This is a genomic window from Paraburkholderia lebeckiae (genome assembly GCF_050436325.1).
Classification (GTDB): domain Bacteria; phylum Pseudomonadota; class Gammaproteobacteria; order Burkholderiales; family Burkholderiaceae; genus Paraburkholderia; species Paraburkholderia tuberum.
Genome location: NZ_JBNDLZ010000002.1, coordinates 2,957,753 through 3,010,627, shown reverse-complemented (window position 1 = coordinate 3,010,627; position 52,875 = coordinate 2,957,753). Strand labels below are relative to the sequence as shown.

Annotated in this window: 67 protein-coding genes and 8 pseudogenes (1 of these 75 running past the window's edge); 28 read left to right on the top strand and 47 right to left on the bottom strand. The window is 62.1% G+C overall.

Going from position 1 to position 52,875, the window contains the following annotated elements; genetic code table 11:
* Positions 1 to 30 precede the first annotated feature (30 nt).
* Positions 31 to 375, bottom strand: coding sequence for an IS66 family insertion sequence element accessory protein TnpB (gene tnpB, locus OKW44_RS17185; protein WP_026225368.1), 345 nt, complete (start codon positions 373 to 375; stop codon positions 31 to 33).
* On the bottom strand, positions 372 to 764 hold the full coding sequence (tnpA, locus tag OKW44_RS17180) for an IS66-like element accessory protein TnpA (protein WP_280783331.1): 393 nt from the start codon (positions 762 to 764) through the stop codon (positions 372 to 374). Before tnpA ends, tnpB begins: the two co-directional genes overlap by 4 nt.
* 4 nt (positions 765 to 768) lie before the next feature.
* Between tnpA and OKW44_RS17175 the strand changes: the two genes are divergently transcribed.
* Positions 769 to 1,020: a hypothetical protein gene (locus OKW44_RS17175; RefSeq protein WP_204357165.1), complete on the top strand. Its 252-nt coding sequence runs from the start codon at positions 769 to 771 to the stop codon at positions 1,018 to 1,020.
* 343 nt (positions 1,021 to 1,363) lie between these two features.
* Here the strand turns inward: OKW44_RS17175 and OKW44_RS17170 are convergent, their stop codons facing one another.
* The 12 genes from OKW44_RS17170 to nifH form a co-directional block, all read right to left on the bottom strand.
* A complete protein-coding gene (locus OKW44_RS17170; protein ID WP_018423153.1) occupies positions 1,364 to 1,924 on the bottom strand; it encodes a nitrogen fixation protein NifQ in 561 nt (186 codons plus the stop codon).
* An 11-nt stretch (positions 1,925 to 1,935) separates the two neighbouring features.
* A complete protein-coding gene (gene fdxB / locus OKW44_RS17165; protein ID WP_018423154.1) occupies positions 1,936 to 2,247 on the bottom strand; it encodes a ferredoxin III, nif-specific in 312 nt (103 codons plus the stop codon).
* 25 nt (positions 2,248 to 2,272) lie between these two features.
* Complete coding sequence (locus OKW44_RS17160; RefSeq protein ID WP_018423155.1) at positions 2,273 to 2,473, bottom strand: CCE_0567 family metalloprotein; 201 nt, start codon at positions 2,471 to 2,473, stop codon at positions 2,273 to 2,275.
* A 24-nt stretch (positions 2,474 to 2,497) separates the two neighbouring features.
* Complete coding sequence (locus OKW44_RS17155) at positions 2,498 to 2,983, bottom strand: NifX-associated nitrogen fixation protein (protein WP_018423156.1); 486 nt, start codon at positions 2,981 to 2,983, stop codon at positions 2,498 to 2,500.
* Positions 2,976 to 3,389, bottom strand: a complete 414-nt coding sequence (nifX, locus tag OKW44_RS17150) for a nitrogen fixation protein NifX (protein ID WP_018423157.1) — start codon at positions 3,387 to 3,389, stop codon at positions 2,976 to 2,978. The genes OKW44_RS17155 and nifX overlap by 8 nt, the downstream gene beginning before the upstream one ends.
* Before the next feature lie 22 nt (positions 3,390 to 3,411).
* On the bottom strand, positions 3,412 to 4,803 hold the full coding sequence (gene nifN, locus OKW44_RS17145; protein ID WP_018423158.1) for a nitrogenase iron-molybdenum cofactor biosynthesis protein NifN: 1,392 nt from the start codon (positions 4,801 to 4,803) through the stop codon (positions 3,412 to 3,414).
* A 49-nt stretch (positions 4,804 to 4,852) separates the two neighbouring features.
* Positions 4,853 to 6,310 carry a nitrogenase iron-molybdenum cofactor biosynthesis protein NifE gene (nifE, locus tag OKW44_RS17140; RefSeq protein WP_018423159.1) on the bottom strand — a complete coding sequence of 486 codons (1,458 nt, stop codon included), beginning with the start codon at positions 6,308 to 6,310 and terminating at the stop codon, positions 4,853 to 4,855.
* 500 nt (positions 6,311 to 6,810) lie between these two features.
* Complete coding sequence (locus tag OKW44_RS17135; protein WP_018423161.1) at positions 6,811 to 6,972, bottom strand: hypothetical protein; 162 nt, start codon at positions 6,970 to 6,972, stop codon at positions 6,811 to 6,813.
* 318 nt (positions 6,973 to 7,290) lie between these two features.
* Positions 7,291 to 8,709 (bottom strand): AAA family ATPase, encoded by a 1,419-nt coding sequence (locus OKW44_RS17130; protein ID WP_018423162.1) that lies wholly within the window; start codon positions 8,707 to 8,709, stop codon positions 7,291 to 7,293.
* Between the two features lie 481 nt (positions 8,710 to 9,190).
* Positions 9,191 to 10,750: a nitrogenase molybdenum-iron protein subunit beta gene (gene nifK / locus OKW44_RS17125; protein WP_018423165.1), complete on the bottom strand. Its 1,560-nt coding sequence runs from the start codon at positions 10,748 to 10,750 to the stop codon at positions 9,191 to 9,193.
* Positions 10,751 to 10,824: 74 nt separating this feature from the next.
* Entirely contained in the window at positions 10,825 to 12,288 is a 1,464-nt protein-coding gene (gene nifD, locus OKW44_RS17120; protein WP_018423166.1) for a nitrogenase molybdenum-iron protein alpha chain, read from the bottom strand.
* 103 nt (positions 12,289 to 12,391) lie between these two features.
* Entirely contained in the window at positions 12,392 to 13,273 is an 882-nt protein-coding gene (gene nifH, locus OKW44_RS17115) for a nitrogenase iron protein (RefSeq protein ID WP_018423167.1), read from the bottom strand.
* A 379-nt stretch (positions 13,274 to 13,652) separates the two neighbouring features.
* On the opposite strand from nifH, the gene OKW44_RS17110 reads away from it, so the two are divergent.
* The 3 genes from OKW44_RS17110 (at position 13,653) to OKW44_RS17100 (ending at position 15,306) form a co-directional block, all read left to right on the top strand.
* A complete protein-coding gene (locus tag OKW44_RS17110; protein WP_026226291.1) occupies positions 13,653 to 14,072 on the top strand; it encodes a group II truncated hemoglobin in 420 nt (139 codons plus the stop codon).
* Positions 14,073 to 14,108: 36 nt separating this feature from the next.
* The gene (locus tag OKW44_RS17105; RefSeq protein ID WP_018423170.1) at positions 14,109 to 14,717 is read left to right on the top strand and encodes a hypothetical protein; all 609 of its coding nucleotides are present in this window, start codon (positions 14,109 to 14,111) and stop codon (positions 14,715 to 14,717) included.
* Between the two features lie 76 nt (positions 14,718 to 14,793).
* Positions 14,794 to 15,306 (top strand): ankyrin repeat domain-containing protein, encoded by a 513-nt coding sequence (locus tag OKW44_RS17100; RefSeq protein ID WP_085952374.1) that lies wholly within the window; start codon positions 14,794 to 14,796, stop codon positions 15,304 to 15,306.
* Between the two features lie 9 nt (positions 15,307 to 15,315).
* On the opposite strand, the gene OKW44_RS17095 is transcribed toward OKW44_RS17100, so the two are convergent.
* From OKW44_RS17095 to OKW44_RS17065, 7 genes and pseudogenes are all read right to left on the bottom strand, one after another.
* Entirely contained in the window at positions 15,316 to 16,398 is a 1,083-nt protein-coding gene (locus tag OKW44_RS17095) for a fatty acid desaturase (RefSeq protein WP_084754304.1), read from the bottom strand.
* A gap of 105 nt (positions 16,399 to 16,503) precedes the next feature.
* The gene (cyoD, locus tag OKW44_RS17090; protein ID WP_018423173.1) at positions 16,504 to 16,836 is read right to left on the bottom strand and encodes a cytochrome o ubiquinol oxidase subunit IV; all 333 of its coding nucleotides are present in this window, start codon (positions 16,834 to 16,836) and stop codon (positions 16,504 to 16,506) included.
* On the bottom strand, positions 16,837 to 17,445 hold the full coding sequence (gene cyoC, locus OKW44_RS17085; protein WP_026226292.1) for a cytochrome o ubiquinol oxidase subunit III: 609 nt from the start codon (positions 17,443 to 17,445) through the stop codon (positions 16,837 to 16,839). It abuts the gene before it with no gap.
* 3 nt (positions 17,446 to 17,448) lie between these two features.
* Complete coding sequence (gene cyoB, locus OKW44_RS17080) at positions 17,449 to 19,455, bottom strand: cytochrome o ubiquinol oxidase subunit I (protein ID WP_018423175.1); 2,007 nt, start codon at positions 19,453 to 19,455, stop codon at positions 17,449 to 17,451.
* Between the two features lie 3 nt (positions 19,456 to 19,458).
* A complete protein-coding gene (cyoA, locus tag OKW44_RS17075; RefSeq protein ID WP_035471676.1) occupies positions 19,459 to 20,355 on the bottom strand; it encodes a ubiquinol oxidase subunit II in 897 nt (298 codons plus the stop codon).
* 476 nt (positions 20,356 to 20,831) lie between these two features.
* On the bottom strand, positions 20,832 to 22,235 hold the full coding sequence (hemN, locus tag OKW44_RS17070) for an oxygen-independent coproporphyrinogen III oxidase (RefSeq protein WP_035471979.1): 1,404 nt from the start codon (positions 22,233 to 22,235) through the stop codon (positions 20,832 to 20,834).
* Between the two features lie 956 nt (positions 22,236 to 23,191).
* Positions 23,192 to 24,204, bottom strand: a pseudogene (locus tag OKW44_RS17065) (IS110 family RNA-guided transposase).
* 209 nt (positions 24,205 to 24,413) lie between these two features.
* Here OKW44_RS17065 and OKW44_RS17060 point away from each other — a divergent pair.
* The 4 genes from OKW44_RS17060 to OKW44_RS17045 all read left to right on the top strand — a co-directional run bounded on the left by OKW44_RS17060 (position 24,414) and on the right by OKW44_RS17045 (position 26,516).
* On the top strand, positions 24,414 to 25,088 hold the full coding sequence (locus OKW44_RS17060) for an OmpW/AlkL family protein (RefSeq protein WP_018423179.1): 675 nt from the start codon (positions 24,414 to 24,416) through the stop codon (positions 25,086 to 25,088).
* Positions 25,089 to 25,379: 291 nt separating this feature from the next.
* Positions 25,380 to 25,688 carry a thioredoxin domain-containing protein gene (locus OKW44_RS17055; protein WP_018423181.1) on the top strand — a complete coding sequence of 103 codons (309 nt, stop codon included), beginning with the start codon at positions 25,380 to 25,382 and terminating at the stop codon, positions 25,686 to 25,688.
* An 18-nt stretch (positions 25,689 to 25,706) separates the two neighbouring features.
* A complete protein-coding gene (locus tag OKW44_RS17050; RefSeq protein WP_018423182.1) occupies positions 25,707 to 25,943 on the top strand; it encodes an FmdB family zinc ribbon protein in 237 nt (78 codons plus the stop codon).
* A 30-nt stretch (positions 25,944 to 25,973) separates the two neighbouring features.
* Entirely contained in the window at positions 25,974 to 26,516 is a 543-nt protein-coding gene (locus OKW44_RS17045; protein WP_429410696.1) for an OsmC family protein, read from the top strand.
* On the opposite strand, the gene OKW44_RS17040 is transcribed toward OKW44_RS17045, so the two are convergent.
* The 21 genes and pseudogenes from OKW44_RS17040 to OKW44_RS16940 all read right to left on the bottom strand — a co-directional run bounded on the left by OKW44_RS17040 (position 26,513) and on the right by OKW44_RS16940 (position 37,028).
* On the bottom strand, positions 26,513 to 26,974 hold the full coding sequence (locus tag OKW44_RS17040) for an NAD(P)-binding protein (protein WP_113061978.1): 462 nt from the start codon (positions 26,972 to 26,974) through the stop codon (positions 26,513 to 26,515). The genes OKW44_RS17045 and OKW44_RS17040 overlap by 4 nt on opposite strands.
* A 16-nt stretch (positions 26,975 to 26,990) precedes the next feature.
* A pseudogene (locus tag OKW44_RS17035) lies at positions 26,991 to 27,278 on the bottom strand (2Fe-2S iron-sulfur cluster-binding protein); the annotation flags it as partial.
* 55 nt (positions 27,279 to 27,333) lie between these two features.
* Entirely contained in the window at positions 27,334 to 28,176 is an 843-nt protein-coding gene (locus tag OKW44_RS17030; RefSeq protein WP_018423186.1) for an SIR2 family NAD-dependent protein deacylase, read from the bottom strand.
* A 10-nt stretch (positions 28,177 to 28,186) separates the two neighbouring features.
* Complete coding sequence (locus OKW44_RS17025) at positions 28,187 to 29,350, bottom strand: DegT/DnrJ/EryC1/StrS family aminotransferase (RefSeq protein WP_018423187.1); 1,164 nt, start codon at positions 29,348 to 29,350, stop codon at positions 28,187 to 28,189.
* Positions 29,337 to 29,615, bottom strand: a complete 279-nt coding sequence (locus tag OKW44_RS17020; protein ID WP_018423188.1) for a hypothetical protein — start codon at positions 29,613 to 29,615, stop codon at positions 29,337 to 29,339. Before OKW44_RS17020 ends, OKW44_RS17025 begins: the two co-directional genes overlap by 14 nt.
* 1 nt (position 29,616) lies before the next feature.
* On the bottom strand, positions 29,617 to 29,835 hold the full coding sequence (nifT, locus tag OKW44_RS17015; RefSeq protein WP_007177241.1) for a putative nitrogen fixation protein NifT: 219 nt from the start codon (positions 29,833 to 29,835) through the stop codon (positions 29,617 to 29,619).
* Between the two features lie 30 nt (positions 29,836 to 29,865).
* Positions 29,866 to 29,997: a hypothetical protein gene (locus OKW44_RS17010; protein ID WP_018423189.1), complete on the bottom strand. Its 132-nt coding sequence runs from the start codon at positions 29,995 to 29,997 to the stop codon at positions 29,866 to 29,868.
* A 9-nt stretch (positions 29,998 to 30,006) separates the two neighbouring features.
* Positions 30,007 to 30,258 (bottom strand): aminotransferase class V-fold PLP-dependent enzyme, encoded by a 252-nt coding sequence (locus tag OKW44_RS17005; RefSeq protein ID WP_018423190.1) that lies wholly within the window; start codon positions 30,256 to 30,258, stop codon positions 30,007 to 30,009.
* A 77-nt stretch (positions 30,259 to 30,335) separates the two neighbouring features.
* Entirely contained in the window at positions 30,336 to 30,707 is a 372-nt protein-coding gene (locus OKW44_RS17000) for a DUF3024 domain-containing protein (protein WP_018423191.1), read from the bottom strand.
* Positions 30,704 to 30,979, bottom strand: coding sequence for a nitrogen fixation protein NifZ (locus OKW44_RS16995; protein WP_018423192.1), 276 nt, complete (start codon positions 30,977 to 30,979; stop codon positions 30,704 to 30,706). Before OKW44_RS16995 ends, OKW44_RS17000 begins: the two co-directional genes overlap by 4 nt.
* Entirely contained in the window at positions 30,976 to 31,356 is a 381-nt protein-coding gene (locus OKW44_RS16990; protein ID WP_018423193.1) for a nitrogen fixation protein NifZ, read from the bottom strand. The genes OKW44_RS16995 and OKW44_RS16990 overlap by 4 nt, the downstream gene beginning before the upstream one ends.
* Positions 31,349 to 32,185, bottom strand: a complete 837-nt coding sequence (locus OKW44_RS16985) for a 4Fe4S-binding leucine-rich repeat protein (protein ID WP_018423194.1) — start codon at positions 32,183 to 32,185, stop codon at positions 31,349 to 31,351. Before OKW44_RS16985 ends, OKW44_RS16990 begins: the two co-directional genes overlap by 8 nt.
* Entirely contained in the window at positions 32,182 to 32,763 is a 582-nt protein-coding gene (locus tag OKW44_RS16980) for a hypothetical protein (protein ID WP_018423195.1), read from the bottom strand. Before OKW44_RS16980 ends, OKW44_RS16985 begins: the two co-directional genes overlap by 4 nt.
* A 15-nt stretch (positions 32,764 to 32,778) precedes the next feature.
* Complete coding sequence (locus OKW44_RS16975) at positions 32,779 to 33,183, bottom strand: HesB/IscA family protein (RefSeq protein ID WP_018423196.1); 405 nt, start codon at positions 33,181 to 33,183, stop codon at positions 32,779 to 32,781.
* Positions 33,184 to 33,233: 50 nt separating this feature from the next.
* Positions 33,234 to 33,428, bottom strand: coding sequence for a 4Fe-4S binding protein (locus tag OKW44_RS16970; protein WP_026226294.1), 195 nt, complete (start codon positions 33,426 to 33,428; stop codon positions 33,234 to 33,236).
* A 40-nt stretch (positions 33,429 to 33,468) separates the two neighbouring features.
* Positions 33,469 to 35,064: a nitrogenase cofactor biosynthesis protein NifB gene (gene nifB, locus OKW44_RS16965; protein ID WP_018423198.1), complete on the bottom strand. Its 1,596-nt coding sequence runs from the start codon at positions 35,062 to 35,064 to the stop codon at positions 33,469 to 33,471.
* A 386-nt stretch (positions 35,065 to 35,450) separates the two neighbouring features.
* On the bottom strand, positions 35,451 to 35,942 hold the full coding sequence (locus OKW44_RS16960; protein ID WP_018423199.1) for an AAA-type ATPase lid domain-containing protein: 492 nt from the start codon (positions 35,940 to 35,942) through the stop codon (positions 35,451 to 35,453).
* Positions 35,943 to 36,022: 80 nt separating this feature from the next.
* Positions 36,023 to 36,247, bottom strand: a pseudogene (locus OKW44_RS16955) (sigma 54-interacting transcriptional regulator); the annotation flags it as partial.
* Positions 36,247 to 36,507, bottom strand: coding sequence for a sigma 54-interacting transcriptional regulator (locus OKW44_RS16950; protein ID WP_275426096.1), 261 nt, complete (start codon positions 36,505 to 36,507; stop codon positions 36,247 to 36,249). The pseudogene OKW44_RS16955 and the gene OKW44_RS16950, both read right to left, overlap by 1 nt.
* Positions 36,477 to 36,665, bottom strand: coding sequence for a hypothetical protein (locus tag OKW44_RS16945; protein ID WP_239499212.1), 189 nt, complete (start codon positions 36,663 to 36,665; stop codon positions 36,477 to 36,479). The genes OKW44_RS16950 and OKW44_RS16945 overlap by 31 nt, the downstream gene beginning before the upstream one ends.
* A gap of 174 nt (positions 36,666 to 36,839) precedes the next feature.
* The gene (locus OKW44_RS16940) at positions 36,840 to 37,028 is read right to left on the bottom strand and encodes a hypothetical protein (RefSeq protein WP_018423203.1); all 189 of its coding nucleotides are present in this window, start codon (positions 37,026 to 37,028) and stop codon (positions 36,840 to 36,842) included.
* Here OKW44_RS16940 and OKW44_RS16935 point away from each other — a divergent pair.
* From OKW44_RS16935 to OKW44_RS16860, 16 genes and pseudogenes are all read left to right on the top strand, one after another.
* Entirely contained in the window at positions 37,018 to 37,257 is a 240-nt protein-coding gene (locus tag OKW44_RS16935; RefSeq protein ID WP_162634066.1) for a hypothetical protein, read from the top strand. The genes OKW44_RS16940 and OKW44_RS16935 overlap by 11 nt on opposite strands.
* Positions 37,258 to 37,337: 80 nt before the next feature.
* Positions 37,338 to 38,122, top strand: a pseudogene (locus tag OKW44_RS16930) (aminotransferase class V-fold PLP-dependent enzyme); the annotation flags it as partial.
* Positions 38,114 to 38,248: pseudogene (locus tag OKW44_RS16925) on the top strand (iron-sulfur cluster assembly scaffold protein); the annotation flags it as partial. The pseudogenes OKW44_RS16930 and OKW44_RS16925, both read left to right, overlap by 9 nt.
* A 66-nt stretch (positions 38,249 to 38,314) precedes the next feature.
* A complete protein-coding gene (gene erpA / locus OKW44_RS16920) occupies positions 38,315 to 38,689 on the top strand; it encodes an iron-sulfur cluster insertion protein ErpA (RefSeq protein ID WP_018423204.1) in 375 nt (124 codons plus the stop codon).
* Positions 38,690 to 38,712: 23 nt separating this feature from the next.
* Positions 38,713 to 38,865, top strand: a pseudogene (locus tag OKW44_RS16915) (2Fe-2S iron-sulfur cluster-binding family protein); the annotation flags it as partial.
* A 398-nt stretch (positions 38,866 to 39,263) separates the two neighbouring features.
* A complete protein-coding gene (nifV, locus tag OKW44_RS16910; RefSeq protein WP_018423206.1) occupies positions 39,264 to 40,400 on the top strand; it encodes a homocitrate synthase in 1,137 nt (378 codons plus the stop codon).
* Positions 40,397 to 40,549 (top strand): hypothetical protein, encoded by a 153-nt coding sequence (locus OKW44_RS16905; RefSeq protein WP_018423207.1) that lies wholly within the window; start codon positions 40,397 to 40,399, stop codon positions 40,547 to 40,549. The genes nifV and OKW44_RS16905 overlap by 4 nt, the downstream gene beginning before the upstream one ends.
* 5 nt (positions 40,550 to 40,554) lie before the next feature.
* Positions 40,555 to 40,893 carry a nitrogenase stabilizing/protective protein NifW gene (gene nifW, locus OKW44_RS16900; RefSeq protein WP_018423208.1) on the top strand — a complete coding sequence of 113 codons (339 nt, stop codon included), beginning with the start codon at positions 40,555 to 40,557 and terminating at the stop codon, positions 40,891 to 40,893.
* A 34-nt stretch (positions 40,894 to 40,927) separates the two neighbouring features.
* Entirely contained in the window at positions 40,928 to 41,776 is an 849-nt protein-coding gene (locus OKW44_RS16895) for an electron transfer flavoprotein subunit beta/FixA family protein (protein WP_026226295.1), read from the top strand.
* On the top strand, positions 41,773 to 42,882 hold the full coding sequence (locus OKW44_RS16890; protein ID WP_018423210.1) for an electron transfer flavoprotein subunit alpha/FixB family protein: 1,110 nt from the start codon (positions 41,773 to 41,775) through the stop codon (positions 42,880 to 42,882). Before OKW44_RS16895 ends, OKW44_RS16890 begins: the two co-directional genes overlap by 4 nt.
* Positions 42,883 to 42,893: 11 nt before the next feature.
* Positions 42,894 to 44,204: an FAD-dependent oxidoreductase gene (locus tag OKW44_RS16885; RefSeq protein WP_018423211.1), complete on the top strand. Its 1,311-nt coding sequence runs from the start codon at positions 42,894 to 42,896 to the stop codon at positions 44,202 to 44,204.
* Positions 44,201 to 44,500, top strand: a complete 300-nt coding sequence (locus OKW44_RS16880; protein ID WP_018423212.1) for a ferredoxin family protein — start codon at positions 44,201 to 44,203, stop codon at positions 44,498 to 44,500. Before OKW44_RS16885 ends, OKW44_RS16880 begins: the two co-directional genes overlap by 4 nt.
* An 11-nt stretch (positions 44,501 to 44,511) precedes the next feature.
* Positions 44,512 to 44,646, top strand: a complete 135-nt coding sequence (locus tag OKW44_RS16875) for a hypothetical protein (protein WP_275426097.1) — start codon at positions 44,512 to 44,514, stop codon at positions 44,644 to 44,646.
* A 63-nt stretch (positions 44,647 to 44,709) separates the two neighbouring features.
* Positions 44,710 to 44,838: a hypothetical protein gene (locus OKW44_RS16870; protein ID WP_018423214.1), complete on the top strand. Its 129-nt coding sequence runs from the start codon at positions 44,710 to 44,712 to the stop codon at positions 44,836 to 44,838.
* Positions 44,839 to 44,895: 57 nt separating this feature from the next.
* A complete protein-coding gene (locus OKW44_RS16865) occupies positions 44,896 to 45,315 on the top strand; it encodes a hypothetical protein (protein WP_239499213.1) in 420 nt (139 codons plus the stop codon).
* Positions 45,316 to 45,326: 11 nt separating this feature from the next.
* Positions 45,327 to 45,556: pseudogene (locus tag OKW44_RS16860) on the top strand (helix-turn-helix domain-containing protein); the annotation flags it as partial.
* A gap of 444 nt (positions 45,557 to 46,000) precedes the next feature.
* Here OKW44_RS16860 and nifA read toward each other — a convergent pair.
* Positions 46,001 to 47,878, bottom strand: a complete 1,878-nt coding sequence (nifA, locus tag OKW44_RS16855) for a nif-specific transcriptional activator NifA (RefSeq protein ID WP_204357166.1) — start codon at positions 47,876 to 47,878, stop codon at positions 46,001 to 46,003.
* 163 nt (positions 47,879 to 48,041) lie between these two features.
* Between nifA and OKW44_RS16850 the strand changes: the two genes are divergently transcribed.
* Positions 48,042 to 48,395, top strand: coding sequence for a reverse transcriptase domain-containing protein (locus tag OKW44_RS16850; protein ID WP_018423219.1), 354 nt, complete (start codon positions 48,042 to 48,044; stop codon positions 48,393 to 48,395).
* The gene (locus OKW44_RS16845) at positions 48,337 to 48,585 is read left to right on the top strand and encodes a group II intron maturase-specific domain-containing protein (RefSeq protein WP_084754308.1); all 249 of its coding nucleotides are present in this window, start codon (positions 48,337 to 48,339) and stop codon (positions 48,583 to 48,585) included. Before OKW44_RS16850 ends, OKW44_RS16845 begins: the two co-directional genes overlap by 59 nt.
* A 29-nt stretch (positions 48,586 to 48,614) precedes the next feature.
* On the opposite strand, the gene OKW44_RS16840 is transcribed toward OKW44_RS16845, so the two are convergent.
* The 4 genes and pseudogenes from OKW44_RS16840 to OKW44_RS16825 form a co-directional block, all read right to left on the bottom strand.
* A complete protein-coding gene (locus OKW44_RS16840; protein ID WP_162634068.1) occupies positions 48,615 to 48,998 on the bottom strand; it encodes a CBS domain-containing protein in 384 nt (127 codons plus the stop codon).
* Positions 48,999 to 49,294: 296 nt separating this feature from the next.
* Positions 49,295 to 50,002 (bottom strand): helix-turn-helix domain-containing protein, encoded by a 708-nt coding sequence (locus tag OKW44_RS16835; protein WP_018423221.1) that lies wholly within the window; start codon positions 50,000 to 50,002, stop codon positions 49,295 to 49,297.
* A gap of 253 nt (positions 50,003 to 50,255) precedes the next feature.
* A pseudogene (locus OKW44_RS16830) lies at positions 50,256 to 50,396 on the bottom strand (ATP-binding protein); the annotation flags it as partial.
* 353 nt (positions 50,397 to 50,749) lie between these two features.
* Positions 50,750 to 51,469, bottom strand: coding sequence for an IS6 family transposase (locus OKW44_RS16825; protein WP_018423223.1), 720 nt, complete (start codon positions 51,467 to 51,469; stop codon positions 50,750 to 50,752).
* 585 nt (positions 51,470 to 52,054) lie between these two features.
* Here OKW44_RS16825 and OKW44_RS16820 point away from each other — a divergent pair.
* Together OKW44_RS16820 and OKW44_RS16815 are read left to right on the top strand one after the other, a co-directional pair.
* On the top strand, positions 52,055 to 52,516 hold the full coding sequence (locus OKW44_RS16820) for a helix-turn-helix domain-containing protein (protein ID WP_026226297.1): 462 nt from the start codon (positions 52,055 to 52,057) through the stop codon (positions 52,514 to 52,516).
* 96 nt (positions 52,517 to 52,612) lie between these two features.
* Positions 52,613 to 52,875, top strand: partial view of a transposase gene (locus OKW44_RS16815; RefSeq protein WP_018423225.1) — the 5' portion only. The gene runs 52 nt beyond the window's last position; 263 of the gene's 315 nt are visible here — the first part of the coding sequence; the start codon lies at positions 52,613 to 52,615; the stop codon falls past the right edge of the window.

The following is a 52,875-nucleotide window of genomic DNA, read 5'->3' as shown; positions in this document are numbered from 1 at the left end:
GTGGCGCAGTTTACGAGCCTTCCTCGCGGTTTACAACATCGACAGCGCAGCCGTACGACGCGGCTGCCGCCAATCGATGCCTTCGAGCAACATCGACAGTTGCGCCGCCGTCAGATGGACCTTGCCGCCATCGGCGTGTGGCCAGACGAAGCGACCACGCTCAAGCCGCTTCGCAAGAAGCCAGAGCCCGTCTTCGGTCGCCCACATGACCTTCACGAGATCGCCGCGCCGGCCCCGGAAGATGAACACGTTGCCACCCAGCGGATTGTCCTCGAGCGCCGTCTGCACCTTTGCCGCCAGCCCCTGGAACCCGCAGCGCATGTCGGTGACGCCTGCCACCAGCCAGACGCGTGTACCCGTGGGTAGAGAGATCACGATCGCACGCTCCCCAGGACGACGCGTAGCGTGTCGGCGTCGACAACGCCGTTGACCTTGACTACCACGTCACCGAACCGGATCTCGATCGTCCCGGCTCGTGCAGTCCGGTTGCAGACGTCCCTTGCATCTGGGGGCATCGCCACGCGCTGCGGCGGCGTCTCATGAACCACCGCCACTGGAATCAGGCACGTCGTTTCCGCCTGCAATTGCTCGCGATAGCGACGCCGCCAGGTAAACAGCATGTTTGCATTGATGCCATTGTCCCGCGCCAGCTTCGCGACCGACGCACCAGGCTCACATGCCGCGGCCGCAAGCCGGCGTCGAAACTCGCGATCATAATTCGGGCGTCCCTTGCGGCTACCCGGCCTGGCTTCCGACTCTGTCACAGTGATGTCCATCAAATCGAAAATGATGGGCACCACTTTGATGTCGGTTCTCGCCGCCGTCTACGACGGTCGTCGTGAGGTGCTTACCGCCGTAATACAGCAGCCCGCCGCAGGACTCGACCACGAAGTCGGCCACCCGCGACGCGACACAATCGAAGCGGTGACCGACGCGTGCAAACAGCAGCATAAGTCTGAGCCGCTGCAAGTGGCACAGCGCCAGATCGCGCAACCCCGCATCGTCACAGAACGCGAGTAGCCGGTGCGGCGGTTGCGGCAGCGCGGGCACGCAGGCGGGCGGCAATGCCCGGGCGCGCGGCCCTTGCTGCTGCGACTCCGCAACGGGCCATTGCAGCGTCAGGTAGCAGGCCCGGGTGCAGGGTGTATAGCGAGGGCGGAGCCCCAGAGACGCAGCAGGTTGGAACGCATCCATAGGTGTGTAAGGTTTGTGGTGCGATTTCTCGGTTTGGATGCCTGAATAGATAACGATGAGCATGCTTGAGCAAGTCCCGCGCCTTCTCACTGTGGATCTATCGAACAAGCCTGGCAAAGCGGACCGGCGACGCACCTGCTCAACGGGGGCGCGGGCCGGGCATTTTTGCCTACTCCGCTCCAAAGCAAAGCGCGTGGTCCGAACAAACGCCACAACTCGGCGCCTTGCAGAAGAACAGGCCGTCGCGCTCGCAAAGTTGCTTGTAGAAGAACTTCTTCCACTTCATGTCATGCGTATTCTTCGCGGCCAGCCGCGGAAACCAGTGGCTGATCAATGCGGACAACTCGCGCCGCGACGGCAGAAGCAGGTCTTGCCAAAGATGGTTTTGCCCGAGGCTCGCGCAGGCCAATGCATGGGCCACGCAGTTCGCCTCGTCTGCCGGGCCGGCGCGCGGATCGGCATGGTGATTGAGCAACGCCACCAGGTCTTCCAGTTCGTCGTCACGCGGCATCGTGGCGGGCGACAAGACGCACGTAAGACCGAGCGCCGGCCCGGCACCTGGGAACCAGCGCGCGAGCATTCGGCGCGTCTGGTCGGCGTCCAGTCCGGGCATCGGCAGCACATCGACGCCGTGGTGCTCGAACCCGCTCGACAGCACGCCGGCCAGTGCCAGCACGGTGGGACCGCCCGCTTCCACCGCGCACGCCATCAGGGTTGCATAGGCGTTCATCGCGGCATCGCTCAGAGAACGGCCGCCGCGTGCGTGTAGCACTTTTTCGGGCAGATCTTCGCGCACGCGGTGCAGCCGACGCACAGTTCCCGATGCACGATAGTCATCACCTTCTTCTCGTACTCGTCGTCTTTGTCTTCGTCGTCGCCGTCCAGTGCGATGTGCGCGCCGTCCTCGTTAAGCCCGACGAGTTGCAGCACGCCACGCGGACAGACACGGAAACAGCGTCCGCAACCAATGCATTTTTCTTCGTCGAGCCTGTTGACGAAGGTCGGCGTCCAGGTGGCGCCGCTCGGCAGCGTAACGCTGAAGGTATCGCTCATGATGTGGCTCCCTGGCTTCGCTGGTTCAGGCAGCTGCCTCAGCGGCAGCCTTGCGGGCTGCCATCAGCGCGGCGTGGGCGTCATGGCAGCGCTGGGCGACAGCGAGAATGTTCTCCCAGTTGGTCGGGAGTTCCTCTGAGAGGTCGTGCAGGTCCAACTTCGCCTGGGTCGCTTGCGCGTTGAGTTTCTTCAGGTGCGCCTTGAGTTCATCGGCATCGGTGCTCATCGTCTCGGTCCCCTCACGATTCCTTCAGGCTCCGTACTGTGCGACGGCGGGGTACGTCCGGATCACCTCGACCGCTTCGTCGAGAAGCTTTGCGCCCGCCTCGGCGAGCTTCTCCAGCGAAGCGAAGCCGAACCGGTGTACGTCGCGCAACTGCTTGTTGACGACAACGAGCCGCCCCGCGAGCAACACCATGCGCCCGAAGCCCTCGTGGCTCATCTTCATCATCGGCGAAACCATTTGGCCGGTCTCACGCTCGATCGCCACCGCAATCGCGCTATAGAAAAGCTCGAGCCGCCACAGCGTTTCGGGGTCGGGGTCGCCCATGATCGGAATCGCGCGGCGTTCCTCCGGCGTGTGGATGTACGGCTTGAGCAGTTGCAGGTCGGTCTTTCCGTCCCACACGCCGTGGGTGTCCTGCGCGCGCAACTGCCTGACGAGCTGCTGCACAAACGGTGCGACCAGCAGCATTTCATCGCTGGCCTTGGACGAAATTGCGGATGATTCAGCCATGGGATACCTCATCGTCTTCAAAGTCGTATACACGTTCGCCACCCTTCGCCAGCGCCTTGCGCAGCCACGGCGGCGGCGTGCCCTTCAGCACCTGTTGCAACTTGCCGAGAGTCTCCTCGATGGACTCGGGCCGCGGCACCTTGATCGGGTGAATCTTCAGCGCAACCACTCGCGCCGCGGCCGAGCCGCCGATTGCGGCGACGTACAGGATCGCGCAATCCTTGACGGCTTCGAGCTTGGGCACGAGCTTGTCCTCGTCGCCGTCCTCTTCGAGCTTGCCACCAAAGTCGAACGCCTCGACGAACTGGTAGCCGTCCGGTGTGACGTTGTAGGTGACGATGCTCCTCGCCCAGCCAAAATGCGCATCGACGAACTGCCTGTCCTGGGTGGCGAACGCGATCTTCATGCTGTGTGCTCCTTTAGGTGGGTCAAGCACCGGCCGCGAAGACAGGAATGTTCGCTTCCCGCGCCGGATCGCGCGCGGCCAGATCGATAGCGGCCTGCGGCAGCGGCCAGTCGCCCGGATCGTGATGCGGAATCTGTTCGATCATCAGGTTGGCGATCTCAAAGATCAGGTTCATCGTGCCGCGGTAGCCGACGTAGCGTCGATGTGCGTTTCCAACCCGGTCGAAGACCGGAAAACCGATCCGGAAGAGCGGCTTTTGCAGGTGCTCGGCCATCTGCCTGCCGTGCGAATGGGTGATCAGCAGGTCGCAGTCCGCCGCGGCGCGCTCCATGTCTTCGAGATCGCCGATCACGACCTGATCAGCGGGCAGCAACGCGTGCGCGGGCGATCGCGTCGTGCTGATGCAGCAGCGCAACTGCGCGCCCATCTCGTGCAGCATGCTGCCGACCGCGAACAGCAGATCGGGCTCTGCGCCGATCGCGACCTTGATGCCTCCAGTGTAGAAATGGCCGTCTAGCATCGCATCGAGCAATTGGCTGCGCTGACGCCGGTATTTCGCGGGAACAGGTCGTCCGGAGCGCTGCGCGAGCAATTGCAGCAGACGATCGTTGGGTTCCAGTCCGGTGAGCCGCCCGAACACTTCGAACGGTGTGCCGGCGATAGCATGCAATGCCTCCGCGCCGTCGCGCGTCTGCTCGCCCACGCCGATCGTGAATGCCGATGCACCCGCGGCCCGGATCTCCGCGAGCGTGGTACCGCCCAGTGTGGTGCCGCGCCAGTCCGGCGCGATATGGCCGTCGAGCGAGCCGGAAATGTCGGGCAGCACAATGACATCGAAGCCGAACGCTTCGATGATCTCGCGCAGTTCGTCGATGTCGCCAGGCGACAGATGGCTACCGGGCAGCAGCGTCACCTGATTGGCCACCGTTGGCAACGCCTTGACCAGCGCGTTGACGATGCCGGTAATCGCATGCCGGTAGCCGTCTTCGAATGCGCCGACATAGTCGGGGGTCGACACATAGACGATCTCAGTGTCGTTGAGTTCGGGCTTGCGCTTGCGCACGGTGACGAGACAGCCGGCCACGTCGTCGCCCTCGGTCTCGGTGAGACCTGTTGAACAGATCGCGATGACCTTCGGCGCAGCGCGCTTGCGGATGTTGAGCAGCGCGGCCTCGATGTTCTCGTAGCCGCCGAGCACCGCGGTGACTTCGTCCATGGCTGTCGTCTGCAGCGGGATCGCCTCCCTGAAGTGGCGAACCAGCAGCACGAGGCCGAATGACGTGCAGCCCTGCGAGCCGTGCATCACGGGCATGCAGGCATCGAGCCCAAGGAACGCGAGGCTCGCGCCCAGCGGCTGGCTCATCTTGAGCGGATTGACCGCACAGGCTTTCATAGATTCGACGACATCGGCCATGGCATGTTCTCGAGTTCGGGGCGGCAGGTCGGTATACCGGGTTCGAGGCTCATCGCCCCCACCCCGGGGCGCTCGACAGCGGGGGCGCGGCTTGCGCTTGGACCACACCGAGCGCTCCCCCGTCGTCGCCCCACGGAGCAGGGATCCGCACCTGTTGCCACACCGGGTTGTAGATCGCGCGGTCGATCTCATGCACCAGCTCGACGATCCCCTCGTAGCCGCCATAAGGGTGGTGGCGTTCCTGATTGATGTCGAGCCACGGTATGCGGGCCTTCAGTGCGATGAACTGTGAGCGGCCACCCGACAGCATGATGTCGGCCCGCGCGTCCCTGAGCATCGCGTACATCTCGCGCGGCGTCATACCGTCGATCATGTGGGCGTCGTCGCCCATGATCTCCTTGATCTTGTCCTTGTCTTCCTTAGTGCTCTTCTTGACGCTGGTGCCGACGATTTCGAGCCCTGCTTCCTGCAGCGCGGAAACCACCGACCAAGACTTCACGCCACCTGTGATGAGCAACACCCGCTTGCCGGTAAGGCGCGCTTTGTAGTGCGCGATGCGCTTCCACGCGCGCGCTTCCTCGGCGGCGATCAGGCGCTCGGTCCGCTCGAGCAGATCGTCCGGCGCGCCTTGCTGCACGAGCAGGCTGGCGATATGGCGCAGCGTGTCGCTCATGTCGCCGACCCCATAGAACGAGCCCTCGAAGTAAGGGATGCCGTAGCGCCGCTGCATCTTTGTCGCGATGTTGATCATCGACTTCGAGCAGACCATCATGTTGACCTTGGCGCGATGCGAACTTGCGATCTCGTTGTAGCGCCCGTCGCCGGAGATGCACGAGAGGATACGGATGCCCAGCGCGTCGAGCAGCGGCTTGGTCTGCCAGAGTTCGCCCGACAGGTTGTATTCGCCAATGACGTTGATGTCATACGGCGTCGTGTACTCGGGCTCGCGCGTGCCGATCACATAATTGAGGATCGCCTCGCCGCCAAGCTTGTTGCCCAGATTCTTCGGCCCGGCGAAACCGGGGGAAATGACCGGAATCACCGGCTTGCCAAATTGTTCGGTGGCGCGCTTGCAGACCGCCTCGATGTCGTCGCCGATCAGCGCAGTGACGCAGGTCTGGTAGACGAACACTGCGGGCGGATCGTATTTCTCGATGATTTCGCGCACGCTCCTGAACAGGCGCTTCTCGCCGCCGTACACCACGTCGAGTTCGTTGATATCGGTGGTGAAGCCGGTGCGATAGAGTTGCGAACCGGACGAAGCGGCGTGCCGGTTGTCCCACGAGTTACCTTCACAAGCAATAGGCCCGTGCACGAGGTGTGCGACGTCCACCACCGGCTGCAAAGCGATCTTCGCGCCGTCGAACGCGCACCCGCCTGCGGCCGAACCCGGCGAAAGCTGCTTCGTGCAGCCCCTTTTGCGTTCCTTCTCGCTCTTGCCTTGATTCTTGTCGCAACCCGGCTCGTCGAAAACTTCGGCGATTTGGGCATTGAGCGAAGCAGACATGACGTGCTCCTGATGGATGGACGTTTCTCTAGTGGCAAGTTCCATACCACCGGGAAACGCCTTGAAAACGTGCCAATTGGCGCTGAAGCAGTCGCTCGCGCGCATCGTCATGGCGAGTTTGAACGGTTTGCGACAGACGGTTCGCGACACAGAAAACGACAACACACGTTCACTGCCTGCCTTGCCGTTCCGTATTGAGCAGGACCCGTGCGATCGCATTCGCGCGCGCCTCCAGCAACGCATCCGGCCTCAAGGGTTCGCGAACCGCCAGGTAAGCAGTCAGCGCGCGGCGCATCCGTGGAGCTTTCGCGTAGTCCGTCTACCATGACCGGGATACGCCGCAAAGTCGCAGAGACAGACTTCCAGCAAGCGCTCGAAGCGCTCAGGCCTGATCTCGGCCGGTACGCGTTCGAGCAATGCACCGAGCGCGCCTGCGCGCATATCCCGAACGCTCTTCCAGTGTGTATGCGCCATTCGCGCCGCCTGCCCCGCTGGGCGGCTCAGTCGTCGTCGACCAGCGCGAGCAGTTCGCGCGGCGTTACCTCGTCATTGATCTCCGCGAGGCTCAACGGGTCGGACGCCGCCACCTCGCGCTCAAAATCGTCGTAGGCGAACCACGCACGCAGCGGCACTGAGTCAGACTGCTCGACTACATAAATCATGCCCCGCTCCCTCGCTGAGGTTCGTCACGCAGGCTAGCTGTAGCGGCTCGATAACATAAATCTCCAAGGCCCGATAACAGCGCCTTTTCGGGATTACATTGGCTGAGAATATCGGCGCGTCCAGGTCCACATTAAGTGAGAACGGGGTCACGTTAACTGAGAACGGCTCGATAACATCGGCCAGGATCCACAATCAGTGAGAATGCTCGACGGGCACGCCGGTAGCCAGCAGATGAAATGGTGAGTCAGGGGCGGCATATGGGCCGCCGGCCCTTTCCGATCATTCTTCCGGACCGGCCCCCCCGCTCCCTGCAACGCTCAGAAGCACTGGTCACCCACGATTCGTACTTGCGGTTTTTCCCGTGCGGGTGAGCCGCCAAGGAGCGCCTGACTCAGGTATCCGCTGCGCACCAGCATGTCCTGCAACGCGTTTTCAGCATCCTCCATGCTCACTTCGCCCTGTGCCTTACGCGCAATACTTTGCTGGGCCAACCGGCGCACCAGTTCCTTGATGAATGCAGCGCTGACGCCTTCAGTCCGCTCCACTGCAAACGCTGCGACGTCTGCCGGGATGCTCATCCTCGAACCGTAGAGCCGGAGCAGGCGCGCCCGGCAATCCGCATCAGGTGCCGGTATTTCAATGGCCTGATCAACCCGGCCTGGACGGGCCGCGAGCGCCTCCTCGATTTCCTCCGGCCGGTTGGTGGTAAGCACGAACAGGATCTCGGCGTCCTGATGAAGTCCGTCCATTTCGTTGAGCAAGCGGTTGAGCAGACTCTCTTCCTTCGGGCCGCGCATCTCGGTGCGATGTCTCCCGATCAGATCGACGTCCTCGATGACCACCATGCTTGGCTGTAGCAACCGGGCCAGCAGCATATAGTTGTCGAGTTGCCCCACTTGATTGGCGCTGATCAGAAGGGTGGTATGCGCTGGCAGATTGCTGGCGAGGTACTTGATCGTATGGGTTTTGCCCGTTCCGGGCGGCCCGTACAGCAGGACACCCTTTTGCAAGGACTGGCGTAATGTCTTTAATCCTTCTCTGGTGCGTGCGAATTCAAAAATATTGCGATCCAGCAGCTCCATGGTTTGCGGTGACAGGATGACGTCCTGACGCTCCACGGCAGGCAGACGGTGCACGACGATGCTGCGGGGCTGGCCTGAATAATCCTCAGTTACCTCGAGGGAAAGAACCTTGCCCCGGTACAGACGGGACTCGCGAATTGCCTGCTCCAGCCCCGCATACACCTCGCTGCCGAAGGTCAGCCCGCGCGCGTTGGGCAGACTGACAATCTCCACGCTCGCGATAGACGTGTTCATTCCTTCCATGTGCTGCTCGAACAGCACAGCGGCTCTCAGCTCGCCATCGGTGATCAGCCACAAGCCGTTGTCGAGTACCGCGACCGGTGTTTCTTCTCCGACATCGACATCCCGGTATTTCACAGGAGCAAGGGACACCGTGGTAGACATCGGGCCGGTACTCTGCGCAAACAGCGAGGAAATTGTCAACGGAAACCGCTCATGAACCTGATTGAGGCCGAGAAGGCGCGGAGCGAACGGCGTCAGCAGGCGGGAGAGCGTCTGTTGAAGCTCGGGGCGCGTGTGATGGGGAAACTGCCGCTGCGAGGAGGTGAGCTCTTCCGGGGACCGATCATCAAAATGCGCAGCTAGCGCTTCCCATGCAAATTGCTGCCTTACCGGGTCAAGGTTCTTGTGATCAATATCGGTGAACTGGTTCATGAACGGACTCTTTGATATTAGATGGCGGCGCCAAGTACCGATGCGAACGCGCAACAACGAGTCGCTACAGCTAGCTACATACAGCGCAGCAATTTCGTTTTCAGCGGTGCCCCGCTACTCGACACCCTCCGCCGCAATCTTCGCCCACACCGCACGAGGTAACCGCGGCGCGATGCCCGCCGGGCTCGCGTCGAACTGCCGTCGAGCCGCCGACATCGCACCCTGTGCAATCGCAATCTCCTCGTGCGTCAATGGCAACCGGCCGGCCACATGCGCGGGCCCCCGGGCAGCACGTGGGCGATCATCTGCGGGTTCCGGTGTTCGGGCAGCGGGACGAGGTGGTCGGCCTCGCCCACACCGGCCAGGCAAACCTAGTCGTTGATTACCTCGACGTTATGGCCCGTCCTGCGTCATCTTGACCAGAGCTGCGTCTGCCGCGCCCGATGCATCCGCTGTGTCTGCCATAGCCGCGCTCTCCTCGTCAGCGAATGATGTCGTAGCTGTAGTCGGTCTTCGCCACGTCGATCGTGTTGGCGTCGAGCGCTTCGAAAAACTCGTCCAGCAGCGTGACCAGCACCCGCAACGCACCTTCATAGCCCCAGGTTGGGAAGCGATGGTAATGGTGTCGATCGAAGATCGGGAACACCATACGTATCAGCGGCGTTTTGGTATCCCGCTCGAGATACTTGCCGTAGGTGTTGCCTATCAGGAAATCCACCGGCTCGGTAAACAGCAGTGAGCGCATGTGCCATAGATCGCGTTTCGGATACACCTTGCAGCCGGCGCCGTAGGGCGACGCGTCGAACAGCGCCTGCACCTTCGCAGCCCAGGTTTCGTTGCCGTTGGTCGCCAGCACGTGAGCCGGCTCGGCACCGAGTTCCAGCAGGAACTGCGTGTAGCCCAGCATCTGGTCCGGGTCGCCGTAGAGTGCAAAGCGCTTGCCGTGCAGGTGAGCCTGGCTGTCGGCCATCGCATCGACGAGCTGGCCTCGCTCCTTCTCCAGTTGCGCCGGAATCGGCTTGCCGGTCACGCGCGAGATTTCCATCAGGAACTGATCGGTGCCCGCGACGCCAACCGGCGAGTTCAGCACCACCACTTCCTGGCCATGCTCGCCAATGAACTTGCTGGTCTTCTCGCAGCAGTATTCCTGGAACACGAAGGTCGCCTTCGCGTTCAACGCGCGCTCGACGTCCTCCTTGGTCGTGCCGCCTTCGTACATCCGGAACTCGCCGTCGGTCGGCGTATTCCACGTTTCGGATGGGTCGCAGATGATGTTCACCGTCACGCCGAAGAGATCGAAAATCCGGCGAATCTCCTTCATGTTGCCGACCACGTAGCCGTCGAAGCCGCCGATGAAGTTGACGCTTTCGTCGGGCACGCGCTCAAGCGGCGTCGCTGTGCCGGCCTTGCCGTCCCAGAAGTGCTTGAGGATGCCGAGGAGCGCGTTGTCGTAGCCGGTCACATGGCTGCCGACGAAGGCCGGCGTATGCGCGAACGGCACGTCGTAGTCTTTCGGCACGCTGCCCTTCTGCTTGCTGCTCTTGATGAGCGCGTCGAGGTCATCGCCGATCACTTCCGCCATGCAGGTCGTGGAGACCGCGATCATGTCGGGCTTGTACAGGTTGTACGCATTTGCGAGGCCGTCGATCATGTTGTTCATGCCGCCAAACACCGCCGCGTCCTCGGTCATCGACGAGCTGACGCACGAGGTCGGCTCCTTGAAGTGACGCGAAAAGTGCGAGCGGTAAAACGCTACACAGCCCTGCGAGCCATGCACAAAACTGAGCGTCTTGTGAAAGCCGTTGGCCACGTACACTGCGCCGAGCGGCTGGCAGGCCTTGGCTGGGTTGATGGTGAGCGAGTCGCGTGCAAAGTTCTTTTGCCGGTAGTCTTCGCTCTTGGTCCACTCGACGATCTGCTTGACCTGCTCGTCTGAATGGTTGAACTCGAAGTTTTCCTTTTTCGCGCGGAAAATTTTCTGGTACTCGGGCTCGCGGAACAGGAGTTCCTGATCGAGAATCTGGTCTGCGGATTGAGGCACGGGATGCTCCTGATATTCAATTCAAAGACCTGCCGGCCGGTGATCAGTGCGGTGATCGGTGCGGTGGCCGGCGCTTAGGGGTTTTTCTTCCAGGGCGCCTTGGCGAGCCCCCACACCGGGCTGGAAATGGCCATGTCCATGTCGCGCGCGAAAATGGCGTAGCCGTCGTAGCCGTGATATGGACCGGAATAGTCCCAGCTGTGCATCTGGCGAAACGGCACGCCCATCTTCTGGAACACGTACTTTTCCTTGATGCCGGAGCCGACCAGATCGGGCTGGACCTGTTCGACGAACCTCTCGAACTCGTAGCCGGTCACGTCGTCGTAAATCAGTGTGCCGTCCTTCACGTAGTGCGTGGTGCGCTGATAGTCGTCGTTGTGGCCGAATTCGTAGCCGGTGCCGACCACGTTCATGCCGAGGTCTTCGTAGGCGCCGATCACGTGGCGCGGACGCAGGCCGCCAACGAACAGCATCACGGTCTTATCCTGCAGGCGCGCTCTGAACTTCGCGTTCACCGCATCGACCAGCGGACGATACTTGGCGATCACCCTCTCCGCGTTGGCTTTGATGGTGTCGTCGAAGTGGCTGGCGATCTCGCGCAGGCTCTTCTCGATCATCGACGGGCCGAAGAAGTTGTATTCCGCCCACGGAATGCAGTACTTCTCTTCCATGTGCCGGCTGATATAGTTCATCGAGCGGTAGCAATGCAGCAAATTGAGCTTGGCCTTGGGCGTGTTCTCGAGCTCGGCGATCGAGCCGTCGCCCGACCATTGCGCGATCACGCGCAGGCCGATCTCTTCGAGCAGAATCCGGCTCGACCATGCATCGCCGCCGATGTTGTAATCGCCGATGATCGCAACATCATAAGGCGTCGAAACAAATTCGGGCCGCTTGTCCGGATCGGCCTTGTCGAATATCCAGTCTCGAATCGCATCGTTAGCCAGATGGTGGCCCAGCGACTGGCTGACGCCGCGAAAACCTTCGCAGCGCACCGGCAAAATGGTGTGCCCTTCATACTGCGCACTCTTCTTCTTCGAGACGGCCTCGATGTCGTCGCCGATCAGGCCGATCGGGCATTCACTCTGGATCGAGATGCCCTTGTTCAGCGGAAACAGTTCCTGAATCTCGTCGACGATCTTGTCGAGCTTCTTGTCGCCGCCGAAGACGATGTCCTTTTCCTGGAAGTCCGACGTGAACTGCATCGTCACGAAGGTGTCGATACCGGTAGTGCCGATGTAGTAGTTGCGACGCGCGGCCCACGAGTACTGGCCGCAACCGACCGGACCATGACTGATGTGGATCATGTCCTTGATGGGCCCCCAGACCACGCCCTTCGAGCCGGCGTACGCGCAACCGCGAATCGTCATCACGCCCGGCAATGACTTGATGTTTGATTTCACGCCACAGTCGGGCTTGCCGTCCTCGAAGGTGCCCAAATGCTTGGCGCGCCGTTTGGCCATCTTTTCCGGATAGGCCTTCAGCACTTCATCGATCAGGGCCTTGTTCGCGGCCTTGCGCTCTTCAACAGTGACGTTCATGGGAATGCTCCATAGGGTGAGTATCAAGCCTGGCAGCGGGTAGCCGGCACGGCCCGGTTCATCGCGTGAAGAAGAACACCGGGCCGCGCGCAGCGGCGCTCGCTTAGGCGGTCAGTTCCGCTGCAGGCTTGCCGACTTGCGATTCGTCGATGGACGTCATGATTCCGTGTTCCATTAACAGGTCTTCCAGTTGATCCATCGTGATCGGCGTCGGGATCGTGCCGTTGCCCGCGTTGTTGTGCACCTTGGTGGCGAGCTGGCGATACTCTTCCGCCTGTTTGGATTCTGGCGCGAACTCGATCACCGTCATGCGGCGCAGCTCGGCGTGCTGCACGATGTTATCGCGCGGCACGAAGTGGATCAGCTTCGAACCGAGCATCTTCGCCAGCGCTTCGGCGAGTTCGAGTTCCTTGTCGGTCTGACGCTCGTTGCACACGAGCCCGCCGATCCGCACACCGCCGCTGTTCGCGTACTTCAGAATGCCCTTTGAAATGTTGTTGGCCGCATACATGGCCATCATTTCGCCGGACATCACAATGTAGATTTCCTGCGCCTTGTTCTCACGAATCGGCATTGCGAAACCGCCGCACACCACGTCGCCGAGCACGTCGTACGACACGTAGTCCACGCCGTCATAGGCGCCGTTTTCTTCGAGGAAGTTGATCGACGTGATGACGCCACGGCCCGCGCAGCCGACGCCCGGTTCCGGACCGCCGGACTCCACGCAACGGATGTTGCGGTAACCGATCTTCATCACGTCCTCGAGTTCGAGGTCCTCCACCGAGCCGGCTTCGGCCGCTAGCGACAGGATGGTGTCCTGCGCCTTTGCATGCAGGATCAGGCGGGTAGAGTCCGCCTTGGGATCGCAGCCGACGATCAGGATCTTCTGCCCGAGTTCAGTCAGGGCTGCCAGGGTGTTCTGCGAGGTGGTCGACTTGCCGATACCGCCTTTACCGTAGAAAGCGATTTGCCGAAGTTTAGACATTGCATTTCTCCATTCAGGAAGAAGGGTTGAAACCAGGGTTGCGTAACCGCGACCATGTCAGCCTGTCGTGCCTGTAGGGGTCTTCTTATATCGAGCCACGCATCGGCCGGACCTGTGTCCGCGCTGGACTCCAAACGCAGCTTCTGTGCCACGTCACCAGCGGTACTGCGTCGCGTCCGCCCCGCCGCGCTGCGGCGGTTGGTTCGGGACTTTTGCGGACTCCTCTTCTGTCTTGTCGATTTCGCGACAAACCACGCGAACTTCGTCGCCAATGAAACCATTCGGGCGCGTTTGTCGTGCGATTTCTGTCGCATTGGCCTGCGTGCAGCCGGACAATCGCCGGGTTGCGGCCTGGTTCGGTTATTGCATTGATCGCGCCATGGACACACCAGCCACCCAAGCTTCACGACCCGTGCCGCGCGAGACGCACTTCGACCGTCTAGGCGGCGAGACCGCCGTCATCCGCCTGGTCGATGCGTTCTATCGGCACATGGATACGCGGGCCGACGCGCAGCGCATTCGCGCGATGCATCACCCGGACCTGTCTTCGACGAAGGCCGTGCTGGTGCTGTATCTGTGCGAATGGCTCGGCGCCGACAAGCGGTACTCGGCACAGCGCGGCCAACCACGGCTGCGCACGCGTCATGCCGCATTCGCGATCGGCACCGCCGAACGGGATGCGTGGCTAGCTTGCATGCGCGCCGCGTTCGACGAGACGGGTGTCGACCCGGTGCTACGCGATGAACTGATGCAGGCCTTTTTCAAAATCGCCGACCGGATGCGCAATACGCAGACGTGAATCCCTCTTCAACGCTGTTTAACCCAAGGATCTGTGATGACCGAAACGCTCGCGCACAAGGAGATCGACGACACCGCGTTCGCCCGTCTCGAACATGAAGGCCGTCTGCTCAACCCGGTTCTCAAGGGACTGACGGACAGGCTCGACCGGGTCGGCTTCCGCGGCGAACTTGCGCTGCGGTTTGCCCCAAAGCTCGCCGACGAAGCGCGGCCGCCGGAGCTGACCTGCGATCAGGTGATGGCATGCGCGACGATCGGCCATAAGCACTTGCCGTTCTTCGCCGGGTATCTGTTGAGCTTCGAGCATCTGAAGGACGTGGCCGAGGTGCTCAGCGACACGCTCTCGGCGGACGGCAAGTACTTTCTGTTTTGCGACAACATCGACCTGAGCAAGCGATATCAGGTGCCGTACAAGGGCGCGATGTTCTATGTGCTGCCGATTCTCGAGTCAACCGTCTACAACGAGATGCTCGAACTGCTGTACCTCGAAAAGAACGAATTGAAGAAAAAGGACTCCGGCGGCAAACTGGATGCGGTAGCGGACGCGGCCATCAAGTTCGACGTGACCTTCGACACGATCACCTACAGCGAAGGACTTGAATTGATGGGGCCGGTGCGCAACCCCAACGAGAACCGGCCCGTCTGAGGCTCGGGTCCCTGCGGCTGCCGCCCGCGCGGCTGCGCCAACCGATGTTCCCTTGCACCCGAACGCGACCATGATCATGCACACCGACACTGTTTTCGTCGTCCGCGAACGCCTGGCCTCGCGCGTTGTCCGGAACCCCGATGCACAACTCGAAACGATCGTGCCCGCCGCACTCTGCACCTGGCTGGCGTACCACGGCTTCCCTGATCCGCAATCGCGCTGCGTGAACGGCGAAACCCCGTTGATGCGCGCCGCGCAGCATGGCGAGGACTTGGTGGTCGAAGCGTTGCTCGCACTCGGCGCACGCGCCGACGCGCTCGATGACGACGGCAACCATGCGCTCTGGTTCGCGTGCCTGCACGGCGGCCCCGCGACCATCCTGCGGCTGATCGACGCCGGCGCGCCGATCGACCATGTGAACGACGACGACATCACATGCCTGATGCAGGCAGCCGCGAGCGGTCGCCTCGACGTCCTGCAGATGCTGCTTGCGCATGGGGCGAACGCAGAACTGTGCGCACCGGATGGCCGCAGCGCGCTCGACATGGCAGCCGACCTCTGGCTGCAACTGCTGCTTGCTTTCGGATGACAGGCTTTGTTAGCGAGTCTTAAGAGGGACGTGCGTCGCGCGACCACCGAAATCGGTCCACTGATCAGTCGAAAAATCGTATAGTTTGCAGCGTCGTGCGGTGTCGAAGTACCAACGCCACGAAAACCGCTGCACGACGATCCGTTCCGGAAGCATCGCTTCGAGGGTTCGCTGAGCACCGACGAGCCCGTATAGAGGGAGACTCATGTCGACGTGATGCGCGGTGTGCTCCATGATGTGATGAAACAGCGCGCCAAAACGCCAGCGAAAGGTCAAGTGCACCGTCGTGGATATGAACGGATCCGAACGCCCCCATTTCGCGCGATCGTCGTACCAGCGGATCTGCGGATGCGTGTGGTGCGCGTACACGACGAAACCCACCATCGCGCACCAGAACAGGAACGGGACCACGAACCCGCATGCGATTGACGGGACCACCCCCCGCTGCGTCGCGCGAGCGATCCACGCGAGCGCGCCGATCCACAGCAGTGCGAACACCGATACCAGCGTGCAGTCATGGAAGAACACGGGGCGCCGCGTCGGCATTGCGGCCCGCGACGGGAAAAACATCTTCGTCCACCAAATTTCGATCATGTAGTAGAGACCAGGCGCCCAGCCGCTGCGATAGATACGCTCCAGTGCGCGCCGTGGCCCACTCAAGGCGCGATATTCCTGGATCGTCAGCGGTGCCCACACAAAATCGACGCCTTTCAGGTTCGTGTAGCCGTGATGCACCACGTTGTGACCCACCTGCCACAGGCTGTAGGGCGTGAGCGACGGCAGGAAGGCGATTCGGCCCAGCCAGCGGTTGAGCGTGCGGTGCCGGGTCAGGCTTTCATGACATGCGTCGTGACCGATGACGAAGATCCGTCCGATGACGAAGCCCGCCATGCATCCGAATACGGTCTTCAGCACGAACCCGTGCGCGAACACGCTCGCGGCGAGCGCACACAATAGTAAAACGTAGTCGAGCACGAGCAGCAGAAGCGCGTAGGCGGTGCGGCGTTCGGCGAACGGTGTCAGCCACGAGCGGATGACCTTGCGATGGGGCAATGGCTCATTGGCGGGAACGGGGTGATTCGGACTGTTCATGAAGAATGACCGGTAGAGCGGTGCAGCACAACACTACGCACGCGGTCGACGGCTGCATGCCGTGTCCGCGATGATGTGACCAGACCGTTTCGCGCTGGTGGCGAGTCAGCGCGACATCATGTTCATGCTGACATTGTGCATCACCCAGATCGTGCCGAAGATCAGGAACAGCGCGGCGAGCGCGGTGTAGCATAACGCCAGCACGTTCCAGCGCTGGCCGCGCGACAGGTCCAGATGCAGGAACGTCACCAGTTGCACGACGATCTGCACGAACGCCAGCAACGCGAGCGCCATAATCGCGGAGCCGGACGGCAGCAACCGTTGCGTGACGATCGAGAATGAGCCAGCCGTCAGCGCCACGGCGAGCACGAAACCGGTGATATAACCGGCGACGTCACCACGCGAGGCGGTCGTGGACGTCGAGTGTGAACGGACCATTTAGAGCACGCTCCCGAGATAGACAAACGAAAACACGCAGATCCACACGATGTCGAGGAAGTGCCAGAAGAGGCTCAGGCATGTCAGACTCGTGAGGTCGCGACCGGACAGTTCAGGCGAGCGGACGACATGCACGACGAGCACGGCCATCCAGACGAGGCCGGCTGTCACGTGCAGGCCGTGGGTGCCAACCAGCGTGAAGAACGACGACAGGTAGGCGCTGCGACTGGGCCCAGCACCGTCGGCGACCAGGTGCGAGAACTCGCGCAGCTCTAACGCGAGGAACAGCGCGCCAAGCACGAACGTCACGAGGAGCCAGCTGATCACGGCACCACGCCCCTGGCGCAGCGCGCCGAGCATCGCGAAGCCGTAGGTGGTGCTGCTCAGTAGCAGCGCGCCGGTTTCAAGTGCGACACCCGGGATGTCGAACAGGTCCCGTCCGGACGCACCACCCGCGAACTGGTGCGCCATTACGACGAACACGGCGAACAGCGACGCGAACAGCACGCAGTCGGTCATCAGGTACAGCCAGAAGCCGAACACGGTGGGCGTTGGGCCGTGGTCAGCGCTCGACCTGCCGTGATGGACGAGTAACGCAGATTGCGACATGGATCAGGTCTCCGCGGATTCGGGTAGTTCAAGGGCGGCCGGGGTGCGTGCGCTGCCGCGACGTGCTTCGATTTCGCGCACGCGCGAGGCCGGAATCACGTAGCCATGGTCGTCGCGGAAGCTACGCGCGATCAGCGCGGCGACGATCGCGACGAAGGCCAGCGCGGCGAGCCACGTGATGTGCCAGACGCCGGCGAAGCCGAGCACGAGGCTGAATGCGCCGATCAGGAACCCGTCCGCGGTGTTCGACGGTAGGTGGATGTCCTCGTAATGCGCCAGTGCGGCATTTGCTGCGCCGCTTTCCTTCATGTGCGCGAACGCGTCGAGCTGGTGGACGACCGGTATGCGCGCGAAGTTGTAGACAGCGGGCGGCGACGCGGTGGCCCATTCGAGCGTGCGGCCGTTCCACGGGTCGCCCGTCAGGTCGCCGTATTCCGGCTCGTTGCGATGGATCACGCTCACGACGACCTGGGCGATCTGGTGCACGACACCGAGTGCGATCAGCACCACGCCGCATGCGGCGACGAACAGCCAGGGATGCCAGGTCGGATTGTCGTAGTGATTCAGGCGCCGGGTCATGCCCATGAAGCCGAGCACGTAGAGCGGCACGAACGACACGTAGAAGCCGACGAACCAGCACCAGAACGCCCGCTTGCCGAGCTTCTCGTTAAGCTTGAAGCCGAACGCCTTCGGGAACCAGTAATGGAAGCCCGCGAGATAGCCGAACACGACGCCGCCTATGATCGCGTTGTGAAAGTGCGCGATCAGGAACAGGCTGTTGTGCAGCACGAAGTCCACGCCCGGGATCGCCATCATCACGCCCGTCATGCCGCCGATCGTGAACGTGACCATGAAGCCGATCGTCCACAGCACGGGTGCGGTGAAGTCGATGCGACCGCGGTACATCGTGAACAGCCAGTTGAAGATTTTCACGCCCGTGGGGATCGCGATGACCATCGTCATAATGCCGAAGAACGCGTTAACGTCCGCGCCGGAACCCATCGTGAAGAAGTGGTGCGCCCACACGAGGAATGCGAGCACCGTGATCGCGCACGACGCGTAGACCATCATTCTGTAGCCAAACAGCGGTTTCTTCGAGAAGGTCGCGATCACTTCCGAGTAGATGCCGAACGCGGGCAGCACGAGGATGTACACCTCCGGGTGGCCCCACGCCCAGATCAGGTTCAGGTACAGCATCGCGTTGCCGCCGAGCTCATTTGTGAAAAAGTGCATGCCTGCGTAGCGGTCGAGGCCGAGCAGTGCGAGCGTCACGGTTAGGATCGGGAACGTTGCCATGATCAGCACGTTCGAGCACAGCGCGGTCCACGTGAACACCGGCATCTTCATCAGCGTCATGCCGGGCGCGCGCAGCTTCACTATCGTCACGAAGAAGTTGATCGCGGTAATCAGCGTACCGACGCCGGAGAGCTGCAGACTCCAGATGTAGTAGTCGACCCCGACGCCGGGACTGAACTGCAGCTCCGACAGCGGTGGATACGCGAGCCAGCCGACCTGCGCGAACTCGCCGATCACGAGCGACAGATTGATCAGGATCGCGCTGATCGCCGTCATCCAGAAGCTCAGCGAATTCAGGAACGGAAAGGCGACGTCGCGCGCGCCGATCTGCAGCGGCACGACAAGATTGAAGAGGCCGACCATCAGCGCCATCGCCATGAAGAAAATCATGATGACACCGTGCGCGGTGAATATCTGGTCGTAGTGGTGCGGCGGCAGGTAGCCGGGGCCGTGAAACGCGATCGCGAGCTGAAGCCGCATCATTACGGCGTCGACAAAACCGCGCATGAGCATCAGCACCGCGACGATGATGTACATGATGCCGATCTTCTTGTGATCGACGCTTGTCAGCCACTCGGTCCAGAGCCACTTCCAGCGGCCGAGCTTCGTGAGCGTGGCGATGACCGCCAGCACGATGAGCGCCATGAACGCGGCCGCACCCATGATGATCGGCTGATCGAACGGAATCGCGCCGGGCGTGAGTTTTCCAAACATGGCTTACTCCGTGGTCTGCGTGCGACAGGCGGCGTCGCGGAAGGCCGTGACATTGCCGTTGTTGTATCGGGCAACGATGTTGCGGAACAGGTGCTGGTCGATCGATGAGAAGTAGCGTACCGACTGCTTCTCGCTCGGCTTCGCGACTTCGGCGTATTCGTCCATGCTCAGGCGGTCCGGCGAAGCCTTGACCTTCCGCACCCATGCGTCGAAGTCGGTGGCGCTCGTCGCGAGCGTGCGGAACTTCATGTCGGCGAATCCCTTGCCGCTGAAGTTGGCGGACATGCCTTCGAAATTTCCCGGTGCATCCGCGATCAGGTGCAGACGGGTCTGCATGCCGACCATTGCATAAACCTGGGTGCCGAGTTGCGGGATGAAGAATGAGTTCATCACCGAGTCCGACGTGATCCGGAAGTTCACCGGCGTATCGACTGGCACGGCGAGCTGGTTCACCGACGCAATGCCGAGGTCCGGGTAAATGAAGAGCCACTTCCAGTCGAGCGCGACCACCTCGACGTCGATCGGCTTCACGCTCGACTGCAGCGGCCGGTACGGGTCGAGCTCATGCGTGGTGCGCCACGTCAGGATACCGAGGTACAGGATGATCAGGGCGGGGATCGTCCAGCAGACGATCTCGATCGCCGTCGAGTGCGCCCATTTGGGCGCATAGACCGCGTGACGGTTCGACGCACGGTAGCGCCACGCGAAGAACAGCGTCAGCAGGATCACCGGGATCACGACGATCAGCATCGCCCACGTGGCGGTGGCGATCAGCGACTTCTCGGCCGCGCCGACGCTCCCTTTTGGATCAAGCACAGTCAGATCACATCCCGATAGACAGGCGCTCAATGTTGCGAGGATGGCTATCGACCGTTTCCTTAAGGCTTTTCTGTCTGTCATAGTGGTTAAGTCCGGGTTGTGGCACTTTTGACCTGAAGCTGGCTTGACGCATGCGGCATCACACTCGCAGCGTCATGGTCCGACAACCGGCCAGCTCTGTGATTGATGTCGATCAAGGATGAACAAAGCGGCGGGTGCGGTGCACTGACGCAGTGCGCGGGCTATATCAGGCGATCGCCCATGTCTTCATGGCTGAACTGAAGCAGAGCCAGGCTGCGAGGGATGGCCTCGATCTGGCAATCGAGGGTCGTAACGGGGCACGTGGCGGGGAACGAAGGACAGACTTTACGGCGCCCGTATGAACAGGGAACACCTTGCTGACGGCGCAGTTTGCGGGTAATGCAACGCTCGCAGCATTCTCGATGCGCGGGACAATCTGATCCGGATCAGCGAATACGCACCTTGGCGTTGCTATTTCGGAGTTCGACGAACACGTCTCGTCGCGTTGTTTGCGCCAGCCGCCGGCGGTCGTGCCGCTAGATCAGTTTTGACCAGGATGCGCTCGAGGGGCGCTCCAGATAACCGTCGAACACCATGGCCACTGCGCGCACGAAGAACCGGCCTTTTGGGGGAATCGAGATGCCGTTTCCATCGATGCTCACCAGTCCCGCCTCCCGGTATGGTTCCAGGGCGGTAAGCTCACTTGAGAAATAGCGGACGAAGTCGATCTGATGCGCTAGCGAGATCGCAGCGAAATTCAGCGGCACGCTGCACATGAGCGTCATGATCACCTCCCGACGCAACGCATCGTCAGGCGATAGGGCAATTCCGCGTTCGACCGGCAGCCGGCCTTCGTCGAGTGATCGGTAGTAGCTTTGCAACGAGCTCGTCGACTGGCTGTAAGCGCTGCCGATCTTGCCGATGGCCGACACACCGAAGCCGACCAGATCGCACTCCGCGTACGTCGTGTAGCCTTGGAAATTGCGATGGAGGCTACCGTTGCGCAACGCAATGCTCAGCTCGTCGTCGGGTCTGGCGAAATGGTCGAGACCGATATAGATGTATCCGGCATCGAGGAAGCGCTGGGCCGAGAGCATAAATATGCGCAGGCGCTCCTCGGTCGATGGCAATCGGGCTGCGTCAATTAATCGCTGGGCCTTGAAGCGGTCTGGCAGGTGCGCGTAGTTGTAGAGCGCGACGCGATCGGGCGCCAGCCGGATCACCTCGTCCAGTGTGCGGGCAAAGCTGGCGACAGTCTGCTGCGGCAAACCGTAGATCAGGTCGACGTTAATTGAGGGAAATCCCGCATCGCGTGCGCCGCTGAGTGCGCGTTCCACCACATCGAGTGGCTGGATGCGATTGACGGCCTGCTGAACGTCGGTAGCAAAGTCCTGTACGCCGAAGCTCGCTCGGTTGAAGCCGAGGCGCGCGAGTGGTGAAAGCGTTTTGCTGCTGACGGTTCGCGGATCAATTTCGATGGCAAGTTCTGCGTCGATCGAGAACGCGAAGCGGTTCTGCAGTTGCTGGACAAGGTCTTCGAGCTCGGCAACAGGGAAGAAGGTCGGCGTTCCACCTCCCAGATGCAGCTGCACGGTTCGCCGGTCAGGTCCGAGATGTGACGCGACCAGGTCCATCTCACGAACGAGGTAGCTCAGATATCTAGCGCTGCAGCCATGGTCGTGCGTAATGACCTTGTTGCATGCGCAGAAGTAGCAGAGTGATCTGCAAAACGGCAGATGAACATATAGCGAGAGCGGCGGATTATTCTCGGCAGTAGCACGAGCGGCAAGCTGACGTTCGTATGCCCGCTCCTCGAACCCAGGATGAAATCGATCTGCGGTGGGATATGAGGTATAGCGAGGCCCCGAACGGTCGAAGTGGCGAACCACCTCCGCGGGAATCTCCGGACTGTCAGGCGCTCGGGATGCTGCTTCCCGCATCCGCGTGCGCTGCTTCGGCTGATAGTCTGCTTCGCGGTGTATTCGTTTCTTCATCCCCATCTCCAGAAGCTTCCGCGCGGACAGCGCGGCGAACACGGCTGCCCCGATTGTCCTGCATGGAGCCCGGAAAGCGCTGATCTGTATCAATACGAGGTGTCGTGAGCGCGATAGTCCTGTGTAGGTGAGAGGCGAGGCGCGGGACGTGTTCGTGATATACACGGACGTTCGTTCTGGAATAGCGCTACGCCCAGGCGCGCAATCTCGCGAAACCGGCCGCCTGAAATTACGTGCCTGCGACCGGGCAACGAGACGGCACGCCCCGGCGAGCCCGTGTTGATGGTGACGGCAGAGCCTGCGGCCGAGCGTCCGGAAGGGCATCCAGGACGGGAAGGCGTCAGATAGGGGCGGGTCGGGTGCGCTAGATAGCCTTGACAACGGCTTCTTCGGGAAGCTGACTGGCTTCGGCCGCGGCACGAATTGCCAACGATCTGCCGTACAGCCTGAGTAATCGGGCACTGGGTACGACGCGTGTCGCGCGGCGTTTTCGCACCCGCCAAATTGATCACTGCGGAGCATCGCGCATGGCTGTGGCATTCGGCGGCTGCAGGCAGTCCGGCAATGGCTGCGAAATCGGTGTCTCCCGGTGCGAGAAACATCTTGGTACCAGTCAATGCGGTTGAAGGCCAATAGTCCGTACATGGACTCCCGCCTATGAGCAAGATCGGTTTGCATTTTGAGGGTCACGACTGCGTCCGTGCATTCGGCTTCTGATGTGCTTGCTGCTGCACGAGCCATCATGGAAATTTGCGCGCTTGCTCCTCATCGGCCTTCTGGCTTCGTACTGCAGCCGCCGGATATATCAGGATCTGCAAGCGCCGGTCCGACCGGTTCGCCATGCTTGCCGCTTCTTGCGCAATCGCGAAAGAAATAAAGCAATACTCAATATCTGTTGTCTGTTACGCACCTCGGAAGCAGCCGTTACCTGTCAATATTGCCCAGGCAATGCGCGCCGTCTTGTTCGGCAGGGCGATCGCAGCAATGCTCACGTGGCGGCGTTGCATCACAGCCTTGATCCAGCGACTGTGCCGATCGTCGCGACGGTTCACGAAGTGCATGACCGCGCGGGCGCCCTGTACAAGCAGGGTTCTCAGATAGGTGTCGCCGCGTTTTGTGATACCGCCTAACCTGGTTTTGCCTCCGCTTGATTTTTGCCTCGGCGTCAGCCCCAGCCAGGCCGCAAACTGCCGGCCGTTCCTGAACTGGGACGGATCACCGACACTGCTGACGAGCGCGGTCGCGATCACTGGCCCGATTCCTGGAACGGTAGCGAGCCGTTGGCAGGCTTCGTTGCTCTTGAAGATCTCGCTATCTCGGCAGCAAGTTCGTCGAGCCATTGCTGCAGTGCCTTCAGTTGCTCGAGGTACATCGAGCCAAGCCGTCTGAGCAAAGCGGTAATGGGGGAATCGGGATTGTTGACGAGTTCAACCACTCCCTTTCTCAATTGCGGAAGTCCGACCGGGAAGATCACACCCTCTTCAGCAAACATGCTCCGGATCTGATTCGATTTCGCTGTCCGCTCCAGGATGAGCCGTTGGCGCATGCGATGAACCGACTGCAGCGACTGCTGTTCAGCGCTCTTGATCGCAACGAAGTGAATGCCTGAGCGCGTCACTGCCGCGCAAATCGCCGCCGCGTCATTCGCGTCGTTCTTGCCACCGAGCAGAAACGGCTTGACATATTGTGTCGGCAGCAGGCGGACCGTGTGTCCCAACGAGGTTAGCTCACGGGCCCAGAAATGGGAGCCGTGACAGGCCTCGATACCAACCAGACTGGATTCCAGTTTTGCGAAGAACTTCAACACCTCAGCTCGGCGAAGTTTCCGCTGTACTGCCGTTTTGCCATGGCGATCGACGCCATGAATCTGAAACACGTTTTTCGCGATATCCAGGCCAATGGTAAGTGCAGGCATTGACGTTCTCCCGGGAATTGGTGAGGTAAGTGTCGCCCCGAACGGGCGGGAGTTCATGCCATCGCCTCAAGGCTCCCGCAATCTCGACGTTCCGACGCGTGACCCGATGTCGCATCTTGACTTCGGGCTCGGGATCGGTTGATCCCACGCAAGGGCAGCCCTGATTTGCGCGTCGACAATTCCCCGCATACATCAACAAGGGGAAAGCGATGAAGCACATGATTAAGGCCGTGATGATCGTGGCAAGCCTGTGCGCTACCGGTTTGTTCGAAGTGCGGGCATACGCGGATGACGTAAGCGCGAAGGGAAGCACGATGGCAGGCGAGGTGCCGGCGAATGGGATCCACGCCGGTGACGTGCTCGTGCGTCTGCGTGCCATCTCTATCGAGCCGGAAGTACACACCAGCGGCACGTTGTCGTCGCTCGGCGTGGGTGTCAATAACGCACTCGTGCCGGAGTTGGACCTGACCTACATGATCCGCGACGCGATCGGCATCGAGTTGATTCTCGGCACCTCGCGGCACCACGTGACGTCTGGCCTCGGCGATCTGGGTGGCGTGAACGTGCTGCCACCGACGCTGCTGCTGCAATATCACTTCAACCATGCTGGCATGATCCGACCGTATGTCGGCGCGGGGGTCAACTACACGTACTTCTACAACGACGGCCTGAGCGCGGGCTCCGAAGGCATCCAGGTGTCACGCAGCAGCTTCGGTCCGGCGGTGCAGGCTGGCGTCGACGTGCAGATCACGAAGACCGTCTTTCTCAACGCGGATATCAAGAAGATCTGGATGCACACGGACGCCTCGGTCGGCGGCAGTTCATTGGGCCGACTGGACATCGACCCACTGGTACTGGGAATAGGCGTCGGGATGAAGTTCTAGCGAGCGCAGCGAGTGTCCCATTCCGTTGTTAAGTGCGCACGCTGCTCAGGCTGGTCGCCGATCCGGCTGTGCGTTACCAGGACGACTTCACTGCCCTCGACATGGCGGCCAGCCTCGACTGCCTGCAACTGCTGCGTCAAACCTGAAAACCCCGGCAATGGCCCACCTCACCCAAAAACCCGGCTGCTCCGGCAATGCGCGCCAGAAACCCCTGCTGCGCATAGCCGGCCACACACTCGACGGGCGCAACCTACTGAGCTGGCTCTGGATCGCCGCACGCTGCGGGCCTTCATGGCGCCGCGGCCGGTCAGCCAGAGGTTCTACCGCGCGGCACCGCGCATCAAGTCGAGCGAAGTGGTGCCGGAAACGATCGACGCCAACGTCGCGCTGGCGCTGTTGCTGGCCGAGCCGCTGCTGATCCGCCGGCTGCTGATGCAATGCGACGAGCGCCGCATGGTCGGCTTCAATGCGGCCTTGGTGCACACCTGGATCGGGCTCGGCGCGCACGCACCGGCCCCGGACATGCCGCACGAAGGCTGCGCCGCAATGACGGACCACAGCTCGCACCAACGGGCGATCCGCTGCGCCCCATCCACCTGAAACGGAGATCTGATCACTATGCCCCTGTACGACTACCGCTGCGCGGCCTGCGGCCACGCATTCGAAACGCTGGTGCGCGCCGGCCACACGCCCGTCTGCCCGCAATGCGGCGGCACCGCGCTGGACAAGCAGGTCAGCGCGCCGGCCTCGCCCGGCAAGAGCCGCGCGATCATTTCCTGCGCGCGGCGTCAGGCGGCGCGCGAAGGGCACCTCAGCAACTATTCGCCCGCCGAGCGCCGCAAGCTGCTGCGCTGAGCCGAACGGGGAATCGCGCTGTCGATGTATATGAACCTCGAGGGCGCCTACGGGATGGCACTCAGTCTCACCGTCTTCATGGCCGGCACGCTGGATCAGGCCACCGCCGACAGCCTGCTGGAACGCGCGAAGGGCATCTGCCCGTATCTCGACGCTACCCGGATCCATGCCTTCGGTCAGGATCATCGCCGCCGTGCCGGCCTGCTCGATGATCGCCAGCCGCGCGCTGGTTTCGATAGCGGCGCTGCGGGTCATGCCGGCACCGCCGCAGGATCGTTGTCCGGACAGGCATGCACGAGACGCGCGTTCAATTCGAGCGCGATCGCACGTAGCAGCGCCGCGTCCGGGTGGTGCTCGTCAGGGAAGTTCGACAACGCGCAGGACGTGTTGTTGAACGCCAGCGCCGCGCTCAGCAGGGTCAGTGTGGCCGCGAGCGCGTCAGCAAGCAGCGCGGGCAGCGGCGGATCGAACCTGACATGCGCCGCCACCAGCCGCTGCGGCAACGCGAGTAACGCCCGGCGGGCACGCAGCACGCGTGTCGCAGCGCTACTTCCGGTTTGCAGTTCAAGCTAAGCGCCGCGGTCACGCAGCATCAGCAACGCGCGGCCGGTCCGCACGCAGGCTGCCGGAAGCGCGGCAGCCTGCGTATCGACCAGACGCGCCGTCCCGCCTGCGATGTGGCTCGCCCCGGCATGCGTCCCAAGCGGCCCCTCGCGCCGCTGCGGTTCGCGGTTCGGGTCGAGAGCCAACGCGCATCGCCGGGGTCGTGCTGCCGCACGCTCGGCATACCCAGTTCGAGTTCGTCGAGCAGCGCGGTGATGGGCGGCTCCGCATCGGGCCAGAACCAGGCCGGAACGAGGCCCAGCGTCTGGCCGGTGGCTTCGCAACATTGCGTCAGCACGGCCGCCCTCGCGCGCTTCGATGACCACGACGGAAACGTCCTGCGCATGCAGTACGCGCGCCAGCGCGAGGCCGCCTAGACCCGCGCCGACGATGGCCACGTCGACCACCAGCGATTCGACCGCGGTCATCTCGCCGCTCAGACGAAGTCAGCAGTTCGATGGTCACCGGCTCTGCGGCCAGCACGGCTTGACAGGCGAGGCGCAACTTGGAGCCGATGCCGACGAGCCTATCGAGCTTGTCGTTTTCGAGCCGCTGGATCTTCGACAGGCTCGTGCGCCCTTCCTGTACGAACAGGTGGCAAGTTCCGCAGTCGGCCTTGCCGTTGCACTTGTGCTCGATGCTCTCGCCTACGGCGAGCAGTGCCTGCAGCAGGGTCGCGCCGGCGGCAACGTCGTAGGTCTTGCCCGAAGGCAGTACGGTCAGTGTGGTCATGATGGCGATCTTGATAAAAGGCTACGGATGAAGAACGATGAATAGCGGCCACGCTTCACGCGGCCAGTGCGGGTTGCAAGGCATCCACCAACGCTTCGGCGAACCCGCCCAGCGGCATCGCGATGCACGTGATGCCCTGCTCTTCGAGGAAGCGCGCCTCCATACGCGTCGGTTCGTCGGGCAGCACGGCCCAGTGCATGTCGGAGGAGCGCTTCATGATCTGGCGCGCGAAACTGCGTGTGAGCTGGTCGTCGAAACGGCAGCCCAGAAACAAAAAACTGCGACCGCTGCGCCACGCCTGCACGGCGGGCGGAATGGGCGTCTGGATATCGATCTCGGTCATGACTTCGACGAAGTCGCTGTCAGAGACCAGGTAGTTAGAGGCCGGCGCACGGCCGCCAATCGGCTTGTAGAGCAGCGCGCCCGAGGCCGGCACGTCATCCAGCAACGCGCCGTCTGCGCTATAGGCCGCGAACCAATGGCCGAAATGCTCGGCCTGCGACAGCCCCTGCAACTGCGCCCAGCCGCCCTGCGGCCGCGCCTGCGCCAGCGCGCAGGCGAAGGTGTCGTCGTACCAGCTGTCGACAACCAGCCCGGCGCCGATCGCCGCCAGCGCGCAATGCAGTGCCGACGGCGTCGGCGTCATGGCGAAGGCCTCATTCATGACGCTCACCAGCGACTTGCGATGCTTGAAGTTTTCGATGAACTGCGCCGCCTGGGTCAGCCGGGTGCGGATCTTGTGCAGCACGCTGACCTTGGCCGTGATGATTTCGGCGAGCGCGAGCGGCGTGGCAGGGACGGCCGTATCGGGGCACAGCGCGAGCAGCGCTGGTCCCAGGTACGGAATGACGCCGCCCGCACACAGGCGTTCGGCGATGGTCTGGACTGAAACGGTCATGGAGTGCGCCTCACAGATAAATGGCGGCGCCGGCGCCCACGTTGGTTGCGGTGTCTTTCAGCGTCTTGACGATGTACTTGACCTGGTCGGTGTCGAGCAGCGTGTGCAGCGGCAGCGCCAGCGCGCGATCGCCGATGCGCTCGGTGTCGGGCAACAGGCCGCTCTTGCGGCCGATCGCATCGCCCGCGTTCATGTAGTGAAACTGCTGATGCAGCGGATGGCTGTAGGCCACCGTCTCAATGCCGCAAGATTTCATGTCGTCGATCATCTGGGCGCGCGCGCTCTGCGTAAAACGCTTGCCCAAATGCACAACATAGAGCATCCAGTGCACTTCTTCGACGTCCTCGGCCACGTAGGCCGGCTTGATCCCTTCGAAGCTTTGCATCTCTTCGTGATACCAGGTCTCGACCTGCTTTCGCTGCGCGAGGCGCGTGTCGAGTTCGGCCAGTTGCGCGAGACCGAGCGCGGCGGTCAGATCACTGATGCCCGCCTGCAGCGGCACCCACGAGCCGACCGAGACGGACGCGCGGTCCGTGACGCGCCGCTCGCGCAGATAGCGCAGTTCATGGACGAGTTCGTCATCGTCGGTGACAAGCATGCCGCCCGCTCCTGTGCACAGCGCGGACGGGCTGGAGAAGTCGAACACAGATACGTCGCCGAAACAGCCCACGTTGCGGCCCCGGTAGCGCGAGCCCAACGCCTCAGTACTGTCTTCGATCAGCCGCAAGCGCTGCGCGTCGGCCAGTTCGCGCAGCAGCGCCCACGCGGCCGGGTGGCCGTTGGTGTTGCCGGCGAGGATCGCGCGCGTGCGAGGGCCGATCTTCTGCGCGGCTTTTTCGGCGCTCAGACAACCGCTCCAGTAGTCGATGTCGGCGAACACCGGCGCGGCTCCCGCCAGCGTGATCGCCTGCGCCACCTGATGCCAGGCGTGCGACGCGCAGACCACCTCGTCTCCCAGGCCGATCCCCATCGCGCGCAACGCAATCCAGGTGGCGAGCGTGCCGCTCGCGACCGCGACCGCATACTCCCGGCCAACCCAGCCCGCAAACGCGCGCTCGAACGAATCAAGCATCGGCCCGTCGCTCCAACGCGAGGATTGCAGCACCGCGTTAACGAGATCGATCTCGCGCGCGGCGCAAGCCGGTTCGCTCAGCGCGATCTCATCGATTTCCATGTGCCTTCTCCTCGGTCAGGATCAACGGATCGGCCTCTTCAGGCCGCTGCGTGATGGACCTGCAATGCCCGGCCGACATCGCGAAATAGATACTGCGCACACCGAACCGAAGCGCTGCTGTCTCGTCGCGCATCACCGTTGCGCTGACATGCATTGTGCGCACCTCGGGATAACGTTCGTGCCATTGCGCGGCGGCGTCGCGTAGCGTCGGTGCCGTGCGGAGCAGGTCCGCCGCGAAGTCCAATTGCTCGGCGTTCAGGCTCATCTCACTCCTCCACGCCAGCAATGCGCCGCGCTTCGACCGTGATCGGCAGCGGCGTATCGTCGGCCATCGCGGGTAATTCGAGTTGCCAGCCGTTCGCGAGCGTGACGAGACCGCCCCACATCCCGGGTTGCGCCATCGCGACAATGGGCTCTTCCAGGTCCTTCTTTGGCACGTAGGCGCTCAGCGCGCCCTTGCTGTCCTTGCGGATCATGACTTTCATGGTTGCGGACTCCGGAGATTGATGACAGGTTCAAGCGGAATGCGCTGCTTCCTCCAGCAGTGGACGAAGCAACGGTGGCAGATGGGCGAGCACGTACTCAATGTCCTGCGCCGTAGTGATTTCGCCGAGCGACAGCCGCACCGCCACGTGCAGCCAGCGCACGCGCCAGCTTCAGGTGCCCGCTGCATGTTCGATCGCGCTGAATACGCCACGGTGCCGGCCCTCCGGCGCCGCCGCGCGCAGCCCGCACACGGTCAGGTGATTGGCTTCGGTGGCGCCGCTGGTGAAGATCAACTCTGCGGGCTTGCAACCGAGCGCTCGCGCGATCGTCGCGCGGGCCGCAGCGAGCGTGCCCTTCACCTTCTGCCCGACGGCATGCTGCGACGACGCGTTGCCCCACACATCCGTCAAGATGGACAGCATCGCCTGCCACGGCGGAGGCTGGCGGCATGGTCGCGTTGTGGTCGAGATAGATCGTCGCCCGGCTCCGTTAGTTTGCTTCACGGCCAGAACACGCATTCGCGATCGATGCACAGCGTGTCCAGCAGCTCGGCCAGATTGGTGCTCTCATGCTGGGGCATCCATCGGTGCGACGCATGATCGCGCGCGCTCAGGTGCCACCTACCGTCTTCATCGCGCGTGAGCCAGGCTATGTCGATCAGCCCGCCATTCGCGTCGACATTGCGGGAGCAGCACGGGCTCTCGACACGGAACCCCTGCCCATCGCGCAGCACGCGCGGCACCACATAGCGGTAGCGGGTACGCTCGCGCAACGCTTGCTCGATCTGGCGCTGGGTCAGGTCGAACGGGCGGCCCGCGCGCAAACCGTCGCGCGGCGGCGCCGCTTCTGGCGCGCTCGCCTGAACCGTCATGACATGACTCCTTCTTCGGGTAGCAGGCCGGCGGGTGCGGGCGCAATTTCATTCTCCGTGCATCCGACGACACAGTTGCCGAACTCCACCAGATAGACCGGCTCGCCGCTCTCAACCACCCGGCCGACGTTGACGATTTCGCCGACCGTACCCGCCTCGGCCAGACAATCGTCCTGGCCGCGCTCCGGAAAGCTGCCGTCGTTGCACAGGTCATCCAGCGCGATCACGCGCATGCCCCACTGATAAGCAGGCTGAACCGGTTCGATACTCATGCTGACGGCTCCTGCGGTTGCGACGTTTCCGGCTGGACCCGTGTGCCGATCTTGTGCAGCGCTTCGGCCCGCTCGCCCAAGCCTTGCAGCACGTCGTCCGGCAGGTTGTCGAGCGTGCATAGCTCTTTCGCGCGCATGCCGACACGGTGGCCGCTCTCGACGAACTCCACTGCGTAGATATAGAACCGCTGAAGGAAGGTGTCGATGCTGGTGACGTAGCCGAACTCGCCCTTGTTCACCAGCACTTCGCCGACGTCCTTGCCGTTGTAGGTGCCGTCGTTTCGGATCACCGCGCGTGCGATCACGCGCTCGCCGTAGTTGAAGCGCGGGGGAAACGCGACCTCGATCAGGTCGTCGTCGCGGTTGATGTCAGCCATGCTTCACTCCCGCTGATCGTTGCGTCTGTCCAGTGGTCATCAGGTTCGCGACCTCGCCCGACTGCCGGCGCCGCCGCGCGAGCGCGCGCACCTCTTCGTCCGCGTCGTCCACCCGCGACGCCACGATTTCGCCAGCGGCGCGCCCCGCGACTTCCCAGCGCACTCGCCAATCGGGATCGAACGCGAGGCGCGATAGCAGCGTCGCGGGCAGACGCTCGGCGACGATGCGGCGTACCTCGGCCTCGCTGTCGTCGGCAATACGCAGCAGCGCGGGCATCTCAAGACGCTCGGCCAGTCGCATCCGGACTACGCGATCAGGGTCGCCGATCATCTGCGGCAGCAGCGCGAGCGGCAGACGCTGCGCCACCCATTCGCGCACGCCGTAGTCGGAATCGCCCCGCATGTCGACCAATGCAGCAGACGACAGGCGCTGCGCCACGCGAATCCGCACCTCGCGATGCGGATCGTGGATCAGGCGCGCCAGTTGCGCCTGCGGCAATCGCAACGCGAGCTGCAGCCGGACCATCTCGTCCGGGTCGCCGAGCAATGCGGGCAGACAAAAGACATCGGCGTGACTCGCGGCGATTGCGCGCACCTCGAAGTACGGATGCGCAAGCTGCTCGTTGGCCAGTTCAGGATGCCAGTGAAAGAAGCGCTCGATGCGGCGCGCGTACGCATCCTGCATGCACGCGTGACCTGGCCCGCAACCGTGCTCCGCCGGCAACTCGCGGAACCGCACATACCCGCAGCCGGCGCAGTCGAGCGGGCCGCCCTGCCAGCGACGCGGTGCAATGTCGCCGCCTGGTACGCGCACGTTCTGTACGCTCATGGTTGCGTCCCCGTCCAGCCGCGCGTCGGATACTCACTCAGCGCATCCATTGCATCGTCGGACCCGACGCCGGTCTCATGACGATCCAAGACCTGCGAAAGCAGCGCGCCGCCCACCCGGTCTTCGGGATCGAGCCGGCGCAATTCGCGCAGTAGCATGCGCGCTTCTTCAAAGTCGCCGAGACGCATGTTGAGGTACGCGAGGCCTTTCAGCGTGAACAGATAAAAACGCGCGGCCGCGTCATAACGCGTGGTCACGATCGCGGCCGCAAGCGGTTCGTCGCCGAAATTTGAGCCCAGCGCGGTGCGAGCGACCGCCAGCGCGTCTTCGCCGATCGCACGCGCCTGCGCCAATTGATGGCCGTAGAAGTAAAAGCGGTACAGCGCGATCAACGGCACCGGATGGCGCGGCGCGGCGGCTCGGGCGCGTTGCAACAGCGCGAGCGCCTCGTCGGGGCGCTCGCGCAGCCGACCCGCCTCGGCGATCAATGCATTGACGCCTGACGGCAAGCCGCCGCCAATTGCGCTCTGCGCAAACGCGGTCATTGCGTCGTCGAGGGCACGGTCGCCAGACTCCATCGCCATCGCTCCTCTTCAGGAGATCTGACGCGGCAGCGGCGGCCGCCCGCGGCCAATCGCGCTGACATCGATGGTCGCCACGCCCGGCGGCGCCGACTCCGCACTGCTGCAACCACAAGCGGCCTGGTTCGGATTGAAGAAGATCAAGCCGGACTGGGTTGGCGTGTCGGCGAAATCGATCGTTATGCCTTCGAGCATCAGCCGGCTCTCAGCCGGCAGGAATACGCGCAGGCCGTTGATGTCGAGTTCCTGTTCGCCTGGTTGCAGCGCCGGCTCGGCGGTGAATTTCGCGGTATAGCCGGAACAGCCGTCGGCGCTCACCACCAGACGAAAGCCGGCGCCAGCCGGCAGGCCCGAAAAGCGCACGATACGACGCATGAACTTCTCGGCGGCGCTCGTAACAGTTACGTTGGACAGCATGATGCGTAGTCTCCTGATGGATGAATGGCCGGCCCGGCCACGAGCCAGACTCAAACCTGAACGATGCAGCCGTCCACGGGACACACGGCGACGCACTGCGGGTCGTCGAAGTGGCCTTCGCATTCGGTGCATTTCTTGGGGTCGATCGCGAACACGCCGCCTTTCTCGCTGATCGCCACATTGGGGCATTCCGGTTCGCAGGCCGAGCATCCCGTACAGGTGGACGCAATAATCTTCAGAGGCATGGAGGCTCTCCTGTTGTCCTGTCTGGAAGGGTGTGGGGTGTCACGCAGCTGAGGCTGACGAGGTGTAAGCACCCTGGCGGATCGAAGCATCGCCGCGGTCCCGGTGCACGATGGCGCCGCTGGCGATGCGACTGCGGTAGTCGTTGAACCAAGCAAGCACCGCTTTTTCGATAAATTCGCCGCCGTACTGATCGACCGGCTCGATGCCCGCATGCGCCAGTTCGTCTTTCGGGCAGGCGCCGATCTTCGCGACCAGCACCGAGTGGCAGTCGTGGAGCGCGCGCACGACCGACGGTAGTTGCTCGTCGTCGCCGTAACCGCCCCGGCAATACAGGTCCACCCGGCGATGGCCGACGAACAGCGCTCCGGCTGCCGAGACCTCGAAGATCTGAAACTCCGTGACGTGGCCGAAGTGCTCGTTGACCCGGCCGCCGCCCTTCGTTGCGACCGCGACCAGCGCCTTCATGTCGTCGGCGACGTCGATCTCGCGAGAGACAGCCAGCGCTTCTTGCTTCGCGTCGTGCTGCGCCTGACGCTCGGCTTCGACGCGCTTCTGGTATTCACGGCGGCGGTCGAGGTCGTAGACCACTTCCATCTGCTCGATCTTGTCGAGCGTGAAATCCTCGCTGCGGTCCTCGCCCAGCAGGCCAACCGCATCCGCGCGGCACTGGCGGCAATGACGCATCAGGTTGGCGCCGCCCATGCAGGCGTCCTGCACAACCTTCAGTTCCTGCGCAGTCGGTCCGCGCTGGCCGTTCAGGCCAAAGTGAGTGCCGTGCTCGGGCTCCGAGATCAGCGGCATGATGTTATGCAGGAACGCGCCGCGTTTCTTGACGTCGCGGTTGACCTCGATCAGGTGCTCCTCGTTGATGCCGGGAATCAGCACCGAGTTGATCTTGGTCAGCACGCCGCGTGCGGTGAGCATCTCGAGACCCTTCATCTGCCGGTCATGAAGGATGCGGGCTGCTTCGTAACCGGTCACGCGCTTGTGCTTCCAGAAAATCCACGGATAGATTTTCTCGCCCACCGCCGGGTCGACCATGTTGATGGTAATTGTCACGTGGTCGATGTTGTACTTGCAGATTTCGTCCACGAGGTCGGGCAACGCCAAGCCATTGGTCGACAGGCACAGCTTGATGTCCGGCGCCTGTTCCTGCAGCATCCGGATCGTCTCGAAGGTCTTCTTCGGGTTCGCCAGCGAATCGCCGGGACCGGCAATGCCAAGCACCGTCATCTGTGGAATCTCGCTTGCGACCGCAACGACCTTCTTCACTGCCTGTTGCGGCGTTAGCTTCTGAGAGACCACGCCGGGACGCGACTCGTTCGCGCAGTCGTATTTGCGGTTGCAGTAGTTGCACTGGACGTTGCAAGCCGGCGCCACCGCCACATGCATGCGCGCATAGTGATGATGGGCTTCTTCCGAGTAGCACGGGTGATTCTTGACCTTCTCCCAGATGTCCGGCGGCATGTCGTCGAGACTACCCGACGCGCCGCAGCTGGCCTTACCCTCGCCACCGTGCGTGCCGCAGCCGCCACCGGTGGACGGGTCTTCGATCTTTACGCCGAGCGGTTTAATCTGCCCGATGCTGATATAGGCCGCTGCGGGCAAGTCGCTCGCATTTGAACTCGCTTGCATGGATATCTCCTCGCAACCAACGGCGGCCGCGCGCAAGCCATAGAGCCAGATCCATGCCACTCGACAAGAACGCCAGGAATCAACGGGTTAGGATATATTTCGCAGTTCTGTTTGATCCCGGCGCGCGACGTATCCCTACAATTTCGTTGCGTCGTGTCGGTGTTGCGACAAATCTCACACGACCCGGACAGCATGTTCGGAACCAGCGAGATGGACCCGCACAAACTGGGCAGGCGAAGCACTCTCTATCCTGGCCAGATCCGGCGAACCTCAACAGAGGATTTATGCAGCGCATAGCCCATCTGCAGGGGTGTGATCCCAGCGAGCGCGCCCCCTTCGCCTGGACCGAGCCGCAGCGTTGCATCGCCCAAATCAATCGTTCGCGTTCACCCTCCGGCTTCCCCTGCTAGCGATGTCGCGAACGTGTGGTCGTCCGCCACCGGATCCAGATCAGCGGCAGCCTCAGTGGCTGTGCTGCCGGACCAGACAGCCGGTGCAGACGCCATATCCGGATCATGGTGCCCGTACGGCGGCTGCGACGACGGCACTTCAGCGATCGATATTTCGCCCAGAGGCGCGGGACGAACCACATCGTCGCGCTCGACGTAGTGCAGCACCTTCGTCAGACAATGGTCCTCCTGACAGAGGAACTTGAAACGGTCCATCACGCCGTCACGTGTCATGGTCGCCGTGCGTTCGACACAGTTCTCCAGTTCACGAACCTTGCCCGGCCAGTAGCATCTCCTCAGCACCCGCATCGCTTCCGCGTCGAAGCGAATGGACTGCGCGTTTTCGCGGTTGAAGCGGGCAAGAAGCTGGGCCTTGGCTGGAATATCTTCTCGCCGCGCACGCAGGGGCGGCAACTCGATACTGACCACGTTGATACGGTAGTAGAGATCGAGCGCAACTCGCCGGCCTTCACCGTCCGTTCAAGGTTGCGATTGGTCGCGAGAATCAGACACACATCGACCTTCACCGGCGTCATACCGCCAACATGCTCGAAATCGCGCTTCTGGAGCACACGCAACAGCTAGGCCTGAAACGACGGCGAGATATCGCCGATCTCGTCCAGGAACAGCCTACCGCCGTGCGCCAGTTCAAAGCGGCCCTTACTTGGCCCCTGCGCGCCGGTGAACGCACCGTTCTCGTGGCCGAACAGCTCGCTTTCCCGCAGGCACTCCATCAACGCCGCGCACTTGCCCCGACGAACGACTCGCTGCTACGCGGCGACAAGTCGTGGATCGCACGCGCGATGACTTCCTTGCCACTTCCGCTCTCGCCGCACAGCAGCACGGTGGTACGTGCGGGGCGAGCTCGTGAACCTGAGCGAACACCGCCTGCATCGCCGCCGACACACCGACACCTGGTCGATCTGTTAAGCGGGCTTGATCGCCTTTCGCATGCGCCCGACGTCAATCCTGCATGCTGTCGTGCGCCGCGCATACGCTGCGCTGGAGTAGCAACGCCTGCCCCATCGGGGTCGCGACAATCATCACCAGATGCAGGTCGTCGGCAAACAGCCGGCTTGCACCGGGGTTCACGCAATCGACAGCGAGCACGCCGAGAGTGCGCCAGTGGGCGTGGAAATGCGTCGCGAGCATGGCGATGCACGCCCCCGGTATCTGGTCCGCGCCACCCATGCAAACAGGAACGCGGGTTCATCGTTCAGGTTGGGCACGATCACCCCAATGCCGCTCTTTCACGCGCGGCCGACGATACCTTCGCCGGGCCGGAACTGAAGACGCTGCTGCTCGTCACGCGAAAGACCGTAGCACTCAGGCCGCGCAGTTGCCTGTCCGTTCGGCCAGCATCACAAAGGCGCGCCGCCACTCCATCGTCTGCAAAAGATAGTTCAGGGACTCGCGGAAGGCTTTCGCCACATCGAGCGACGAAACCAGCGTCTTGCTCACCTCGTAAACGCCGTCCAGCGCTTGCCGGGCAACGCTTGCCTGAATGTTCACCATTGACTTCCCCTTCGTGCGCTGCGCGCTTTTGATATACCAGCGCAAGGCGCACGATCGACGCAAAGACACAGCGTTTGAAGTAAGCGCATTTCTACGCCTGACGATTCAGCCATCGCGCATGTCAATCCCGCGCGCGTACCGACAAATCCGACAAAAAGAACGGCGGCAATCCTCGCTCGTCGGGCGCATCGACACAAAAACAACAGCGAAACAACAGCGGCCCAGCTGAAAGAGGCCACTAGAGCGTGAAAATCCACTGGCATGGAAGTTGCCCTGAAGGTCGCATTACCCCGCTTTCAAGAGCCTGCAATGTCGGATTTCCAACGCGTCAGTACCGGCCTCCATCCGCGCGGCGCCAACCCGGTGCATCTGGATCATGCCGCCACCACGCCGGTCGATCCGCGCGTGATCAGACGCATGCTGCCTTACCTGACCCAGATGTACGGCGATCCCGCCAGCCGTTCGCATGCCTATGGCTGGGTCGGCGAAGAAGCGGTGGAACTGGCCCGCGAGCAGGTCAGCTCGCTCGTCAACGCGGACCCGCACGAGATTGTCTGGACCTCCGGAGCTACGGAATCGAACAATCCCGCGATCAAGGGTGCCGCGCACCTTCATCGCGCCAAAGGCAATCCCCTGGTGACGCTCACGACCGAGCACCAGTCGGTGCTCACCGCGATGCTCGAACTTGATCGCGATGACTTCGAGGTCTCAGTGTTGCCGGTGCAAGAAAGCGGTCTCGTGGACCTCGCCGTGTTCGAAGCAGCGCTCCAGCCGGGCGCCGTGCTTGCGTCGGTGATGTTCGTCAACAACGAGACGGGCGTGATCCAGGACATCGCCGCAATCGGCGCGCCCTGCCGCGCCCAGGGCATCCTGCCGCACGTGGATGCCGCGCAGGCCGCCGGCAAGGTGCCGATCGATCTCCCCGCTTTGCCGGTCGATCTGATGTCGTTCTCGGCTCACAGGATCGACGGCCCCAAAGACATTGGCGCGCTGTATGTGGGACTAGGCCGCGCATGCGGATCGCGTGTCAAATGCACGGCGGCGTCCACGAGCGCGGCATGCGCTCGGGGACGTTGTGCACGCATCAGATCGTCCAGGAACTGCCATTGCCGCCGGTCGAGATCCACTGCTCGATTCTCGCCGAGGACGCGATCAAGGCGGCCGTGTCTGACTTTCGCTCGCACCAGACGATTCGAGACGCAGCAGCCGACGACCTGTAACTCGCCGAGCAACCGACCTGCTCGTCTAACCCGAAGTGAGTCCATTCAAGCCTGAGAGGAACCTCCATGGAAACGCTCACCCAACCGGCTTCCGCCACACCCGGCGTCATGCCCGGCCTACTCGAATTCACGCCTCGGGCCGCTGCGAAAGTGGCCTCGCTGGTCGAGGAAGAAGGCAATCCCAACCTGAAGCTGCGGCTGTACGTGTCCGGCGGCGGCTGTTCGGGCTTCCAGTACGGCTTCGCGTTCGACGACCAGGTGGCGGACGACGACATGCAGACCGTCACGGACGGCGTCACGCTGCTGGTCGATTCGATGAGCCAGCAATACCTGCCCGGCGCGCGCGTCGACTACGAAGACGGCCTGGAAGGTTCGCGCTTCGTCATTCACAACCCCAATGCGCAGAGCACCTGTGGCTGCGGCAGTTCGTTTTCCGTGTGAGGCAATCATGAAAATCTCACTGACTGGCGCCTCCCGACGACGAGGAGAACGACCAGTTCGACAATGCGTGAGGCCTTGACGTGCAATCGCGTCTCGCGTGCTGCGTGAAGCTGCGCGACGCCGACCTGACGATCGAACTGCCGCCACTTACGCGCGAGCTCGCGCGTAAGCATTGAGGGCATGCGTCTTTAGCGCTGTGCGGCCTCTTCAAGCGCCATAGCGGTCATCGCCGCGAGCGCATAGCCGCGCTGATAGCCGCCGCCTGTGTTTATCTTCCCGCATCGCCGTTGCTATGGATAGCCAATCCCTACAGCGTCTGCATCGCGCCGACCGCCTCCGCACGTCCTGGCTGACCACGCCCATCGCATCGCGCATCGCTTTCTGCAGCGCCGTGTTCATCGCTACGCCTGGCTGTACGAAACAGGACATTCGCGACAGGTCTTCGTTGGAACCGCTTCATCACAGCGCCAGCGAACACCGGAAAGCCCCGCGGCAGCAAGCGGCTATTCGCACTAACCGTGCATGGCGCAGTACTTGCAAACCGTATGATCAAATGCCTAAAGGACAACTTCCCGTGTCGAATCCGATCATCAACGACACCACACTGCGCGACGGCGAACAGACTGCCGGAGTCGCATTCACGGTTGCCGAAAAATGCGCGATTGCCGAGGCGCTCTCAAGCGCCGGCGTACCCGAACTGGAAATCGGTATCCCCGCGATGGGTGCCGAGGAAATCGATTGCATCCAGACCATCGTCGCGCTGAATCTCGACGCCGATCTGATGGTCTGGGGCCGTCTCACCGACGCGGACCTGGCGTCGGCCTTGTGCTGCAATCCCGACATCATTCACCTGTCGATTCCTGTGTCCGATATCCACCTTCAACACATATTGCGACAGCCGCGCTCGTGGGTGCTCGCGCAGGTGAATCGCGTGATCAGCGCCGCCGTCAAAAGCGGCCGCAAGGTTTCGCTGGGCGCGGAGGATGCCTCGCGCGCGGACCCCTCGTTCCTTGCCGACGTGGCGCGGCACGCGCAACAGTGCGGTGCGCAACGCATCCGCTTTGCGGACACGCTCGGCGTCCTCGATCCTTTTTCGACCTATGAAGCGATTGCGCGATTGCACGACGCGGTCGATCTGGAAATCGAAATCCACGCGCACAACGACCTCGGGCTCGCGACCGCGAACACCCTTGCCGCACTGCGCGCCGGCGCAACCCACTCCAACACCACTGTCAATGGTCTCGGCGAACGCGCCGGAAATGCCGCGCTGGAGGAGATCGTGATGGGCGTGCGCCATATCATGGGTCGCAACACCGGCGTCGACACGACCGCGCTATTGAGCATCTCGCGGCTTGTCGAACGGGCTTCAGGACGCCCGGTCGCGCTCAACAAAAGCATTGTCGGCGCCAGCGTATTCACGCACGAGTCCGGCATCCACACAGACGGGCTCGCGAAGAATGCATCGACCTACGAGAGCTTCGATCCCGCCGAACTCGGTCGCGAACGCTCGGTCGTGCTCGGCAAGCATTCGGGTTCGCAAAGCGTGCGCCGGGCTTATGACACGCTCGGCCTGGCCGTCAGTGAAAAGCTGCTCGTGCTGCTGCTGACCCGTATCCGCCACCATGCCACCCAGCACAAGCAAACGCCCAGCGCCGCCGACCTGTATCGCTTCCTGATCGAATTGCGCTACACCGTCGGAGAATTGTCATGAGCGGCGTTGTGGTCGGCTTCACGAAGTGCGTCGCGCGACCCGAACAGTCGGGCACGACGACGCCGCGCGCCACCAGCGGCGCCTGCGACAAGTACTTCGCCGAGCCGACGTTCTGTCCACACCTATCCTCATCCGCTTGCAAGGAGTAAACGCGATGGAAAGCTTTATCCAGCAACTCAAGGCGCTGTCCTCAGCCGAGGACTTCCTGCAGTTCTTCGGCATTCCGTTCGACCAGAAGGTCGTCAACGTGAGTCGACTGCACATCCTCAAGCGCTTCTTTCAGTACATCCAGCAACAGGACACGCTGCCGGAAGCCGACGAACCCGCCCTGTTCGCGTCATATCACGCGCTGCTGCTGAAGGCTTACGGCGACTTCGTCACCTCCACGCCGGCGCAGGAAAAAGTGTTCAAGATGTTCCGGGACACAAATGGGCGGCAGCACGTTTCACTCGACAGTCTGCGCGCGTCGCTGCCCGCGCGCACCCTTGCCTGACAGGTGGAGCAAGACCATGCACATCGTTAAGACCATGCACATTGTCGTCTGCATCAAGCAGGTGCCGGACTCGACGCAGATCCGCGTTCATCCGGTCACCAACACGATCATGCGCCAGGGTGTTCCGGCGATCGTCAACCCGTATGACCTGTTTTCACTCGAAGAGGCGCTGCGACTGAAGGACCGCTTCGGCGGCAAGGTCACGTTGCTTTGCATGGGCCCGCCGCAGGCCGAGGAAGCGCTGCGCAAGTGCATCAGCCTCGGCGCGGACGACGCCGTGCTGCTCACCGACCGTGCATTCGCTGGCGCGGATACGCTCGCTACGTCGTACGCACTGGCAGCGGGTATCCAGCAGATCGCGAAGGAGCAGGCGGTGGACATCGTGTTCACTGGCAAGCAGACGATCGACGGCGACACCGCGCAAGTCGGCCCCGGTATCGCGAAACGCCTCGGGCTGCAACTGCTGACCTACGTGTCGCGCATCGTCGAGACCGTTCTCGATGCGCGCACGATTACCGTCGAGCGACGCGCCGAGGGCGGCGTGCAGGTGCTCAGGACTGCGCTGCCGTGCCTGATCACAATGCTGGAGAACACCAACGAACTGCGTTTTGCGACGCTGCCCGCGATGATTCATGCGGCCGGCTATCCGGTGCACAAATGGAACTGCGAACAGGCCGGCATCGAAGACCTCAGCAAGATCGGCCTGAAGGGCTCGCCGACAGCGGTCAGAAAAGTCTTTGGACCGACGCCGCGCAGCGCGAAAGCGGAGATGCTCGACCTCGACGCATCGAGTCTGTGCGACGTGTCGGTGAACCTGCTGCAAAAGATCTTCACGCGCCATCCTACCCTGGAAGCTGACCTGCTGATGAAGGAGGGGTCATGAACGCACCCGCCGCCACCGCGAAGAAACCCGCCGGCCGCGCAGGACGCAACCTCGAACTGCCGGAACACCTGAAGGCCTACAAAGGCGTCTGGGTCTTTATCGAGCACGACCGTGGACACGTGCACAGCGTCTCGTGGGAACTGCTCGGTGAAGCGCGCAAATTGGCCGACACGCTCGGGAGCCGAGTGGGCATCGCGGTGCTCGGCGGCGCGAATGAACCGCTCGAACAGTTCGCCGCAGAAGCCTTCACTTACGGCGCGGACGATGCGTACATCGTCCACGACCCGGTCTTGCAAGGCTATCGCAACGAGCCGTTCACGAAAGGGCTGACCGACCTCGTCAGCCGGCATCAGCCCGAGATCCTGCTGCTGGGCGCGACGTCGATGGGCCGCGACCTCGCCGGCTCCGTAGCGACGACCTTGCTGACCGGGCTGACCGCCGATTGCACCGAACTCAACATCGATCCCGCGTCGCGGGCGCTGGCGGCGACGCGCCCCACCTTCGGCGGCTCGCTGTTGTGCACGATCATGACGCTCGCGTACCGTCCGCAGATGGCGACGGTGCGCCCGCGCGTGATGCCGATGCCGATGCCGCTGCGCGACGCCGAACGCACCGGCAACATCGTCCATGGAACGCTGGGGATGATCGAGACGGACATCGTCACGAGGCTGCTCGACTTTATCCCGGATGCGAGCAGCAACCGGATCAACCTGCCCTATGCCGATGTGATCGTGAGCGGCGGCAAGGGGTTGAAGAGCCCGGAGAACTTCCAGTTGGCGTTCGAACTGGCTAACGTGCTCGGCGGCGAAGTGGGTGCGACCCGGCCATGCGTGCAGGCCGGCTGGGTCGAGGGGGAGCGCCAGGTGGGACAGACCGGCAAGACGGTGCGGCCCAAGCTCTACATCGCCGCCGGCATATCCGGCGCGATCCAGCACCGCGTGGGCATGGAAAGCGCAGACGTGATCGTGGCGATCAACACCGATCCGAACGCACCCATCTTCGATTTCGCACACTACGGGATTGTCGGCAATGCGTTGCAAGTGTTGCCCGCGCTGAAGCAGGCTTTTGTGGAGCATTTGACCCGGCGCCGCAAGCAGGCTGCCTGAGGAGAATCACGATGAGAAAACCTTCACAGTTCGATGTGATTGTGGTCGGCGCCGGTCCGTCCGGCAACGCTGCCGCTTACACGATGGCCAAGGCAGGTCTGGAAGTGCTGCAGATCGAGCGCGGCGAATATCCTGGCAGCAAAAACGTTCAGGGTGCGATCCTGTACGCGAAGGCGCTCGAAGAGATCATCCCGGACTTCCGCGACGATGCGCCGCTGGAGCGCCACATCATCGAGCAGCGGATGTGGATGCTCGACGATACGTCGTTTGTCGGTACACATGTGCGCAGCGAGGATTACAACAAGCCGCCCTATAACCGCTACACGATCATCCGCGCGCAGTTCGACAAGTGGTTTTCATCGAAAGTGCGCGAAGCCGGCGCACTGCTGCTCTGCGAGACCACGGTGAAGGAACTGATCATGGACGGCGACCGGGTGGTCGGCGTGCAGTGCGACCGCGAGCACGGCGATGTCTATGCCGACGTGGTGGTGCTCGCCGACGGCGTGAATTCGACGCTCGCGCGCCGGGCGGGCTTTCATGGAGAGATCGGGGCCGGCAACGTTGCGCTCGCCGTCAAGGAGATTCTCTTCATGCCAGAGGAGACGATCCGCCAGCGCTTCAACCTCGGCGAGGACGACGGCGTCGTGATCGAGATGGTCGGCAGGATCACCGACGGCATGATGGGCACTGGCTTCCTCTATACCAACAAGGAATCACTCGCCATAGGCGTGGGCTGCATGCTGAGCGACTTCAAGAAAAACCCCAACCGCACGAGCCCCTACGTGCTCCTCGAAAAGATGAAGCAGCACCCGTCGATCGCTCCGCTGATTGCGGGCGGCGAGATGAAGGAGTATTGCGCGCATCTGATTCCCGAAGGCGGTTTTCACGCAATCCCGCAGGTCTACGGCAACGGCTGGATGATCGTTGGCGATTCAGGCGGTTTCGTGAACGCCGCGCACCGAGAAGGATCGAATCTTGCGATGACCACGGGACGCCTCGCCGCCGAAACGGTGATCCACGCGAAAGCCGCGGGCCACGGCTACCGCGCCGGCACGCTCAAGGCCTACAAGACCGCGCTCGATCAGAGCTTCGTGATGAAAGACCTGCACAAGTACCGCGACATGCCGGCCGTGCTGCACCAGAATCCGCAGTTCTTCACGACCTACCCCGACCTCATGGCGCGCGCCGCGCGCACGATGATCACGGTCGACGGTAAGGACAAGAAAAGCAAGGAGCGCGAGATTTTTTCGAGCTTCCGCACAGCCCGTTCGCTTTCCGGCATCGTGAGTGACGCCTACAAACTCCTGAGGGCCTTCCGATGAGCACCCTACCCGTCAACGTAGAGGAAAAGCTGTTCCAGAACCGTTACCGCGTCGATGCAGGACGGCCGCACGTCCACATCAAGGATGCCGACGTCTGCCAGAGCGAATGCAGCGCGAAGAGTTGCACCTTCGTCTGCCCGGCCTCGTGCTACAAGGCCGAAGGCAACGGCGCGGTGACGCTGATCACCGACGGCTGCCTCGAATGCGGCAGTTGCCGCATCCTCTGTACCGACCACCAAAATATCGAGTGGGACTACCCGCGCGGTGGTCACGGCATCCTGTTCAAGTTCGGTTGAGGAACAACGTCATGGCCAGACCAGAACGACATGTGTTTGCTTGCACCGAGAACCGGCCGCCGCCGCATCCGCGGGGCGCCTGCGCGGGCGGCAAGGGCTCGACCGCGCTGCTGAAGGCCTTCTGGGCGGAACAGCGGAAACGCTAGGCGCCCGATACCGTCGCGATCACGTATTCGGGCTGCCTCGGCCCGTGCGATCAGGGCGCGCACGTGCTCGTCTATCCCGACGCGGTGCTCTACAGCGGCGTGACGATAGCCGACGTGGAGAAAATCTTCACGCGTCACCTCGAAGGCGGCGCACCGGTACAGCGCCTCATCGCTGCGGAGACGGTGTGGTGAACCTGCTATCCGGGGTCGAGTCGACACGAACTGTTCGGCGGCGAGGTGTCGGCCGCCGTGCGGCGCCTCATCGAAGGCCTGCACGGCGCGCCGGCCGAGCAGATCGTCGCGGTCCTGTGGAGCGTCACACTGACCTCTCCGCAAAGCCTTGCCGCCTACTATCTGCTCTACAAGTTCCATGCTGGACGCTGCGAACTCGATGAGGCAGAGCACGCGGCCCATCTGGGACTAATAGCAGCTGCGCATGCCGCCGGGTTGAACGAGAACTGGCAGATGGTACAAGCCGGCGACGCGAACTTCCACGCGCCCGGTCCCGCCTGCTTCTGGCTGTTCACGCTAAAGGCGCTCGCCTTGATCGGCCTGCGGCGCGGCGAACGCGAAACCGCCACACAGTTGATCGCACAACTACGGCAGCTCGATCCGGCGGATCACCTCGGCTTCGCCGTAGTGGAAGCGTTGCTGCAACGGTCCGTCTGAGGAGACACACGATGTCCAAACGGCCCGCCATCGCATCGTTGGCCGACGACAATCTGGCAGCTGCGGCGTGGCAGCAGTCGACCGTGCGCTGACCCTGCTGGCTGCCTTCGGCAACGGCACGTCCGTGCTGTCATTGAGCGCGCTCGCGGAACGCACGCGCATGTACAAGAGCACCGTGCTGCGCCTGCTCGCGTCGCCGGAACATCCGCATCTCGTGGTCCGCCGCGCCGATGGGTGCTACCGTACATGCGGACTTTCAAGGTGGCTGTGCCGCTGTGCCTGACGGGTTTCGCTGGTCGGTTCCCCGTCGCTTTCGCGCACTCGACATTCCCGGGTTTTGCCGACCACGCTCTAACCCGTCGTGCCATCACGTCCAGAAATTCAACGCGATCGAACAGCACCGCTTGTGTCGCTTACCGCATCCGGCGTGAGCTGATGGTGGAGCGCGACAGGGCCGTCGAACCGGCGATGACAGCGCCGCGTTCGCACCACCTTAGTCGAGATTCCGACCGCCCGTGAGGTCGGGCGGGCTGTTCTCGACGATTACCGAATTGGCGCCGACGCGGGGGCCGCTTCCGATCGTGATCATGCCAAGATCCGCGCCAAATCCAGGCTTGACTTGTCCGAGCTATTCGCATCAGTCGCGATGTCGCGGCCCCGACACGCCGCAAGTCCGACAGTGCTTTCAGAAACGCTTGATCTCGACACCGTATTTCCTCAGCGCGTAGCCAATCTGGCGCGGCGTCAGTCCAAGCAGTCGCGCCGCCCTTGCCTGCACCCAGCCGGATCTTTCCATGGCGGCGATGAGACGCTCGCGGTTGGTCATCTTCGCACCACTTCCGAGGGCTGCGCCGCCAGGCGCTAGCGGAGCCTGCTCGCTGCCGACAAGCGGGACAGCAACTGCGCCCGACGTAGCAGCCTCAGCAGGGGGCGTACCCGGCCTCACTTGCACTGGTACGATCGGCCCAGGCTGCAGCGCCATCTCGTCCGATCCGCTCTGCCACAGCATCGCGGAAAGGCACTGGCCGTGGCAGCAGGCAAAGTCGTTTCTCACGATCGATAGTCCCGGCGCTAGGGTCGCGCTCCGCTGCACGCAATTCTCGAGCTCGCGGACATTGCCGGGAAAACCGCAGTTCATCAATACTTCAATCGCACTCGCATCGAAGGTCAGCGTACGGCCGTTCTCGCTGTTGAAATTCTTGAGAAACTCAACGGCGAGGAGCGGAATATCACTGCGCCTTTCACGCAACGGCGGCAGCAGCAAGGGAACCACGCTGATGCGATAATAAAGGTCGGCGCGGAACTCGTTCCTTGCCACCGCGTCTTCCAGGTTCTTATTCGTGGCGGCAATCACGCGAACATCGACCTTAATGGTCTGGTTGCTGCCGACTCGCTCGAATTCTTGCTCCTGCAGGACGCGCAGCAGCTTTGCCTGGAACGAGGCCGAGATCTCGCCGATCTCGTCCAGAAACAGCGTCCCCTTGTCGGCGAGCTCGAAGCGCCCCTTGCGCGAATTGAAGGCGCTGGTAAAGGCACCCTTCTCATGACCGAACAATTCGGATTCCAGCACCGTCTCAGGGAGCGCCGCGCAATTGAGCTTGATGAAGGGCCGCTTGGCTCGCGGCGACAGCTCGTGAAGGGCCTTGGCGACCAGCTCCTTCCCGGTACCGGATTCCCCGCGCAAGAGAACTGTGCTGTTCGATTTGGCTACCACCGCGATCTTCTCGAGCAGGCCGCGCAGCGCCGGGCTGTCGCCAATGATCCCCTCGACCTGAAACTTCTTTCGCTCCTGCGCAGGGTACTTGAGCTCGGACAATTGTTTTTGCAGCCCGTCCCTCCCCGCCATCAGTCGCTCGCGGTCGCTCTTGAATAAGCGATGCAGCTGCACCGTCTGCCCCACCAGGTTGGCGATCATGGTAAGCAGCCGCACGTCGTAATCGAGCCGGAAGTTCGCCCCATTATCCAGGATGCGGTCGATGGTCAGCGTGCCCACGACTTTCGCGTCGATGCGAATAGGAACGCCGATGAACGACACTCGCATGTTGTCGGAAGCACCGAGCACGCCCATGTCGGCGGCACTGAAGCCCGAATGCACCGCTATGTTCTCGGCGACGAGCGGCCTGTCCGTCGCCATGATCTGGTCAATTGCCTTCTGCGGCAGGCGCATCCGGTAGTGCTCATCGCTGCCTTCGCTCCAGTCCGCGCCAACGGTAATGTCCGGTACGCCATCATCGTCGAAGAGAGAGACAATACCGACCCGCATCTGCACAACCGATTGCAGGAGATCGATGACGTTGGCCAACGTGACTTCGAGCCGGTAGGGTGCGGTGAGTACCTTCGATATTTCGAAGATGCCGGTAAGCACGCTCTCGTGCCACCGCACAATAGGGACCGCGTGGTCCGTCTCGGACTTTGAGCTAGGCCTTTCGCGGACGGAAGCGATATGCAGCATGACGACGTCTCCGTTGTTGTGACCATCCTCCCTGTCACCTTGTTCGGATTTACGAGTATTGTGTTGCATATGATCCTCGATCTCGCGCCCAATTTCACGGACTGACTTCAAGAGATAACGCCTTTTCATGGCAGGACGGTGAAACGATAGTGCCTTGATTTACTTATTTTCTCCTTTTGCCATCTCGCCGCGCGGATTCCGCCAGGAACGCGAGTCCCATTGATGTCGCTCAAATCAACCGCGATTTGTCTACTCCAGGTGCAGCCGATTACAGGTGTCGTCCATCATTGATTGCTACCTCAGTCTGGTTCGCTATGTCGATGACTTTGTGATCACCGGTTACTCGAAAGAGTTGCTGGAAGACGAGGTCAAGCCACTGGTCGAGGTCTTTCTGCACGAGCGCGGACTGACGCTCTCCTCGGAAAAGACTAGGATCACGCACATCTCGCAAGGGTTCGACTTCCTCGGGCAGAACATTCGAAAATATCCGAACGGCAAGCTACTCATCAAGCCATCGAAAAAGAATGTTCAAACGTTTCTGACGAAAGTGCGCGCAGTCATCAAGGACCATGCATCGGCCAAACAGGTCAATCTCATCGGCCTGCTCAACCCGATCATCGATGGCTGATCGAACTATCTTCGATACGGGGGTCTCGAAAGAAGTCTACAACACAGTCGACACTGCCATCTGGCAGGCGTTGTGGAAGTGGTTCTGCGGGCGGCATCCGTGCAAGGGCGCACGACGGATCAGAGCGCGATACTTCCATCGTGAAGGAACGCGGCGATACTGGGTATTGGCCGCGATACTGGTGAACTAACGGCAGAAGGGAACCCAGGACGATTGAGGCTACGCAAAGCATCCGACGTCCCAATCCGGCGACATGCGCAAGTCCGTGGCGAAGCCCATCCCTTCGACCCGGCATGGGAACGCTACTAAGACCGCTATGGTTTGAAAATGGTGAACAGCCTGTCGGGCCGAGGACAACTGATCCGCCTCTGGTTGGACCAGGAACGGGCTTGCCGGCCAGCGGTCGGGCCCGGACAAGCCAAGCGGCCCGATCAGCGTATCCTGCTCGCCCAGCACGCCGATATGACGCATCCGGCTTTCAAGCAGGCACCGGCGCGCCGCCATCTGCATGGCAGTGTCCCTTACGGTCGTCTGCCGCATGCACTCCAGCATCGGCCCTGATACAAGTCGTCCGATTTCGACATCCAACGTGTGGTTCGGCATGGCTTCCCGGCGAACCCTATTTCTCGTCTTTGAAATGGACGCAAGTGTATCGAACACCGTCTGCCTGCGCCTTGATTTGGGTCAAGTAAGAGATCAGGAACGCGCGGAGCGATCAGGAGGCGACTCAATCGCATCGCCGCCCCGGCCCTGCGCACTTGTCTGACCCCAAATCATGTGCGAATACACGTGGACTGTTTCCATTCGGCGGATTCTGGGGGAGTCACGAACGGATTGGACAAGCGATGCGATTCATGAAACAACCGAAACCTGTCCGCGTTGGAAGCCGCTTTCTTACCTCAGGCAGAAAGACGAGCGACCTTGTTCAATCCGGCGAAGTCGAGGATACGGATTTCTTTGCCGTTCACGGTGATGAGCCTCTGCCTCTGGAACCTCGACAATATCCGGCTGACCGTCTCCAGCGTCAACCCGAGAAAGCTGCCGGTCTCCTCGCGCGTCATTCGCAAGATGAATTCGGTCGGCGAATAGGCGCGTGCCCGCCAACGCCGCGAGAGATCCAGAAGAAACGACGCAACCCGCTCGTCGGCCGCCATCGTGCCGAGCAGCGTACTGAAGCCGCCTTGCCGCACGAGTTCCGCGCTGAGCATTCGGTAGACGTGACCCTGCACCGCTTTGACTTCCCGGCTCAGCAACTCGAGCAGATCGAACGGCATCACGCATACGCTGCTGTCTTCAAGGGCGATGGCGTCGCTTGCATAGTGGCCGGTAGCGATGCCGTCCAAGCCCAACGGCTCTCCGGCAACGTAAAACCCGGTGACCTGGTCCCGCCCGTCCGGAAGCAGCGAGAGCTTCTTGAACGATCCCGTGCGAACCGCATAGACTTTGCAGAATGAATCGCCCGCGCGGTGCAATGCTTCGCCTTTTCTCACGTGGCGATAGCTGAGAACGAGGTCGTCCATTTGCCGGTCGCAGGCGAGCTCATCGGGGTTCATCGCGCAAAACGGACGCATCGTGCAGGTCTTGCATGACGTGCCACTCGAACCCATGGGCTTCGTCCGCGAAGCCGTTGCCGAAGGCCGAAATGTGTCGGTCTGTGGTGCGGTAAGCCGATTGTGCGCAATTGCCATGTGATTCTCTTTACTCAATCGATGTCCAAGTTTGTTTCACAAACCCGTCTTTGTCATCTCGAAATTACGCGGCTAACTGTCGCACAACTGAATCGAGGCAAACCATGATCCAGATCAAGGAAAGCAGACCGATCCGTCGGGGCGACAAGTGTCCCCCGCGAGTTTGATCGGGTTCGGGCATCGGTTTGGGTGCCCGGAAGGTATCGCCGTCAAGCACGATGCGGTAGGCGCCGTGGCGTAGACGGTCGAGCGTAGCGGCACCGAGGATGCGGTCGCCGGCGAATGCCTCGCCCCACTCGCTGAAGTCAAGGTTAAATGCAGGGTCTATTTTTACGCGAAGTGTCAGCCCCATGGGGCCGTGAACGCGACAGATCTAACCCCTGTCTCTCCGCATAATGATGATGTCTTTCGTGGCCGATCGCCACTACAGGAGGACGTCATGTTGGCAACATACTTCGTTTCCCCACAGCGATTGCAAGAGCTCCGAGAAGGGCGCGGTGGTGCTCTGCTGGAGCTCTTCTCGCAGGTTCTAAATGAGTCGGGCAGCGACAATTGTTTTGGCCGACCGGCCGTGCTGCTTGACGCTGTCTAGGCGCACCGCGGAATAGCGGTTGTGGTGCAAAAATTTGGATCGGAGGCGAGCGAAGTGTGTGCAACCCAGTCGCTTCACGCCGCGAGCACGGCACTCCAGATTGCAGACGGAGTTTGGTCTTTGATACGTAGGCGACCGATGGCAAACTGGTTCTTGCGAATGCGATGCAGGAGTTCGACGCCGGCCAGCGTGATCGCCGCGCAGTCGAAGTTCTTGAACCCCGGCATGGGGCCAGTCCTCGACTTGACGCCGCGATGATCCTGCTCGATCAGATTGTTTAAATACTTCGACGAGCGGCGCTTCGTGTTGCGCCACACCGGATTTTCGCCGGGCAGTTCGCGCACTGCCCGATTTGATGCCGCGTAGCCATCGAGCGTGATGCTGGTGGGAGCCCGGCCCTGGGTCCTGAGCGCCTTGCGCAGGAACGCTTTGGCCGCAGCCACGTCACGTTTCGGACTGAGCCTGAAGTCGACCGTATTGCCATCGCGATCAACGGCGCGGTACAGGTAGACCCACCGGCCGCGCACCTTCACGTACGTCTCGTCGACGCGCCACGAGCGGCCGGCTTTGCGCGCATAACGGGCCCAACGCTTCTCGAACTCCGGCACGTAGCGTTGGACCCAGCGCATGATGGTCGTATGTGCGACGTGTAGTCCGCGTTCCACCATCATTTCGACGAGGTCCCGATACGAGAGCTTGTAGCGGCAATACCAGCGCACACAGAGAATGATGAGTTCGCGTTCAACGTGCCGACCTTTGAACAGTTCGTCCAGATCCCGGAGCCTCTTCGCCATCCTGATTCACCGCCGCTAAAGCCTCTACTTTAGCTCACCACGAATTTGCACCTGAACCACGTGCAGTCCAGGCTAGTACACGCCGAGTTGGGCAAAGGCAGATATGACGCAGGCCACTGTCGCGAAGGTCGAGTGCCGGGAATCCCGCTCGCCCGGATCTGGGAGGGTGGAATTCGAATGACGGAGCTACACGGCCATGAACTGAGACGCGGGTTAGCTCTCAATCCGCTTCGCTTGTCAATAATTTTCAGTCGGACAAAAGTGTGACAAAGCCGACAGTCCGAATAAGACCAGAACCGCCAGTGTGTCTGAAGTAGCACGCTTTTTCTGGTTGGCACCGGTCTTGCGTGTGAACGGCGAGGGTACCAAGCAACAGCGCGTTCGAAGCCCTATTGACCATGTCGCCGGGCGCTTGCCCCTTCGAAAAGGGGATAAAGTTAAGCTAGGCGAATTGCTGAATTTGGTGGAAAGGAGACCATTCCGTTAGCCTGCCAGGACTGGGCCAATACCAAGGCAGCCTAAGTGTTGCTGGTAAACGCGTTTGAATTTTGTTAGCTTCGGCGAACCCATTGCGCCGGAGTCCAGGTGAAGTGTGTTGTAGAGCTGAGCGAAGCCGAGGAAAAGACCTTGCAACAGATGTCGTTGAACCACCAGCATCGCGACATGCGCATCCAGGCCGCGGGCGTGATGATGCCCGGCCGCAAGATCAAACTGACTGAAGTGGCTGCGCAGCTCAGCGTGAGCGGGCAGTCGGTCTACAACTGGTCGCACGCGTGGCGGGAATCCGGCATATGTGGGCTGCCGGTCGGTCATAAAGGCGGACGTCCCCGTTCGTTGTCTGAAGCCATGATCGCCACCGCCATCGAGGCGGCCAGCGCCGAATTGATGACTCTCAGACAGATTGCGCAGCGCGATGAAGAAGCTCATGGTGTGCCGTTTCCCTGCCGCCTGGATACCTTGTCGACTGCGCTCAAACGAGCGGGGTTTTCCTACAAGCGTGGTCGCTATTCGCTCAAAAAAAGCGTAACCCCGAGGAGTTCGCCGTGAAGGCCTCCACCCTCGCGAAGCTTACAGCAGGCCGCACTCGACGGTGCGTGCCAGCTGTTCTACTTCGATCAATCCGGGTTCAGTGCTTCGCCCCCGGTGCAGCGCGGCTGGTCGCCCATCGGCGAACCGCATCGTGTGTTCCCGCAACCGCACTGCAAACGCTCCGTCCTTGGTGCACTGGATTTCGGCGCCAACCTGCTGACGTATCACACCAGCAAGACCACGATCAAACGCCCCGATGTCGTGCAATTCCTTGAACAGATCGCGCGGAAAAGCACGCCCGGTCTGACGACGGTAGTGGTGCTCGACAACGCCTCGATCCATCACAACATCGATCAGGAAACAATCGACCGATGGTT

What these genes read in the sequence shown, in the direction of transcription:
- OKW44_RS16885 (WP_018423211.1), top strand. Translation starts at nt 42,894, where the DNA reads ATGAGAAAACCTTCACAGTTCGATGTGATTGTGGTCGGCGCCGGTCCG.
- OKW44_RS17060 (WP_018423179.1), top strand. Translation starts at nt 24,414, where the DNA reads ATGAAGCACATGATTAAGGCCGTGATGATCGTGGCAAGCCTGTGCGCT.
- OKW44_RS17105 (WP_018423170.1), top strand. Translation starts at nt 14,109, where the DNA reads ATGACCGAAACGCTCGCGCACAAGGAGATCGACGACACCGCGTTCGCC.
- OKW44_RS16940 (WP_018423203.1), bottom strand. Translation starts at nt 37,028, where the DNA reads ATGGTGAACATTCAGGCAAGCGTTGCCCGGCAAGCGCTGGACGGCGTT.
- OKW44_RS16970 (WP_026226294.1), bottom strand. Translation starts at nt 33,428, where the DNA reads ATGCCTCTGAAGATTATTGCGTCCACCTGTACGGGATGCTCGGCCTGC.
- OKW44_RS16975 (WP_018423196.1), bottom strand. Translation starts at nt 33,183, where the DNA reads ATGCTGTCCAACGTAACTGTTACGAGCGCCGCCGAGAAGTTCATGCGT.
- OKW44_RS16875 (WP_275426097.1), top strand. Translation starts at nt 44,512, where the DNA reads ATGGCCAGACCAGAACGACATGTGTTTGCTTGCACCGAGAACCGGCCG.
- cyoD (WP_018423173.1), bottom strand. Translation starts at nt 16,836, where the DNA reads ATGGTCCGTTCACACTCGACGTCCACGACCGCCTCGCGTGGTGACGTC.
- OKW44_RS16905 (WP_018423207.1), top strand. Translation starts at nt 40,397, where the DNA reads ATGAGCGGCGTTGTGGTCGGCTTCACGAAGTGCGTCGCGCGACCCGAA.
- nifW (WP_018423208.1), top strand. Translation starts at nt 40,555, where the DNA reads ATGGAAAGCTTTATCCAGCAACTCAAGGCGCTGTCCTCAGCCGAGGAC.
- nifT (WP_007177241.1), bottom strand. Translation starts at nt 29,835, where the DNA reads ATGAAAGTCATGATCCGCAAGGACAGCAAGGGCGCGCTGAGCGCCTAC.
- nifN (WP_018423158.1), bottom strand. Translation starts at nt 4,803, where the DNA reads ATGGCCGATGTCGTCGAATCTATGAAAGCCTGTGCGGTCAATCCGCTC.
- OKW44_RS16840 (WP_162634068.1), bottom strand. Translation starts at nt 48,998, where the DNA reads ATGCCGAACCACACGTTGGATGTCGAAATCGGACGACTTGTATCAGGG.
- OKW44_RS17030 (WP_018423186.1), bottom strand. Translation starts at nt 28,176, where the DNA reads ATGACCGTTTCAGTCCAGACCATCGCCGAACGCCTGTGTGCGGGCGGC.
- OKW44_RS17155 (WP_018423156.1), bottom strand. Translation starts at nt 2,983, where the DNA reads ATGGCTGAATCATCCGCAATTTCGTCCAAGGCCAGCGATGAAATGCTG.
- OKW44_RS17040 (WP_113061978.1), bottom strand. Translation starts at nt 26,974, where the DNA reads ATGACCGCGGTCGAATCGCTGGTGGTCGACGTGGCCATCGTCGGCGCG.
- OKW44_RS17130 (WP_018423162.1), bottom strand. Translation starts at nt 8,709, where the DNA reads ATGAACCAGTTCACCGATATTGATCACAAGAACCTTGACCCGGTAAGG.
- OKW44_RS16895 (WP_026226295.1), top strand. Translation starts at nt 40,928, where the DNA reads ATGCACATTGTCGTCTGCATCAAGCAGGTGCCGGACTCGACGCAGATC.
- OKW44_RS17045 (WP_429410696.1), top strand. Translation starts at nt 25,974, where the DNA reads ATGAACCTCGAGGGCGCCTACGGGATGGCACTCAGTCTCACCGTCTTC.
- OKW44_RS16880 (WP_018423212.1), top strand. Translation starts at nt 44,201, where the DNA reads ATGAGCACCCTACCCGTCAACGTAGAGGAAAAGCTGTTCCAGAACCGT.
- OKW44_RS17055 (WP_018423181.1), top strand. Translation starts at nt 25,380, where the DNA reads ATGGCGCCGCGGCCGGTCAGCCAGAGGTTCTACCGCGCGGCACCGCGC.
- OKW44_RS17005 (WP_018423190.1), bottom strand. Translation starts at nt 30,258, where the DNA reads ATGCTGTCCATCTTGACGGATGTGTGGGGCAACGCGTCGTCGCAGCAT.
- cyoC (WP_026226292.1), bottom strand. Translation starts at nt 17,445, where the DNA reads ATGTCGCAATCTGCGTTACTCGTCCATCACGGCAGGTCGAGCGCTGAC.
- OKW44_RS17135 (WP_018423161.1), bottom strand. Translation starts at nt 6,972, where the DNA reads ATGATTTATGTAGTCGAGCAGTCTGACTCAGTGCCGCTGCGTGCGTGG.
- OKW44_RS17110 (WP_026226291.1), top strand. Translation starts at nt 13,653, where the DNA reads ATGGACACACCAGCCACCCAAGCTTCACGACCCGTGCCGCGCGAGACG.
- cyoA (WP_035471676.1), bottom strand. Translation starts at nt 20,355, where the DNA reads ATGACAGACAGAAAAGCCTTAAGGAAACGGTCGATAGCCATCCTCGCA.
- OKW44_RS16835 (WP_018423221.1), bottom strand. Translation starts at nt 50,002, where the DNA reads ATGGGTTCGAGTGGCACGTCATGCAAGACCTGCACGATGCGTCCGTTT.
- OKW44_RS16990 (WP_018423193.1), bottom strand. Translation starts at nt 31,356, where the DNA reads ATGGCTGACATCAACCGCGACGACGACCTGATCGAGGTCGCGTTTCCC.
- OKW44_RS17020 (WP_018423188.1), bottom strand. Translation starts at nt 29,615, where the DNA reads ATGAGCCTGAACGCCGAGCAATTGGACTTCGCGGCGGACCTGCTCCGC.
- fdxB (WP_018423154.1), bottom strand. Translation starts at nt 2,247, where the DNA reads ATGAGCGATACCTTCAGCGTTACGCTGCCGAGCGGCGCCACCTGGACG.
- OKW44_RS17000 (WP_018423191.1), bottom strand. Translation starts at nt 30,707, where the DNA reads ATGACGGTTCAGGCGAGCGCGCCAGAAGCGGCGCCGCCGCGCGACGGT.
- OKW44_RS16890 (WP_018423210.1), top strand. Translation starts at nt 41,773, where the DNA reads ATGAACGCACCCGCCGCCACCGCGAAGAAACCCGCCGGCCGCGCAGGA.
- OKW44_RS17160 (WP_018423155.1), bottom strand. Translation starts at nt 2,473, where the DNA reads ATGAGCACCGATGCCGATGAACTCAAGGCGCACCTGAAGAAACTCAAC.
- nifB (WP_018423198.1), bottom strand. Translation starts at nt 35,064, where the DNA reads ATGCAAGCGAGTTCAAATGCGAGCGACTTGCCCGCAGCGGCCTATATC.
- OKW44_RS17170 (WP_018423153.1), bottom strand. Translation starts at nt 1,924, where the DNA reads ATGAACGCCTATGCAACCCTGATGGCGTGCGCGGTGGAAGCGGGCGGT.
- OKW44_RS16825 (WP_018423223.1), bottom strand. Translation starts at nt 51,469, where the DNA reads ATGGCGAAGAGGCTCCGGGATCTGGACGAACTGTTCAAAGGTCGGCAC.
- OKW44_RS16950 (WP_275426096.1), bottom strand. Translation starts at nt 36,507, where the DNA reads ATGCGCGGCGCACGACAGCATGCAGGATTGACGTCGGGCGCATGCGAA.
- OKW44_RS17025 (WP_018423187.1), bottom strand. Translation starts at nt 29,350, where the DNA reads ATGGAAATCGATGAGATCGCGCTGAGCGAACCGGCTTGCGCCGCGCGC.
- OKW44_RS17095 (WP_084754304.1), bottom strand. Translation starts at nt 16,398, where the DNA reads ATGAACAGTCCGAATCACCCCGTTCCCGCCAATGAGCCATTGCCCCAT.
- OKW44_RS16935 (WP_162634066.1), top strand. Translation starts at nt 37,018, where the DNA reads ATGTTCACCATTGACTTCCCCTTCGTGCGCTGCGCGCTTTTGATATAC.
- nifH (WP_018423167.1), bottom strand. Translation starts at nt 13,273, where the DNA reads ATGTCTAAACTTCGGCAAATCGCTTTCTACGGTAAAGGCGGTATCGGC.
- OKW44_RS17100 (WP_085952374.1), top strand. Translation starts at nt 14,794, where the DNA reads ATGCACACCGACACTGTTTTCGTCGTCCGCGAACGCCTGGCCTCGCGC.
- OKW44_RS16985 (WP_018423194.1), bottom strand. Translation starts at nt 32,185, where the DNA reads ATGAGCGTACAGAACGTGCGCGTACCAGGCGGCGACATTGCACCGCGT.
- cyoB (WP_018423175.1), bottom strand. Translation starts at nt 19,455, where the DNA reads ATGTTTGGAAAACTCACGCCCGGCGCGATTCCGTTCGATCAGCCGATC.
- nifX (WP_018423157.1), bottom strand. Translation starts at nt 3,389, where the DNA reads ATGAAGATCGCGTTCGCCACCCAGGACAGGCAGTTCGTCGATGCGCAT.
- OKW44_RS16945 (WP_239499212.1), bottom strand. Translation starts at nt 36,665, where the DNA reads ATGCTCGCGACGCATTTCCACGCCCACTGGCGCACTCTCGGCGTGCTC.
- OKW44_RS16995 (WP_018423192.1), bottom strand. Translation starts at nt 30,979, where the DNA reads ATGAGTATCGAACCGGTTCAGCCTGCTTATCAGTGGGGCATGCGCGTG.
- OKW44_RS16845 (WP_084754308.1), top strand. Translation starts at nt 48,337, where the DNA reads ATGCATCGGCCAAACAGGTCAATCTCATCGGCCTGCTCAACCCGATCA.
- erpA (WP_018423204.1), top strand. Translation starts at nt 38,315, where the DNA reads ATGGAAACGCTCACCCAACCGGCTTCCGCCACACCCGGCGTCATGCCC.
- nifD (WP_018423166.1), bottom strand. Translation starts at nt 12,288, where the DNA reads ATGAACGTCACTGTTGAAGAGCGCAAGGCCGCGAACAAGGCCCTGATC.
- hemN (WP_035471979.1), bottom strand. Translation starts at nt 22,235, where the DNA reads ATGCGGGAAGCAGCATCCCGAGCGCCTGACAGTCCGGAGATTCCCGCG.
- OKW44_RS16980 (WP_018423195.1), bottom strand. Translation starts at nt 32,763, where the DNA reads ATGGAGTCTGGCGACCGTGCCCTCGACGACGCAATGACCGCGTTTGCG.
- OKW44_RS17175 (WP_204357165.1), top strand. Translation starts at nt 769, where the DNA reads ATGTCCATCAAATCGAAAATGATGGGCACCACTTTGATGTCGGTTCTC.
- nifE (WP_018423159.1), bottom strand. Translation starts at nt 6,310, where the DNA reads ATGTCTGCTTCGCTCAATGCCCAAATCGCCGAAGTTTTCGACGAGCCG.
- OKW44_RS17050 (WP_018423182.1), top strand. Translation starts at nt 25,707, where the DNA reads ATGCCCCTGTACGACTACCGCTGCGCGGCCTGCGGCCACGCATTCGAA.